This is a genomic window from Ralstonia sp. 25mfcol4.1, from assembly GCF_900104095.1.
In the GTDB taxonomy this organism is placed as follows: Bacteria; Pseudomonadota; Gammaproteobacteria; order Burkholderiales; family Burkholderiaceae; genus Cupriavidus.
The window spans coordinates 508,527-564,152 of the sequence record NZ_FNJO01000002.1 but is presented as its reverse complement, the minus strand read 5'-3'; the positions used below and the strand labels follow the sequence as shown (position 1 = coordinate 564,152).

General features: G+C 66.8%; 55 protein-coding genes and 1 other RNA gene (2 of these 56 running past the window's edge). 20 read left to right on the top strand and 36 right to left on the bottom strand.

What is annotated here, in order from left to right; all coding sequences use genetic code 11:
* Positions 1-10: the 5' portion of a class II glutamine amidotransferase gene (locus BLQ58_RS05655; protein ID WP_029051563.1), read on the bottom strand. It extends 821 nt beyond the left edge of the window; only the first 10 of its 831 coding nucleotides appear in the window; it begins with the start codon at positions 8-10; the stop codon falls past the left edge of the window.
* A gap of 120 nt (positions 11-130) precedes the next feature.
* Between BLQ58_RS05655 and BLQ58_RS05650 the strand changes: the two genes are divergently transcribed.
* The 5 genes from BLQ58_RS05650 (at position 131) to rnpB (ending at position 4,737) form a co-directional block, all read left to right on the top strand.
* Positions 131-1,204: a tartrate dehydrogenase gene (locus BLQ58_RS05650; RefSeq protein ID WP_029051562.1), complete on the top strand. Its 1,074-nt coding sequence runs from the start codon at positions 131-133 to the stop codon at positions 1,202-1,204.
* Positions 1,201-2,499, top strand: coding sequence for a glycerate kinase type-2 family protein (locus BLQ58_RS05645; RefSeq protein ID WP_029051561.1), 1,299 nt, complete (start codon positions 1,201-1,203; stop codon positions 2,497-2,499). Before BLQ58_RS05650 ends, BLQ58_RS05645 begins: the two co-directional genes overlap by 4 nt.
* 15 nt (positions 2,500-2,514) lie before the next feature.
* Positions 2,515-3,549, top strand: coding sequence for a dihydroorotase (pyrC, locus tag BLQ58_RS05640; RefSeq protein ID WP_029051560.1), 1,035 nt, complete (start codon positions 2,515-2,517; stop codon positions 3,547-3,549).
* Between the two features lie 5 nt (positions 3,550-3,554).
* Positions 3,555-4,358, top strand: a complete 804-nt coding sequence (locus BLQ58_RS05635; RefSeq protein ID WP_092595360.1) for a DUF3025 domain-containing protein — start codon at positions 3,555-3,557, stop codon at positions 4,356-4,358.
* A gap of 34 nt (positions 4,359-4,392) precedes the next feature.
* An RNA gene (gene rnpB / locus BLQ58_RS05630) (RNase P RNA component class A) lies at positions 4,393-4,737 on the top strand.
* 97 nt (positions 4,738-4,834) lie between these two features.
* On the opposite strand, the gene BLQ58_RS05625 is transcribed toward rnpB, so the two are convergent.
* On the bottom strand, positions 4,835-5,257 hold the full coding sequence (locus tag BLQ58_RS05625; RefSeq protein ID WP_092595358.1) for an OsmC family protein: 423 nt from the start codon (positions 5,255-5,257) through the stop codon (positions 4,835-4,837).
* A gap of 762 nt (positions 5,258-6,019) precedes the next feature.
* Here BLQ58_RS05625 and rplM point away from each other — a divergent pair.
* From rplM to erpA, 5 genes are all read left to right on the top strand, one after another.
* The gene (gene rplM, locus BLQ58_RS05620; RefSeq protein WP_019447062.1) at positions 6,020-6,448 is read left to right on the top strand and encodes a 50S ribosomal protein L13; all 429 of its coding nucleotides are present in this window, start codon (positions 6,020-6,022) and stop codon (positions 6,446-6,448) included.
* 14 nt (positions 6,449-6,462) lie between these two features.
* Complete coding sequence (gene rpsI, locus BLQ58_RS05615; protein ID WP_066739492.1) at positions 6,463-6,855, top strand: 30S ribosomal protein S9; 393 nt, start codon at positions 6,463-6,465, stop codon at positions 6,853-6,855.
* A 241-nt stretch (positions 6,856-7,096) separates the two neighbouring features.
* Complete coding sequence (locus BLQ58_RS05610) at positions 7,097-7,852, top strand: DUF6776 family protein (protein WP_092595356.1); 756 nt, start codon at positions 7,097-7,099, stop codon at positions 7,850-7,852.
* 23 nt (positions 7,853-7,875) lie between these two features.
* Positions 7,876-8,424, top strand: coding sequence for a bactofilin family protein (locus tag BLQ58_RS05605; RefSeq protein WP_092595354.1), 549 nt, complete (start codon positions 7,876-7,878; stop codon positions 8,422-8,424).
* A 99-nt stretch (positions 8,425-8,523) separates the two neighbouring features.
* Positions 8,524-8,892, top strand: a complete 369-nt coding sequence (erpA, locus tag BLQ58_RS05600) for an iron-sulfur cluster insertion protein ErpA (RefSeq protein ID WP_066739489.1) — start codon at positions 8,524-8,526, stop codon at positions 8,890-8,892.
* A 71-nt stretch (positions 8,893-8,963) separates the two neighbouring features.
* Here erpA and BLQ58_RS05595 read toward each other — a convergent pair whose 3' ends face one another.
* Both BLQ58_RS05595 and BLQ58_RS05590 read right to left on the bottom strand, forming a co-directional pair.
* The gene (locus BLQ58_RS05595) at positions 8,964-10,103 is read right to left on the bottom strand and encodes an anhydro-N-acetylmuramic acid kinase (RefSeq protein ID WP_092595352.1); all 1,140 of its coding nucleotides are present in this window, start codon (positions 10,101-10,103) and stop codon (positions 8,964-8,966) included.
* Between the two features lie 3 nt (positions 10,104-10,106).
* Positions 10,107-11,501 carry a M23 family metallopeptidase gene (locus tag BLQ58_RS05590; RefSeq protein WP_092595350.1) on the bottom strand — a complete coding sequence of 465 codons (1,395 nt, stop codon included), beginning with the start codon at positions 11,499-11,501 and terminating at the stop codon, positions 10,107-10,109.
* A 216-nt stretch (positions 11,502-11,717) separates the two neighbouring features.
* Between BLQ58_RS05590 and tyrS the strand changes: the two genes are divergently transcribed.
* Genes tyrS through BLQ58_RS05570 form a run of 4 tightly spaced genes read left to right on the top strand, consistent with a single transcriptional unit; the run spans position 11,718 to position 14,833 of the window.
* A complete protein-coding gene (gene tyrS / locus BLQ58_RS05585; protein ID WP_092595348.1) occupies positions 11,718-12,959 on the top strand; it encodes a tyrosine--tRNA ligase in 1,242 nt (413 codons plus the stop codon).
* Between the two features lie 7 nt (positions 12,960-12,966).
* A complete protein-coding gene (gene dtd / locus BLQ58_RS05580; protein WP_092595346.1) occupies positions 12,967-13,437 on the top strand; it encodes a D-aminoacyl-tRNA deacylase in 471 nt (156 codons plus the stop codon).
* A 19-nt stretch (positions 13,438-13,456) separates the two neighbouring features.
* Positions 13,457-14,104: a YbhB/YbcL family Raf kinase inhibitor-like protein gene (locus BLQ58_RS05575; RefSeq protein ID WP_092595344.1), complete on the top strand. Its 648-nt coding sequence runs from the start codon at positions 13,457-13,459 to the stop codon at positions 14,102-14,104.
* 54 nt (positions 14,105-14,158) lie between these two features.
* Positions 14,159-14,833: a histidine phosphatase family protein gene (locus BLQ58_RS05570; RefSeq protein ID WP_092595342.1), complete on the top strand. Its 675-nt coding sequence runs from the start codon at positions 14,159-14,161 to the stop codon at positions 14,831-14,833.
* A 30-nt stretch (positions 14,834-14,863) separates the two neighbouring features.
* Here BLQ58_RS05570 and BLQ58_RS05565 read toward each other — a convergent pair whose 3' ends face one another.
* The 17 genes from BLQ58_RS05565 to BLQ58_RS05485 all read right to left on the bottom strand — a co-directional run bounded on the left by BLQ58_RS05565 (position 14,864) and on the right by BLQ58_RS05485 (position 30,132).
* Positions 14,864-15,598: a queuosine precursor transporter gene (locus tag BLQ58_RS05565; RefSeq protein ID WP_092595340.1), complete on the bottom strand. Its 735-nt coding sequence runs from the start codon at positions 15,596-15,598 to the stop codon at positions 14,864-14,866.
* Positions 15,599-15,765: 167 nt separating this feature from the next.
* On the bottom strand, positions 15,766-16,353 hold the full coding sequence (locus BLQ58_RS05560) for a BPSL1445 family SYLF domain-containing lipoprotein (RefSeq protein WP_092595338.1): 588 nt from the start codon (positions 16,351-16,353) through the stop codon (positions 15,766-15,768).
* Positions 16,354-16,417: 64 nt separating this feature from the next.
* Positions 16,418-17,008: a hypothetical protein gene (locus BLQ58_RS05555; RefSeq protein WP_092595336.1), complete on the bottom strand. Its 591-nt coding sequence runs from the start codon at positions 17,006-17,008 to the stop codon at positions 16,418-16,420.
* Positions 17,009-17,248: 240 nt separating this feature from the next.
* Positions 17,249-18,316: a Holliday junction branch migration DNA helicase RuvB gene (ruvB, locus tag BLQ58_RS05550; protein ID WP_092595334.1), complete on the bottom strand. Its 1,068-nt coding sequence runs from the start codon at positions 18,314-18,316 to the stop codon at positions 17,249-17,251.
* 85 nt (positions 18,317-18,401) lie between these two features.
* Positions 18,402-18,983, bottom strand: coding sequence for a Holliday junction branch migration protein RuvA (gene ruvA, locus BLQ58_RS05545; protein WP_092595332.1), 582 nt, complete (start codon positions 18,981-18,983; stop codon positions 18,402-18,404).
* 54 nt (positions 18,984-19,037) lie between these two features.
* Complete coding sequence (locus BLQ58_RS05540; RefSeq protein WP_092595330.1) at positions 19,038-20,210, bottom strand: glycerophosphodiester phosphodiesterase; 1,173 nt, start codon at positions 20,208-20,210, stop codon at positions 19,038-19,040.
* Positions 20,211-20,322: 112 nt separating this feature from the next.
* The gene (gene ruvC / locus BLQ58_RS05535) at positions 20,323-20,868 is read right to left on the bottom strand and encodes a crossover junction endodeoxyribonuclease RuvC (protein WP_092595328.1); all 546 of its coding nucleotides are present in this window, start codon (positions 20,866-20,868) and stop codon (positions 20,323-20,325) included.
* 106 nt (positions 20,869-20,974) lie between these two features.
* Positions 20,975-22,549, bottom strand: a complete 1,575-nt coding sequence (gene purH / locus BLQ58_RS05530) for a bifunctional phosphoribosylaminoimidazolecarboxamide formyltransferase/IMP cyclohydrolase (protein ID WP_092595326.1) — start codon at positions 22,547-22,549, stop codon at positions 20,975-20,977.
* 16 nt (positions 22,550-22,565) lie between these two features.
* Positions 22,566-22,799, bottom strand: a complete 234-nt coding sequence (locus BLQ58_RS05525; protein WP_066739474.1) for a Fis family transcriptional regulator — start codon at positions 22,797-22,799, stop codon at positions 22,566-22,568.
* Entirely contained in the window at positions 22,796-23,860 is a 1,065-nt protein-coding gene (gene dusB, locus BLQ58_RS05520; RefSeq protein ID WP_092595324.1) for a tRNA dihydrouridine synthase DusB, read from the bottom strand. Before dusB ends, BLQ58_RS05525 begins: the two co-directional genes overlap by 4 nt.
* 174 nt (positions 23,861-24,034) lie before the next feature.
* Positions 24,035-25,309 (bottom strand): UbiH/UbiF/VisC/COQ6 family ubiquinone biosynthesis hydroxylase, encoded by a 1,275-nt coding sequence (locus BLQ58_RS05515; protein ID WP_092595322.1) that lies wholly within the window; start codon positions 25,307-25,309, stop codon positions 24,035-24,037.
* Positions 25,287-25,751, bottom strand: a complete 465-nt coding sequence (locus BLQ58_RS05510; protein ID WP_092595320.1) for a hypothetical protein — start codon at positions 25,749-25,751, stop codon at positions 25,287-25,289. Before BLQ58_RS05510 ends, BLQ58_RS05515 begins: the two co-directional genes overlap by 23 nt.
* Positions 25,748-27,145, bottom strand: coding sequence for an aminopeptidase P N-terminal domain-containing protein (locus tag BLQ58_RS05505; protein ID WP_092595318.1), 1,398 nt, complete (start codon positions 27,143-27,145; stop codon positions 25,748-25,750). The genes BLQ58_RS05510 and BLQ58_RS05505 overlap by 4 nt, the downstream gene beginning before the upstream one ends.
* Positions 27,146-27,270: 125 nt before the next feature.
* Positions 27,271-27,981: an N-acetylmuramate alpha-1-phosphate uridylyltransferase MurU gene (gene murU, locus BLQ58_RS05500; protein WP_092595316.1), complete on the bottom strand. Its 711-nt coding sequence runs from the start codon at positions 27,979-27,981 to the stop codon at positions 27,271-27,273.
* A complete protein-coding gene (locus BLQ58_RS05495) occupies positions 27,978-28,301 on the bottom strand; it encodes an AzlD domain-containing protein (RefSeq protein WP_092595314.1) in 324 nt (107 codons plus the stop codon). Before BLQ58_RS05495 ends, murU begins: the two co-directional genes overlap by 4 nt.
* Entirely contained in the window at positions 28,298-28,987 is a 690-nt protein-coding gene (locus tag BLQ58_RS05490; protein WP_092595312.1) for an AzlC family ABC transporter permease, read from the bottom strand. The genes BLQ58_RS05495 and BLQ58_RS05490 overlap by 4 nt, the downstream gene beginning before the upstream one ends.
* A gap of 86 nt (positions 28,988-29,073) precedes the next feature.
* On the bottom strand, positions 29,074-30,132 hold the full coding sequence (locus BLQ58_RS05485; RefSeq protein WP_092595310.1) for an aminoglycoside phosphotransferase family protein: 1,059 nt from the start codon (positions 30,130-30,132) through the stop codon (positions 29,074-29,076).
* A gap of 180 nt (positions 30,133-30,312) precedes the next feature.
* Here BLQ58_RS05485 and lptD point away from each other — a divergent pair, with 180 nt between their 5' ends.
* The 5 genes from lptD to trpS all read left to right on the top strand — a co-directional run bounded on the left by lptD (position 30,313) and on the right by trpS (position 37,303).
* Positions 30,313-32,787: an LPS-assembly protein LptD gene (gene lptD / locus BLQ58_RS05480; protein ID WP_092595308.1), complete on the top strand. Its 2,475-nt coding sequence runs from the start codon at positions 30,313-30,315 to the stop codon at positions 32,785-32,787.
* A 9-nt stretch (positions 32,788-32,796) separates the two neighbouring features.
* Positions 32,797-34,266, top strand: a complete 1,470-nt coding sequence (locus BLQ58_RS05475; RefSeq protein WP_092595306.1) for a peptidylprolyl isomerase — start codon at positions 32,797-32,799, stop codon at positions 34,264-34,266.
* A 17-nt stretch (positions 34,267-34,283) separates the two neighbouring features.
* Positions 34,284-35,348 carry a 4-hydroxythreonine-4-phosphate dehydrogenase PdxA gene (pdxA, locus tag BLQ58_RS05470; RefSeq protein ID WP_092595304.1) on the top strand — a complete coding sequence of 355 codons (1,065 nt, stop codon included), beginning with the start codon at positions 34,284-34,286 and terminating at the stop codon, positions 35,346-35,348.
* A gap of 3 nt (positions 35,349-35,351) precedes the next feature.
* On the top strand, positions 35,352-36,194 hold the full coding sequence (gene rsmA, locus BLQ58_RS05465) for a 16S rRNA (adenine(1518)-N(6)/adenine(1519)-N(6))-dimethyltransferase RsmA (RefSeq protein WP_092595302.1): 843 nt from the start codon (positions 35,352-35,354) through the stop codon (positions 36,192-36,194).
* An 80-nt stretch (positions 36,195-36,274) separates the two neighbouring features.
* Positions 36,275-37,303, top strand: a complete 1,029-nt coding sequence (gene trpS, locus BLQ58_RS05460; protein WP_092595300.1) for a tryptophan--tRNA ligase — start codon at positions 36,275-36,277, stop codon at positions 37,301-37,303.
* Positions 37,304-37,368: 65 nt separating this feature from the next.
* Here the strand turns inward: trpS and BLQ58_RS05455 are convergent, their stop codons facing one another.
* Complete coding sequence (locus tag BLQ58_RS05455) at positions 37,369-38,274, bottom strand: DMT family transporter (RefSeq protein ID WP_092595298.1); 906 nt, start codon at positions 38,272-38,274, stop codon at positions 37,369-37,371.
* A gap of 11 nt (positions 38,275-38,285) precedes the next feature.
* Positions 38,286-38,693: a lactoylglutathione lyase gene (gene gloA / locus BLQ58_RS05450; RefSeq protein WP_092595296.1), complete on the bottom strand. Its 408-nt coding sequence runs from the start codon at positions 38,691-38,693 to the stop codon at positions 38,286-38,288.
* 260 nt (positions 38,694-38,953) lie between these two features.
* Here gloA and BLQ58_RS05445 point away from each other — a divergent pair, with 260 nt between their 5' ends.
* Positions 38,954-41,734 carry an autotransporter family protein gene (locus BLQ58_RS05445; protein WP_092595295.1) on the top strand — a complete coding sequence of 927 codons (2,781 nt, stop codon included), beginning with the start codon at positions 38,954-38,956 and terminating at the stop codon, positions 41,732-41,734.
* Between the two features lie 35 nt (positions 41,735-41,769).
* Here BLQ58_RS05445 and BLQ58_RS05440 read toward each other — a convergent pair whose 3' ends face one another.
* The 13 genes from BLQ58_RS05440 to BLQ58_RS05380 all read right to left on the bottom strand — a co-directional run.
* A complete protein-coding gene (locus BLQ58_RS05440; protein ID WP_092595293.1) occupies positions 41,770-42,690 on the bottom strand; it encodes a M48 family metallopeptidase in 921 nt (306 codons plus the stop codon).
* Positions 42,687-43,448: a lysophospholipid acyltransferase family protein gene (locus BLQ58_RS05435; RefSeq protein ID WP_092595291.1), complete on the bottom strand. Its 762-nt coding sequence runs from the start codon at positions 43,446-43,448 to the stop codon at positions 42,687-42,689. The genes BLQ58_RS05440 and BLQ58_RS05435 overlap by 4 nt, the downstream gene beginning before the upstream one ends.
* A gap of 34 nt (positions 43,449-43,482) precedes the next feature.
* On the bottom strand, positions 43,483-44,085 hold the full coding sequence (gene gmhB / locus BLQ58_RS05430) for a D-glycero-beta-D-manno-heptose 1,7-bisphosphate 7-phosphatase (RefSeq protein ID WP_092595289.1): 603 nt from the start codon (positions 44,083-44,085) through the stop codon (positions 43,483-43,485).
* Positions 44,086-44,113: 28 nt separating this feature from the next.
* Positions 44,114-46,237, bottom strand: coding sequence for a glycine--tRNA ligase subunit beta (gene glyS / locus BLQ58_RS05425; RefSeq protein ID WP_092595287.1), 2,124 nt, complete (start codon positions 46,235-46,237; stop codon positions 44,114-44,116).
* A gap of 30 nt (positions 46,238-46,267) precedes the next feature.
* Positions 46,268-46,888, bottom strand: a complete 621-nt coding sequence (locus tag BLQ58_RS05420) for a hypothetical protein (RefSeq protein ID WP_092595285.1) — start codon at positions 46,886-46,888, stop codon at positions 46,268-46,270.
* Positions 46,885-47,838, bottom strand: coding sequence for a glycine--tRNA ligase subunit alpha (gene glyQ, locus BLQ58_RS05415; RefSeq protein WP_092595284.1), 954 nt, complete (start codon positions 47,836-47,838; stop codon positions 46,885-46,887). Before glyQ ends, BLQ58_RS05420 begins: the two co-directional genes overlap by 4 nt.
* Before the next feature lie 459 nt (positions 47,839-48,297).
* Positions 48,298-49,938, bottom strand: a complete 1,641-nt coding sequence (gene lnt / locus BLQ58_RS05410; RefSeq protein ID WP_092595282.1) for an apolipoprotein N-acyltransferase — start codon at positions 49,936-49,938, stop codon at positions 48,298-48,300.
* Entirely contained in the window at positions 49,935-50,822 is an 888-nt protein-coding gene (locus BLQ58_RS05405) for an HlyC/CorC family transporter (protein ID WP_092595280.1), read from the bottom strand. Before BLQ58_RS05405 ends, lnt begins: the two co-directional genes overlap by 4 nt.
* 111 nt (positions 50,823-50,933) lie before the next feature.
* Complete coding sequence (gene ybeY / locus BLQ58_RS05400) at positions 50,934-51,686, bottom strand: rRNA maturation RNase YbeY (RefSeq protein WP_092595278.1); 753 nt, start codon at positions 51,684-51,686, stop codon at positions 50,934-50,936.
* A 2-nt stretch (positions 51,687-51,688) separates the two neighbouring features.
* Positions 51,689-52,687, bottom strand: a complete 999-nt coding sequence (locus tag BLQ58_RS05395; RefSeq protein WP_092595276.1) for a PhoH family protein — start codon at positions 52,685-52,687, stop codon at positions 51,689-51,691.
* 6 nt (positions 52,688-52,693) lie between these two features.
* Positions 52,694-54,046: a tRNA (N6-isopentenyl adenosine(37)-C2)-methylthiotransferase MiaB gene (gene miaB, locus BLQ58_RS05390; RefSeq protein ID WP_092595274.1), complete on the bottom strand. Its 1,353-nt coding sequence runs from the start codon at positions 54,044-54,046 to the stop codon at positions 52,694-52,696.
* Between the two features lie 61 nt (positions 54,047-54,107).
* The gene (locus BLQ58_RS05385; RefSeq protein WP_092595272.1) at positions 54,108-54,533 is read right to left on the bottom strand and encodes a hypothetical protein; all 426 of its coding nucleotides are present in this window, start codon (positions 54,531-54,533) and stop codon (positions 54,108-54,110) included.
* A 160-nt stretch (positions 54,534-54,693) separates the two neighbouring features.
* Positions 54,694-55,626, bottom strand: partial view of a ClcB-like voltage-gated chloride channel protein gene (locus BLQ58_RS05380; RefSeq protein WP_092595270.1) — the 3' portion only. It continues 756 nt past the right edge of the window; 933 of the gene's 1,689 nt are visible here — the last part of the coding sequence; its start codon lies beyond the right edge, outside the window; its stop codon occupies positions 54,694-54,696.

Here is a 55,626-nt window from a genome sequence, read left to right as displayed (position 1 = left end):
GCTGGCACATGGCAAGGGCACCGTGCGGCAGGGGGCTGCCGCTTTGCAATAGAATGCAGACATTATCATGCGCGTGCCCGATGCTGCCAAGCCGGGCGCCGCGCCCCCCGCCACCTCGCCCTTCCCAGCCATGAGTCAATACAAGATCGCTGTCATTCCCGGAGACGGAATCGGAACGGAAGTGATGCCGGAAGGCATCCGTGTCATGGACGCCGCGGCGCGGCGCTTCGGCATCGACTTCCAGTGGGACCACTTCGACTTTTCCAGCTACGCCTACTACGAGCGCCACGGCAAGATGCTGCCGGACGACTGGTTCGACACGCTGGTCAAGTACGACGCCATCTACTTCGGCGCGGTGGGCTGGCCGCAGAAGATCGCCGACCATGTGTCGCTGTGGGGCTCGCTGCTGCAGTTCCGGCGCTCGTTCGACCAGTACGTGAACTTGCGGCCCGTGCGCCTCATGCCCGGCATCAAGAGCCCGCTGGCCGACCGCAAGCCCGGCGACATCGACTTCTACGTGGTGCGCGAGAACACCGAGGGCGAGTATTCCAGCATCGGCGGGCGCATGTATCCGAACACCGACCGCGAGATCGTGGTGCAGGAAACGGTGATGAGCCGGCACGGCGTGGACCGCATCCTGAAATTCGCGTTCGAACTGGCGCAAAAACGGCCCAAAAAGCATCTGACGTCGGCCACCAAGTCCAATGGCATCTCGATCACGATGCCCTACTGGGACGAGCGCGTGGAGGCCATGGCCGCCAACTACCCGGGCCTGAAGGTCGACAAGTACCACATCGACATCCTGACCGCGCATTTCGTTCAGCACCCGGACTGGTTCGACGTCGTGGTGGCCAGCAACCTGTTCGGCGACATCCTGTCGGACCTGGGCCCGGCCTGCACGGGCACGATCGGCGTGGCGCCGTCGGGCAACATCAATCCGGACAAGATCTATCCGAGCCTGTTCGAGCCGGTGCATGGGTCGGCGCCGGATATCGCCGGCAAGGGCATCGCCAATCCGATCGGCCAGATCTGGTGCGGCGCGATGATGCTGGAACACCTGGGCCATGCCGAGGCCGGCGCCGCCGTGCTGCAAGCCATCGAGAAGGTGCTGGCCGCCGGGCCGGGACACGCGCCGCTGACGCGCGATATTGGCGGAACCGCCTCCACGGCCGATCTCGGCCAGGCCATCGCGGAGGCACTGTGAACTTCCAGGGCTGCCCCCGTACCTTGCTGCTTGAGAGCTTCCGCGCCGCCGTCGCGGCTGCCGATCCGCTGGAAATCGTCGCCAGCCACCTGCCGCCGCCCCATGCCGGCGGCCGCACGCTGGTGGTGGGCGCCGGCAAGGCGGCCGCGTCGATGGCGCTGGCGGTGGAACGGGCCTACGCCGGCCGCGCCACGCTCGAAGGCGTGGTGGTCACGCGCTACGCGCACGGCCTGCCGACCGAACATATCCGCGTGATCGAGGCCGGCCATCCGGTGCCCGATGAGGCCGGCGAGCAGGCCGCCGCCGACATCCTGGCCCGGGTGCAGTCGCTGGGCCCCGACGACCGGCTGATCGTGCTGGTATCGGGCGGCGGATCGAGCCTGCTGTCGCTGCCGGCCGAAGGCATTCCGATGGCTGACCTGAAAGCCACCACCCGCGAATTGCTGCGCTGCGGCGCGCCGATCACCGACATGAATATCGTGCGCAAGCATGTTTCGCGCATTCAGGGCGGACGGCTCGCGCAGGCCAGCCGGGCGCCGGTGACCACCCTGATCGTGTCCGACGTGGCGGGCGACGACCCCAGCGCGATCGCATCGGGACCGACGGTGCCCGACCCCAGCACCTACGCCGATGCGCTGGCGATCCTCAAGCGTTACGGCGCCAAGGTGCCGGATACCGTCCAGGCGCACCTGGATCGCGGCGCACGCGGCGAGATCGCCGAAACGCCAAAGCCGGGCGATGCACTGTTCGCGCGCGTGGACAATCGGATGATCGCCACGGCCCATGGCAGCCTGGAAGCCGCGGCCGCGCAGTTCCGCCGCCAGGGCATCCAGCCCGTACTGCTGGGCGATACCGTGACCGGCGAGGCGCAGGAGGTGGCGCGTGTCTACGCGGCACTGGTGCGCGAGATTCGCAAGTACAATGCGCCGTTCTCCGCGCCGGTGGTGCTGATTTCGGGCGGTGAATGCACGGTCACATTGCCGAGCGGTGCCTCGGAACGGGCGCGCGGCGGCCGCTGTTCGGAATTCCTGCTGTCGCTGGCGATCGAACTGGACGGCGCGCCCAATATCCACGCGATCGCGGCCGATACCGACGGCATCGACGGGTCCGAGGACAATGCCGGGGCGCTGTTGGCGCCCGATTCCCTGGCTCGCGCCGAAGCCGCCGGTGTCTCGGCTCGGCAGAAGCTCGACACGCACGATGCGTGGGGCTTCTTCGACGCCGTGGGCGACCTGGTGGTGACCGGCCCCACGCGCACCAATGTGAACGATTACCGCGCCATCCTGATTCTCTAAGTTTTGCTTGTCCCCATGACCCAGACGCTTACGATTACCCGCCCCGACGACTGGCATCTGCACGTGCGCGACGGCGCCGCGCTGTCGGCGGTGCTGCCCGACACGGCGCGCCAGTTCGCGCGCGCCATCATCATGCCGAACCTGAAGCCGCCCGTGACCACGGTCGAGCTGGCGCGTGCCTACCGCGACCGCATCCTGGCCGCGCTGCCGGCCGGTGTGGCGTTCGAGCCGCTGATGACGCTGTACCTGACCGACAACCTGCCGCCCGAGGAAATCGTCGCGGCCAAGGCCAGCGGCTTCGTGCATGCGCTGAAGCTTTACCCGGCAGGCGCCACCACCAATAGCGACGCCGGCGTGACCGATATCCGCCGCTGCTATCCGACGCTGGAAGCGATGCAGCGCGAAGGCATTCCGCTGCTGGTGCACGGCGAGGTGACCGATGGCGACATCGACATCTTCGACCGCGAAGCCGTGTTCATCGACCGTGTGATGAAACCGCTGCGCCGCGACATGCCCGAGCTGAAGGTGGTCTTCGAGCACATCACCACGCGCGATGCCGCCCAGTACGTGGCCGAGGCCGAAGGCCCCATCGGCGCGACCATCACCGCGCACCATCTGCTCTACAACCGCAATGCCATCTTCACCGGCGGCATCCGTCCGCATTACTACTGCCTGCCGGTGCTCAAGCGCGAAATCCACCGCGACGCGCTGGTGAAGGCGGCCACGTCGGGCAGCGAACGCTTCTTCCTGGGCACCGACAGCGCGCCGCACGCACGGGGCCTGAAGGAACACGCCTGCGGCTGCGCCGGCTGCTACACGGCACTGCACGCGATGGAGCTGTACGCCGAGGCGTTCGACACGGCCGGCGCGCTGGACAAGCTCGAAGCGTTCGCCAGCTTCAACGGTCCGGCGTTCTACGGTCTGCCGCGCAACACCGGCACGCTGACGCTGACGCGCGAAGACTGGGAGTTGCCCGCCGAACTGCCGTACGGCGATACCACGCTGGTGCCGCTGCGCGCCGGCGAAACGCTGCGCTGGAAGGCGAGCTGAGCGGCTTGCTGTCCGCCATCGACTGGACGCGGCCGTGGTTCCGGCCCTTTGCGGGGTTCGCCGCGTCCGCCCCGGCCCGTAGTGGCGGGGATTTGCGCCAGGCGCTGAACGCGTGCGCCGCGCCTCTGCCTCATCTGCGGAACGCCCAAGGGCTGCCGCTGCGGTTCGTGCCCCAGGCCGACCTGCCCGAGGGCGTCGCCTACGAGGCCCATATCCACGCCACCGGCCATGTGCCGACGCGCGATAACCTCCACGACGCGTTCAACGCACTGGTCTGGCTGCAATTTCCCGAAACCAAGCGCCTGCTGAACCGGCTGCAGGCCGAGGCCATCGCGCGCGACGGCGTCGGCCAGGTGCGGGGTGGACTGCGCGATGCAGCCACGCTGTTCGACGAAAACGCGGTCATCTTCGTGAGCCGGGATGCCACGCTGTTCGACGCACTGCGCGGGTTTGCGTGGCACGAGCTGTTTGTCTCGCAGCGCAACGCGTGGCACGCCCGATGTACCGTGGTGCCGTTCGGCCATGCGCTGCTGGAAAAGCTGGTCCAACCGTACAAGTCGGTCACGGCCCATGCCTGGTGGATTCCGGCCGCGCCCGATACCCCGTTAGACCGACTCGACCGGCTGCTGGCAGGCTCGCTCGCCGATGCGGCCAGCGCCAGCCGCCTTGCCGGCGGCCGCAGCTTCGCGCCATTGCCGGTGCTGGGCATTCCGGGCTGGTGCGATGGCAACGCCGATCCGGCGTTCTACGCCGATACCAGCGTGTTCCGGCCGGGCCGCCGCACAGCCGCGCCGGCCACGCAGGGCTGACCGTCGCCCACTTCGGTGTTAGACTGCGGCCCGCAAAGCAGGCCAGACAATCGCTGCTTGCCCTCGCAAGGGGGTGAGGGGAGGAAAGTCCGGACTCCACAGGGCAGGGTGTTGGCTAACAGCCATCCACGGCAACGTGCGGAATAGGGCCACAGAGACGAGTCTTGCCGCCGGCTTCGGCTGGCGGGAAGGGTGAAACGCGGTAACCTCCACCTGGAGCAATCCCAAATAGGCAGACGATGAAGCGGCCCGCCGAGTCTGCGGGTAGGGAGCTGGAGCCGTCCGGTAACGGCCGGCCTAGAGGAATGGTTGTCACATGCCGTGCGCCTGTAAAGGCACGCGGCGTGCACAGAATCCGGCTTATCGGCCTGCTTTGCTCTTTCGGATACAAAAAACGCCCGGCGCAGGGGCTCTGCGCCGGGCGTCTTGCTTTCAGGGCGGCGTTGAAGGCGGGGGCGGTCTGCCGCGCGGGCCGGTCAGCCTTCGATGATCTCGGTGGTGTGGGTAATCTCGGCGGTCTTGGCCAGCATGATCGATGCCGAGCAGTACTTTTCGTGCGACAGCTCGATGGCGCGCTCCACCTTGGCGGGGTCCAGGTTCTTGCCCGTCACCGTGAAGTGGAAGTTGATCTTGGTGAAGACCTTCGGGTCGGCGTCCGCGCGTTCAGCGTCGAGCTTGACCGAGCAGCCGCGCACGTCCTGGCGCCCGCGCTTGAGGATCAGCACCACGTCATAGGCGGTGCAGCCGCCGGTGCCCAGCAGCACCATCTCCATCGGACGCGGTGCCAGGTTGTTGCCACCGCCGTCGGGCGCGCCGTCCATCGCCACAAGGTGTCCGCTGCCGGTCTGGGCGATGAAGCTCATGCCTTCCGGGCCCGACCATGTCACTTTGCATTCCATTTTTTTCGTTCCTCGTTTCCTGATGGTGTTTTTGCGCTCGCACCGGCGCGCGTCGTGCCGCTTGCATTCCGCGAGTATAGGGCAATCGCCACGTGGGCTTTGGGTGCGGGATTACCCCTAATATTCCGAAGGTTTCCTCTAGTGTGGCGTCTATGCGCCACATAAGGAATCATGTCAAGTCATTGAATTATATGAATATTGCCGTGTTGCGAGCGGTGTCTTCTTCATTTCATATTATGATATGCGATTTCGCAGTGCAAATTTTCTTGCATCCCGGAGGCCCGTATGTATAATTCAATCCATCGAACGACGGCGCTGATGAGCGCGCCAGAGTGCGAAAGCGAAAGCCGGTAACGTACCCGAATCGCTCGCCGCACCGCCCGCCCTGACCGGCCCCGTCGATCGCCCGGTGTCTCCTCCACCCTCCTCCTTTGGTGGATTCAAACCCAAGTCCAATACGACTTGGGTTTTTTTTCGTCGATTGCAAGGGCCTATCGCCGGCCCGCAGCCCGTCATTGCGGCGCAAGCGGCGCTTTGGCCTGGTGTTCGGCGCTGCCTGCTTGACGAAAAGCCACAACTTTGCTTGTGCGATCGAGAGAACGCCCAGTATAATCGTCGGCTTTCCGGTCATTGCCCCCGGAAAAAGATTCAGGGAGAGCCTGCAGATACAAGCAGGAAGGCCAGGTCCAAAGGGCCGGCCGCTGACAGGACGCTAAAACGGCGACCGTCATCTCGGGCAGTTTTCAAAATCAGGAAAAAATCATGAAGACCTTTTCCGCCAAGCCTGCAGAGGTAAAGCGCGACTGGTACGTGATTGACGCGACGGACAAGGTCCTCGGCCGTGTTGCCAGCGAAGTGGCACGCCGACTGCGCGGCAAGCACAAGCCGGAATTCACTCCTCACGTCGACACCGGTGATTTCATCATCATCGTCAATGCAGCCAAGCTGCGCGTGACGGGTACCAAGGAACAGGACAAGAAGTACTACCGTCACTCGGGTTACCCGGGCGGTATCTACGAAACCACGTTCGGCAAGATGCAGCAACGTTTCCCGGGCCGCGCCCTGGAAAAGGCTGTCAAGGGCATGCTGCCGAAGGGTCCGCTGGGCTACGCGATGATCAAGAAGCTGAAGGTTTATGCCGAAGGCGAGCATCCGCATAGCGCACAGCAGCCCAAGGTGCTGGAAATCTAAAGGGGCCAATATCCATGATCGGTAACTGGAATTACGGTACTGGCCGCCGCAAGAGCGCTGTGGCTCGTGTCTTCATCAAGTCGGGCAAGGGCGACATCATCGTCAACGGCAAGCCCATCAAAGAGTATTTCGCTCGCGAAACCTCGCTGATGATCGTGCGCCAGCCGCTGGAACTGACCGCTCACGCCGAAACGTTCGACATCAAGGTCAACGTGACCGGCGGTGGCGAAACCGGCCAGGCCGGTGCTGTTCGCCACGGCATCACCCGCGCCCTGATCGACTACGATGCAACGCTGAAGTCGGCCCTGTCGAAGGCTGGCTACGTGACGCGTGACGCTCGTGAAGTCGAACGTAAGAAGGTCGGTCTGCACAAGGCACGTCGCCGGAAGCAGTTCTCGAAGCGTTAATTCGCTGTTGTCCCGATCTGGCATCGCCGGATCTGGCAGCCCAAAAAACCGCACGATTCATCGTGCGGTTTTTTTTCGTCTGTCGCGCGCGCAGTCCGCCCGCGATATCGTCTCAACCCTGATGCAGACTTGCCATTTCTTACACTTTTCATTCGCGCAATGATCGCCCGGCGATACAATCACGGGCCTGCAGATCGGGGGAATAGACGATGGGTCACAGGATTACCTGGCGGATATCGCGATGGGGGTGAAGTACCGGCCGCTGCGTGCACGCGGCAAGCTGCGGGCAGGGCGAGCCATTGTCCGGACCCACCGGCCATGGCGAAACTGGCTATTGGTTGCAGTGCTGCTGTGCGTGGTTGGAGTGCTCACGGGCGTGTCAGCGTATGAAGCAGGGCGCCGTTCGGCGCCGCCGCGCGCAACGGACGCCGGTCTGGAGGCGGCCCATCAACTGTTGCGCCAGCAACTGGCAGAGGTGTCCGCCGAGCGCGACAGCCTGCGGCAGAGCGCCAACACGGCCGAGGCCCGACTGCAGATCGCGCGTGCCGCGCAGGAACGCATGGCTGAACAGGTCAAGTCGGCCGAGGCCGAGGTGGCACAGCTGAAAGAGGATCTTGGATTCTTTGAATCCCTGCTGCCGGCTTCCGGGGACACGTCCGGTATCCACGTGCGGAGCTTCCGGGTGGCCATGGATGAAACGCAGCCCCGGGCCCTGCATTACCGGCTGCTGGTCATGCAGGGCGGGTCAAAGGCCTTTGTCGAGCAGCCCGAGTTCCGGGGTGAAGTGCAATTCACAATTTCGGGTAATCGTCACGGCAAGCCGTTAACCTTGATGTTGCCGCAACCGGGCGATGCTCCGCTGCCGGCAATCCGGCTGACGCATTACCAACGCATCGAAGGCGACCTGGCGATTCCGCAGGATGCCGAAGTCCGTGCCGTATCGGTCCGCATCGTCCAGAACGGCCAGGTTCGGACGACGCAGACTGCCACGCCGTAGTACGCGCAAAGAGGGAGTACAACATGCTGTTTTCGAAGAAGAAGGCGCTGTCCATCGACACGCTGGTGGGCCAGGACGCCGCCATCGAAGGCGATGTGACCTTTTCCGGGGGATTGCGTCTGGACGGTCGCGTGCGCGGCAATGTCGTGGCCGCCGAGGGCAAGTCGAGCATGCTGGTGATCAGCGAGAAGGGCGTGGTGGAGGGCGAGGTGCGCGTGGATCATCTGATCCTGAACGGCACCGTAACCGGCCCTGTTCATGCCGCCGAACTGCTCGAACTGCAGCCTCATGCGCGGGTGTATGGTGAAGTGCGTTATGCGGCGCTTGAAATGCACCAGGGCGCCATTGTCGAAGGCCGGCTGGTGCCGTTGGTGCAAAGTGAAATTCGGGCCTTGCCGAACCATGTGCCGCCCGCCGCGGTCAAGGAAGCGCAGGCCGATACAGCGGAAGTGACGCAGGAAGCGGAAACGGTGAAAGACAAGGTGGCTGAGGACAGGACGGCTGAAGACAAGGCGAGCGAAGCCAAGCCAAGCGAAGACAAGGCGACCCAAAGCGCCAGCGTGCCCGCCTGAGGTGACGCACCCGCCCAGAGACCCTTGAAAACACAGGGCTTCGGCACGATTTGTGAGTAGCCCGTAGAATACGGGCGTATCTAACCAGGAGAATTCCCCATGAACGCAGTCGCAGAGGCACCTGTTACCGAGGAAATGCCGGCACCGTTCGTCTTTACCGACAGCGCCGCCGACAAGGTCAAGCAGCTGATCGAGGAAGAGGGCAATGCCGAGCTGAAGCTGCGCGTGTTCGTGCAGGGCGGCGGTTGCTCCGGCTTCCAGTACGGCTTCACGTTCGATGAAGACGTCAATGAAGACGACACGACGCTGGTGAAGAATGGCGTCACCCTGTTGATCGACTCGATGAGCTACCAGTACCTGGTGGGCGCCGAGATCGACTACAAGGAAGACATCAATGGCGCACAGTTCGTGATCAAGAACCCGAACGCCTCGACCACCTGCGGTTGCGGCTCGTCGTTCTCGGTCTGAGCGATCTCGCCAAAGAAAAAGCGCACTCCGGTGCGCTTTTTTTATGCCCGAAAGAGCGGCCAGGCCGCAGGTCAGCGCGGATAGATGGCGCCCAGCACGCGCGGCCCCGCCGCGCCCGTGACCGTCGGGACGTTCCCCGGCGCCCTGCGCACGCACTGCCGCGCCAGCCACGCAAAGGCGATGGCTTCCACCTGCGATACCGGCACCCCGAAATCCTCGGTGGTCTGGACCGTGATCCCCGGCAGCAACCGGCCCAGCGTCGCCATCAGGTAGTCATTGCGCGCGCCACCGCCGCAAACGATCAGGCGCCGCGCGTTGCCGGCATGCGTCCGCACGTCGTGGGCGATGGCCGTGGCCGTCAGCGTGGCCAGGGTCGCCTGCACATCGGCGGGGGCGATCTGGCGGGCCAGGCCGTTCAGCACCGCTTGCAGCCATTCCGGATGGAACAGGTCACGCCCCGTGCTCTTGGGCGGCGGCGCGCCGAAGTAAGGCTCCGCCAGCAGGCGTGACAGCAGGTCGGAATCGACGCTGCCGCTGGCGCCCCACGCACCGCGATCGTCGAACGGCTGGCCGCGATGCTGCTGCACCCAGTGGTCGAGCAGCGCATTGCCGGGACCACAGTCGAAGCCCGTCACCGGGCGGCCGGAATGGGCGGCCGGCAGGATGCTGATATTGGAGATGCCGCCGATATTGCAGACCACGCGCGTTTCATCGCGGGCGCCGAACAGCGCCGCGTGGACGGCCGGCACCAGCGGCGCACCCTGGCCGCCGGCTGCGATGTCACGGCTGCGGAAGTCGGCCACCACATCGATATCGGTCAGCTCGGCCAGCAGGGCCGGATGCTGGGTCTGTCGCGTGTAGCCCGTCCCGTCATACAGGCCGGGACGATGGCGGATCGTCTGGCCGTGCGCGCCGATGGCGGTCACGTGCTCGGGCGCGACATCGGCCACGCGCAACAGCTCCGCCACGCATTCGGCATACACGCGCGCCAGCCCGTTGGCAGCCAGGGCCTCGCGATGGATCTCGTCGTCGCCGGGCTGCTGCAGCGCGCCGAACGCTTCGCGCAACGCCGGGGGAAACGGCGCGTGCGCGGCAGCCAGCACGACGGGATGGGCGCCGGAGAAATCCACCAGCACACCATCCGCGCCGTCCATGCTGGTGCCCGACATCAGGCCGATATAGCAGTCGCTGGGCACCGAAGGCAGGGACATGGATCAGTTGCTGGCGGTCAGGACGTTATAGGTGCGCAGCATGTTGATGCGGCTCAGCATGGCGCTTGAATAGTTCAGGAATTCGGCGCGCGACTTGCCGGTGAGCGTCGGCGCTTCCATCAGCGTCGTCGTCAGCGGGTTCTGGGGCACGTCGTTATAGCGGAACTCGTAATGCAGGTGCGGCCCGGTGGCCCAGCCTGTGGAGCCCACGTAGCCGATCACCTGGCCCTGGCTCACATGCTGGCCCTCGCGGATGCCCGCGAAGCCGGACAGGTGGGCGTAATAGGTCGAATAGCCGCCGGCGTGCTGCAGCACGATGATGTTGCCGTAGCCGTTCTGCTGCCCGACGAAGTCCACCGTACCTTCGCCCGACGCCAGCACCTTGGTGCCCTGCGGCGCGGCGAAATCCACGCCCTTGTGCTGCGCCCATTTGTGGTGGAGCGGATGGTCGCGGCCGCCGAAACCCGACGACACGCGCGAGAACTCCACCGGCGAACGCAGGAACGGGCGCTTCATGCTGCGGCCGTCGAACGTGTAGTAGGCACCCGGCTCGCCGTCCTGCGGCGCGTACCAGAGCGCCTGGTACAGCGTGTTGCGATTGATCAGCTCGATCGCCACCACGCGGCCGTTGCGCACGAACGCGCCGTCGCGGAAGCCGGCTTCGTAGACGATGCGGAAACGATCGCCGCGCGCAATGTCGTGGTGGAAGTCGATCACGCCCGAGAAGATCGAGATCATCTGGCTGACCACTTCGTCAGGCACGTTGGCGGCGTCCATCGACTTGAAAAAGCCGTTGGTATCGATGGCGCCCGACGCCATTTCGTAGTGCAGGTCGTTCTCGACCGTGGCGATGCGGGCCTTGTACGTGTAGTCGCCGCCTTCCTTGGCCGGCGCCACGCGCTCGATCACCAGTTCGCGCGATGCCGCGGCGTCGCCGCCCAGGTTGGCCTGCAGCGACACCAGCAGGTTGCTGTCGTCGATCTCGGCCTGCACGGTCTGGCCGGGGTTCAGGTTGAACAGGCCCCGGGCGGTGGAATTCTTCAGGATGAAGGACTGCGCGTCGGGATCTTCCACGCCAAGGCGGCGCAGCAGCGTGGCGATGGTGTCGCCGCGCTGCATGCGTTCCTGGCGCACGTAGACGCTGTTGCCGTCGACTTCCGTCAACTGTTCAAGTTGCTCGCGCACGTCGGGCATGCGCAGCGGCTGCAGCACGCGCGGGGCGAGCGGATCATCGTAGGCGTTGCGGGGGGCAACGCCCATCGCAGCCGCCATGCCAAGCGTGAAGACCGTGCCGACGGCAACGGTCAACTGCTTGCGGCGGCGCGTATGCTGGGGATTCGTAGGGTCAACAAGGACCACCAGCTCACGCGCGAAAACTTCGCGGAGACTAGACCACATCACGTAGAATTCAAGCTTTCGGTATTGCCAAGGCCGCTGCCGCGACGATATCTCTCGTCTGCCTTCCTCCCCCGAGGTGCGGTGCGGGCGTTGTCTGATTGCCGCCTGGAGTGGCGGTTGGCCGACGGATGACCCGTCTGGCACGAAGCGCGGATTATACCAGAACCGCTCCGGCCGTCCGTCGCAATTTCCTTATAGATTTCAAAGACTTACGTCATGAGTGAAGTGTCCTCGGCCGCCGCGCCCAATTATCCACTTACGCCGTCGGTGATGCGCGCCCTGGAGATCACCAAGCGCGGCTGCGACGAGCTGCTGGTTGAAACCGAGTGGCTCCAGAAGCTCGCCCGCAGCGAAGCCACCGGCGTGCCGCTGCGCATCAAGCTGGGCCTGGACCCCACGGCACCCGATATCCACCTCGGGCACACCGTGGTGCTGAACAAGCTGCGCCAGCTCCAGGACCTGGGCCACCAGGTGATCTTCCTCATCGGCGACTTCACGTCGACGATCGGTGATCCGTCCGGCCGCAATTCGACCCGCCCGCCGCTTACCCGCGAGCAGATCGAGGCCAACGCCCAGACCTACTACAAGCAGGCGAGCCTGGTGCTCGATCCGGCGAAAACCGAAATCCGCTACAACAGCGAGTGGTGCGACCCGCTCGGCGCGCGCGGCATGATCCAGCTGGCAGCCAAATACACGGTGGCCCGGATGATGGAGCGTGACGACTTCACCAAACGGTTCCGGTCTGGGATTCCGATTTCGGTCCATGAGTTCCTTTATCCGCTCATGCAGGGCTACGATTCGGTGGCGCTGAAGTCCGATCTCGAACTTGGCGGCACGGACCAGAAGTTCAACCTGCTGGTGGGGCGCGAGCTGCAGAAGGAGTATGGCCAGGAGTCGCAGTGCATCCTGACCATGCCGCTGCTGGTGGGTCTGGACGGCGTCGAGAAGATGTCGAAGTCCAAGAACAACTACATCGGCGTGACCGAGGCCCCGAACGACATGTTCGGCAAGCTGATGAGCATCTCGGACGACCTGATGTGGCAGTACTTCACGCTGCTGTCGTTCCGCCCGATGAGCGAGATCGACCTGATGAAGGAAGAAATCGCCGCGGGCCGGAACCCGCGTGACTGCAAGGTGTTGCTGGCGCAGGAAATCGTCGCGCGCTTTCACAGCCAGGCCGCTGCCGAAGCCGCGCTCGAGGCCTTCAACCACCGCGCCCGCGGCGGCATTCCCGAAGACATCCCCGCCGTGACGCTGGAAGGCGCCCCGCTGGGCATCGGCCAGCTGCTCAAGCTGGCCAACCTGGTGCCCTCGACGTCGGAGGCAAACCGCAATATCGAGCAGGGCGGCGTGAAGATCGATGGTGAGACCGTCAGCGACAAGGCGGTCAAGGTCGCTGCCGGCACATACGTCGTGCAGGTGGGCAAGCGCCGCTTTGCGCGCGTGACGCTGGCCTGACGCGGCCATGATTGCCCTGATCCAGCGCGTATCCCAGGCGCGCGTGACCGTGGACGGCCGCACCACCGGCGAAATCGGCGCCGGCCTGCTGGCGCTGGTCTGCGCCGAGCGCGGCGACACCGAGGCGCAGGCCGAACGGTTGCTGGCCAAGCTGCTGTCGTACCGGGTGTTTTCCGATGCCGAGGGCAGGATGAACCTGCCCGTGCAGAACATCGACGGCCAGGGCACGGCGGGTGGCTTGCTGGTGGTGTCCCAGTTCACGCTGGCCGCCGATACCAACAGCGGCACGCGCCCCAGCTTCACCCCGGCGGCGGCACCGGAAGACGGCCGCCGCCTCTATGATCATTTCGTGACCCGCGCACGCGCCGCGCATCCGTCGGTCCAGACCGGCGAATTCGGCGCCATGATGCAGGTCAGCCTGACCAACGATGGTCCCGTGACGTTCTGGCTGCGCGTGCCGCCGGCCGGAACTGCCTGACATATCGAAGGAGATCTTCATGAAACTCTGGAGCAAGGCTTTTGCCGACAACGCGCCGATTCCCGGCGAGTTTGCCTTCTGCGTACCCGATGCCGCCAGCCATGTGGCGTTGTCGTCGAACCGCAACCCGGACCTGCACTGGGAAGACTTCCCGGCCGGCACCCGGTCGTTCGCGCTGATCGTCCACGACCCCGATGTGCCCAGCAAGGGCGATGACGTGAACCAGGAAGGCCGCGAAGTGCCGGCGTCGCTGCCGCGCGTGGACTTTTTCCACTGGGTGCTGGTCGATATTCCGCCCGGCCTGAGCACGATCTCGGCCGGCACGCATAGCGACGGCGTGATCGCGCGTGGCAAGCCAGGCCCCGAGGCGCTGGTGGGCACCGCCACGGCCGGCGGCCTGCGCCACGGCCTGAACGACTACACGGGCTGGTTCGCCAACGACCCCGACATGAAGGGCGACTACTTCGGCTACGACGGCCCCTGCCCGCCGTGGAACGATGCCATCGCGCACCGCTACGTGTTCACCGTGTATGCGCTCGACATCGATCGTGTGCCGGTGGAGGGCAAGTTCACCGGCGCCGACGTGCGCCGCGCGATCGACGGCCATGTGCTGGCGCAGGCCAGCTACACCGGCACCTACACGCTGAACCCGAAGCTGGTGAAGTAAGCCGGCAGTCGCCGCGCCACACTCCGCCAAATCCGTCGCCCCCAAGGAACCGGCATGTTGCAAAGTAACGGCCCGCAGTCGCTGGCCTACACCCACCTGATCGTGATCCGCCATGGCGAGACGGCCTGGAACCGCGAACGGCGGCTGCAGGGCCAGATCGACATTCCGCTGAACGACACGGGCCGCGCCCAGGCCCGCGCGCTGGCCGAAGCCCTGACCGGCGAGCCGATCGATGCGGTGTACACCAGCGATCTGGGACGTGCATTCGAAACGGCCACGCCGCTGGCGCAGGCGCTGGGTTTGTCCGTGCGCGCCGAGCCGCGCCTGCGCGAACGCTGCTACGGCGAGCTCGAAGGCATGACGTATGCGGAAGTGGCGGAAAAGCGGCCCGACGACTTTGCGCGCTGGCAGGCGCGCGTGCCCGACTACGCGCCGCCGGCCGGTGAATCGCTGCGCGAATTCCACGAGCGGGCGGTGGAGGTGGCGCTGTCGCTGTCGCGCCGCCATCCGGGCGAACGGATCGCGCTGGTGGCCCACGGCGGTGTGCTCGATTGCCTCTATCGCGAGGCTACCGGCATGACGCTGGAGGCGCCGCGCTCGCACGAGCTGCTGAACGCCAGCGTCAACCGGCTGCGATGCGACAGTGCCAACCTGACGCTGCTGCAATGGGCCGATGTCAGCCACCTCGAGGCGCTGACGCTGGACGAGGTCGATCGCCGCGTACCGTGATACGCGGTGCGCGCTATCAAGGCCGAACGCCTACACGCGCAGCCGGAACGGCGTGAAATCGGTGTTCCGGTCGTACCAGTCCTCGTTCTCCGCCCTCTTCAGGAATCCCACCACCTTGTAGGTCACGGGGGTCATCACGACCTCCCAGCCGGTCTTCAGGATGTACTGGGCGATGGCCACCTGGATGACCTTTTCCAGCGGCCAGATGCCGTAGAACGCAATCACGTAGAACAGCGATGAATCGACGAGCTCGCCCGCCAGGGTCGAGCCGATCGTCCGTGTCCAGAGCCAGCGGCCGCCGGTCCAGAGCTTCATCTTTGCCAGGGTGTAGCTATTGGCGAAACTGCCACAGCAGAACGCGATCAGGGATCCCAACGCAATGCGCCAGGTGTTGCCGAACACGTCTTCCAGGCTTTTCTGGTAGTCGATCATGAATGGCGCCACGGGCATGCGCAGCACGACGAAGGCCATGAACGTGGCAAACGCCAGTGCGGCAAAGCCGGCCCAGACCACGCGCCGGTCGCGGCCGTAGCCGTAGACCTCGGTGAGCACGTCGCCAAAAATGTACGAGACCGGGAAGAACAGCACGCCCGCGCCGAACGTGACCGGCCCGATCACCGGCAGCGTGACCTGCGCCGCCTTGGCCGCACCGATCAGGTTCGAGCACAGCAGCACCGTGACAAAGGCCACCATCACGAGGTCGTAGTAGCGATAGACGCGTCCGGAATGGCCGGAGGCGGCGGTGGCGGCAAGCGGTTCTTGCATGGGTGGCATCCGGAGGCGGGCAGCGCGGGGGCGTCGCAATTCGCGCGATTATGCCAGTGGCGACGCGTGCGCGTGGCGCGCCCATGAAAAAGCCCGGCCGAAGCCGGGCGTTTCCCATCTGCCGCGTGCCTGGCCGCCCCGGCAAGGCGGGGCGGGAGCCAGGCCGGTCAGATGTCGAGCTTGCTGATCTTCGCGCCGTTCAGCGACACGTCGACCATCGCCCCCGCGTTGGTCTGGACGAAGGCAATGACAGGCTGCTGCGCCGTCACGGTGTCGATCGTGCCATTGGCGCCCACCTTGGCCAGCGCCACGCTGGCATCGGCCCCGACGGTCCAGCCCTTCGACTGCACGAACTTGTCGTACGCCTCGGGCGTCATGAACATGATGATGACCGAGCGGGACTGGCCGCCGGCGGTCAGGCCGATGGAACCCGCAATCGTCCGGTAGTAGCCGTGCGTGGCGCCCTTGCTGCGCAGCGCGCCATCGCCATACTCGCCACCGATCACGAGTCCGCCGGACAGCACGCGCGGGAACACCAGGATGCCTTGCGCACGGTTGCCCAGCTCCTGGGCGCTCTTCACCGAAGAATAGAGCCGGTTCAGCGCCCCATCGACGCCAGCGTCGATTTCTCTGCGCTGGGCAGCCGCATCGGTACCCGCTTTGGTGCCCGTCGTCGTGCAACCGGCAGCAAAGGCGGCCGTGGCGACCAGCAGGCCCGACCCGGCAACCCGGGTGACAAACTGACGTCGATCCATTTGTTGTTCTCCTGGAGGGGAAAGGTACTGCGTCAGAGGCGATGCGGCAGGGTTGCCGGACCGGTCAGCCAGCGGTTGGTGCCTTGACCGTGATCGCCACGACTTCCTTGATCACGAACTTGGCCATCTGGCCCTTCTTGATACTGGCGAGATCGATGCCCGGGTCCTGGACCTTTACGGTGCGCAGAGTCTCACGCGGGCCGCGGAACGTGACTGTGCGCTTGGCAACATCCACATTGGTGACTTGTGCGGTAATGGTGGTCGTGATTTCGCGCATGACGCCGGGCTTGCCGCCCTCGGGCGCGTGAGAGATGCGCTCGACCTGTTCCATCAGCGCGGTGTCCTTGCTGCCGATCGGCTCCAGCCCGGCCACCACGGCCGCGCCACGTGTCAGTGTGACGATGTCGCCCTTTTTGACGTTGCCGATGTTCTTGGCTTCGTCTCCCGCGATGATTTCGACGAGGTTGCCGCCCGGGCCCTTGACCAGCACGGCCTTCGAGTCGGGATCGACATTGACGACCCGGCCGCTGACCACCGCTTCCTCGGCCACGCCGATGGGCGCGGGGGTCGATGGTTTCTGGGCCTGGGCGGCGCCGCCCCAGGCGAACATCATGCAGGCGGCAATGGAAAGGGCGTGCTGGGCTCTGATTTTCATGGCTGTCCTTGTTGGCGCGGGCGCGCATTTTGTAAAAAGGATGGAGCCATTGTGGACAACTGGCCATAAGCCATCAATCCACTTCGAAAAAACTTGCAGGGGTTTCCGAAAACGTTTAATTGGCGCACGGCCGCACGCGCGGAGGCTTCGGGGCCTGGGTCAGACGGCCGCGCGAACGGGCTGCGAGGGCGGCTGTTGCACCGCCGGGTGCCACCGGGGCCACCGGGGCCGTGGTGCCTGTCAGAGTAGGGTGCCGTCGCCGTCGCCGCGGTCGCTCTGCGGCGACGCCAGTCCGAAATGGCGATAGGCGGCGGCGGTGGCTACCCGGCCGCGCGGGGTCCGCTGCAGGTAGCCCTGCTGGATCATGTAGGGCTCCAGCACGTCCTCGATCGTGTCGCGGGCTTCGCCGATGGCGGCTGCCAGGTTGTCCACGCCCACCGGGCCGCCATCGAATTTGTGCAGCACGGCCTCCAGCAGCTTGCGGTCCATCAGGTCGAAGCCGACGCTGTCCACGTCGAGCATCGCCAGCGCCGCGTCGGCCAGTTCGCGCGTGATCGTGCCGTCGCTCTTGACCTCGGCGAAGTCGCGCACGCGGCGCAGCAGCCGGTTGGCGATACGCGGGGTGCCACGCGCGCGACGTGCGATTTCGAGCGCGCCGCCAGCATCGATGGTGGCGTTGAGCAGTTGCGCCGACCGCGTGACGATGCGCGCCAGTTCGTCGGCCGTATAGAACTCCAGCCGTGCCACGATGCCGAAGCGGTCGCGCAGCGGGTTGGTCAGCATGCCGGCGCGCGTGGTGGCGCCCACCAGCGTGAACGGCTGCAGGTCGAGCTTGACCGAACGCGCGGCCGGGCCCTCGCCGATCATGATGTCGATCTGGTAGTCCTCCAGCGCCGGGTACAGGATTTCTTCCACCACGGGCGACAGGCGGTGGATTTCGTCGATGAACAGGACGTCGTGGGCTTCGAGGTTGGTCAGCAGCGCGGCCAGGTCGCCGGGCCGCTCCAGTACGGGGCCCGACGTCTGACGCAGGTTCACGCCCATTTCGCGCGCGATGATGTGGGCGAGCGTGGTCTTGCCCAGGCCCGGCGGGCCGAACAGCAGCACGTGGTCCAGCGCCTCGCGACGCTTGCGGGCCGCATGCATGAAGATGTCGAGCTGGCCACGCACCTTTTCCTGCCCGACGTATTCGTCGAGCAGCTTCGGGCGCAGCGCGCGCTCGAAGGCTTCTTCCTGGGTGGAGGCGGGGGTGGCGGAGATTACGCGCTCCGGCGGGCGCTCGCCGGTCAGCTTGTCGGTTTCGATCATGGCAGTGGAAGGCTATATGACGCCATTCTACGCTGCCGGTGCTTGCGGCCCGGCGGCAACGCAGCGTCATCCCGTGCGGGCAGCGTCATCCCTTTGACAGTGCCTTGAGCGCGAGCTTGATGCCCTCGGACACGCCTGTGCCGGCCGGCACCTGCTTGATTGCCTGCGCGGCTTCCTTCTCCGAATACCCGAGCGCCAGCAAGGCGTTGAGCACGTCGACGGCGCTGTCGGGCACGGGCGCGGCACCGGGCACGTGGCCCTGGTCGGCGCCCAGCTTGCCCTTCAGCTCCAGCAGCAGGCGCTCGGCGGTCTTCTTGCCGATGCCGGGAATCTTCGTCAGACGTCCGGCTTCCTGCATCGTCACGGCCTGTGCCAGTTCGGGCACGGACAGGCCGGACAGCACGGCCAGCGCCATGCGCGCGCCGATGCCGGTGATCTTGATCAGTTCCCGGAAGGTGTTGCGCTCGGTGGCGCTGCCGAAGCCGAACAGCAGGTGGGCGTCCTCGCGGATGATCTGCTGCGTCAGCAGCACCACGGGCTGGCCCGTGGCGGGCAGGTTGTAGAAGGTGCTCATCGGCACATCGATCTCGTAGCCGACGCCGTGGCAGTCGACCAGCAGATGCGGGGGATTCTTTTCAAGCAGGGTGCCGGCGATGCGTCCGATCATGATGGATGTGTTCAGGTGCGAATTTTGGCCGCCAGTGTAGCGCGGCCCGTGGGGTTACTGGCCGGCCGGCGTGGCCACGGCGCGACGCCCCAGCGCGGGGTCGTCCGTGAAGAAACCGTCGATGCCGGCGGCCAGGAAGGCCTGTACCTCGCGCACCATGCCGTCCGGGTTGCGGGTGGCATCGTCGCCGGGGGCGCGCAGCGTCTTCGGCAGGAAGCTGTTCTCGGGACGGAACGTGTACGGGTGCACCACCAGCCCGGCGGCATGCGCGTTGGCTACCAGCGGTGTGGGCGCCGCCAGGCCGCCCCGGGCGTCGCGCGGAATCACAAGGTTCTTCTCGGGGCCGATGCCGTTGGCGTAGGTGGCCACCTCGCGCAGCCCCAGCGGCGTCAGCATCGACGCATAGGTGCGGCTGTCGCCGGCCAGCCGCCAGTCGGCGGGGCGCTGCCTGGCGTTGCCGATCAGCTGCACGATCTTCACGTTCGGCATGGCGCTGCCCAGCAACCGCTTCATGGTACGCAGCGGGCCCACTTCGAACGACTGCACGTACACCGGCGCGGTTTTCGCGTAGGCATTGCCCTGCAGCGTGGCGGCGAGCTTTTCTTCGAGCGGCAGGCCGATGCCGCGGAAGTAGCTCGGATGCTTCAGTTCGGGATAGATGCCCACCGGGCTGCCGCGGCGGCCGGACGCCTGCGCCGCCAGCTTCAGGATTTCGTCGAAGGTGGGGATTTCGAACTGGTCGTCGAGCTTGGCGTTGTAGGGCCGCAGCTTGGGGATGCGCTCGCGGGCGCGCAGCGTCTTGAGTTCGGCCAGCGTGAAATCCTCGGTGAACCAGCCGTCGATGCGTTCGCCGTCGATGACCTTGATGCGGCGGCGGCCGGCAAACTCGGGCACCTCGGCCACGTTGGTGGTGCCGGTGATGTCGTTCTCGTGGCGGGCCACCAGCACGCCGTCTTTCGTGGCGACGAGATCCGGCTCGATGATGTCGGCGCCGTCGTCGATGGCCTTCTGGTACGACGCCAGCGTGTGCTCTGGCCGCACGGCGCTGGCGCCGCGATGACCGATGACCAGCGCCGGAGCGGGTGCGGGGGCCGGGGCGGCCGGTGCGGGCGCCGCGGCGGGCGGTGTCGCGGTGGAAACCGGCGCGCGCGGCGCGGTGACACAGCCGGCGACCAGCGTGGCCGTGGCGGCAGCCAGTGAAAATCGGAAAACGAGGGATTGCGGCATCTGGGGCGTTCCTGAGCGGGCTCTCGAACGCCGATTCTAAGCGACGCAGGCTTCAGGCCCGTCGCATCCGAAGGTCAGTCGGCCTGGCAGGTGTGTCAGCCGGATCAGCCGATCAGCCGATCAGCCGGCCGCGCCGCACGCGCAGCCCCTTGCGCGCCAGTTCCGGTGCCATCGTGGCCAGCGTGCCGAGGGTGTCGCCGCCGTTGGCATGGCAGATCGCCACGCCCAGCGCGTCGGCGGCATCGCTGCTGGGGCGGCCGGACAGCGCCAGCAGGCGCATCACCATCTCCTGCACCTGTTCCTTGTTGGCGCGCCCGTAACCGACCACGGCCACCTTGAGCTGCAGTGCCGTGTACTCGAACACGGGCAGGCCCTGGCCCACCAGGCCGCAGATAGCCGCGCCGCGCGCCTGGCCCAGCAGCAGTGTCGATTGCGGATTGACGTTGACGAAGACCTTCTCGATGGCCGCGCAATCGGGCGCATAGGTGCGCGCGATCTCGGCAATCCCGTCATAAAGCGTCTTCAGGCGCTGAGGCAGGCTTTCGTCGCCATTGCTGCGGATCGTGCCGGAGGCCACATAGGCAAGCTTGTTGCCGTGCTTTTCGAGCACGCCAAAGCCGGTGGTCCGCAGACCGGGATCGATGCCGAGAATGCGCATGAAGCGGGGGAGGGAAGACAGATGGCGTAGTGTACGCTGCCCGCGCCTGCAATGCTGCAGGTTTGCGCCCCCCTCCGCGCGAAGCGGGAGAGGGGGCCGTCCAAGCTTAGTGGCGGAAGTGGCGCGTGCCGGTCAGCACCATGGCGATACCGCGCTCGTCGGCGGCGGCGATCACTTCGTCATCGCGCATCGAACCGCCCGGCTGGATCACCACGGTGGCGCCAGCGTCGACCACCACGTCCAGGCCGTCGCGGAACGGGAAGAACGCGTCCGATGCAACGGCCGAACCGGCCAGTGTCAGGCCGGCGTTCTGGGCCTTGATGCTGGCGATGCGGGCCGAATCCACGCGGCTCATCTGGCCGGCGCCGACGCCCAGCGTCATGCCGTTGCCGCAGAACACGATGGCGTTCGACTTCACGAACTTGGCCACGCGCCAGGCGAACATCAGGTCGTCCATTTCCTTCGGGGTCGGATGACGGCGCGTCACCACGCGCAGTTCGCCCGGCTGCACGTTGCGGGCGTCCGGGCCCTGCACCAGCAGGCCGCCGCCCACGCGCTTCAGGTCATACTGGTTTACACCCTTGCCCAGCGGGATTTCCAGCAGGCGCACGTTCTGCTTGGCGGCAAACACGTTGCGCGCGGCGGTGCTGAACGACGGGGCGATCAGCACTTCCACGAACTGCTTGGCCACGGCCTGGGCAGCGGCCTCGTCCAGCTCGACGTTGAAGGCGATGATGCCGCCGAAGGCCGAGGTCGAATCGGTCTTGAAGGCCTTGTCGTAGGCTTCCAGCGCGTTGGCGCCGATGGCCACGCCGCACGGGTTGGCGTGCTTGATGATCACGCAGGCGGCGCCGTTGGCGGCGTCGAACGACTTCACGCATTCCCAGGCGGCGTCGGCATCGGCAATGTTGTTGTACGACAGTTCCTTGCCCTGCAGCTGCACGTAGTTGGCCAGCGCGCCGTCCACGGTCTTCAGGTCGCGGTAGAACGCGGCCGACTGGTGCGGGTTCTCGCCATAGCGCATTTCCTGCACCTTCTCGAAGGCCAGGTTCAGCGTCTGCGGATAGCTGCTGCGGCCCTGGTGCGACTTGTCGGCGCCAAGGCTGGTCAGATAGTTCGTGATCGCGCCGTCGTACTGGGCGGTGTGGGCGAATACCTTGGTGGCCAGGCGGAAGTTGGTATCGTAGCCCACGCTGTTGGCGTTGGCGCGCATTTCGTCGAGCACCACGGCGTAGTCGGCCGGATCCACGATCACGGTCACGTCGCGGTGGTTCTTGGCCGCCGAGCGCAGCATGGTCGGGCCGCCGATGTCGATGTTCTCGATGGCGTCCGGCAGCGTGCAGTCATCCTTGGCCACGGTCTGCTGGAACGGGTACAGGTTCACCACCAGCAGGTCGATCGTCGGGATGTCGTGCTCGGCCAGGGCGGCCATGTGCTCGGGCAGGTCGCGGCGCGCCAGGATGCCGCCGTGCACCTTCGGATGCAGCGTCTTGACGCGGCCGTCGAGCATTTCGGGGAAGCCGGTGTAGTCGGCAACTTCCGTGACGGGCAGGCCGGCGTCGGCCAGCAGTTTGGCGGTGCCGCCTGTGGACAGCAGCGTGACGCCGAGCGCGTTCAGGTCGCGGGCGAAATCGACGATGCCGGTCTTGTCGGAAACAGAGAGAAGGGCTTGCTTGATCATGGCTTGGGGGAACGCTTCAAAGTAATCCGTGTTGCTGCAGCTTCTTGCGAAGGGTATTGCGGTTGATGCCGAGATACGCGGCCGCCAGCGACTGGTTGCGCTCCGCGCGCAACATCACGGCTTCCAGCAGCGGCCGTTCCACGGCCTCCAGCACCATGTTGTACATGTTCGACGGCTCTTCGCCGTCCAGGTCACGAAAGTAGGTATCCAGGCTGTCCCGGATACATTGGTCGATAGCGTTGCGGCTCATGCGGCAAGCAGTTCCCGTTTCTTTTTGTTGTGGATGTGTTCTTCTTCGTCCGTGGCGGCGTCATCGACATAGACCAGGCGATCCGAGATGGCCGCCTGCTCGTCGAAGAACGCATTGACCGCTTCCAGCTGCGCGCCGGTGGTTTCCAGCGTGTTCATGCGATGGCGGAACAGGTTCGCGCCCTTCAGCCCGCGCGTGTACCAGGCAATATGCTTGCGTGCGGTGCGCACGCCGGTGAATTCGCCGTAGAACGCGTAGTGATCCGCCAGGTGATGGTTCATGATCGCGCGGATCTCGGCCACTTCGGGCGCCGGCAGCAGTTCGCCGGTCTTCAGGAAGTGCTCGATCTCGCGGAACAGCCACGGACGCCCCTGCGCGGCGCGACCGATCATGATGGCGTCGGCGCCGGTTGCTTCCAGCACCAGCTTCGCCTTGTGCGGCGACGTGATGTCGCCGTTGGCCACCACCGGAATGCGCAGCGCCGCCTTGACCGCGGCGATGGTCTCGTACTCGGCGTCGCCGTGGTACAGGTCGGCGCGGGTGCGGCCATGGATCGTCAGCATGCTGATGCCGGCGTCTTCGGCCATGCGCGCCACGCGCAGCGCATTCTTGTGCTCGCGGTCCCAGCCGGTGCGGATCTTCAGCGTGACCGGCACGCGGTCGCCCACGGCGCCCACCACGGCCTCGACGATGCGTACCACGAGCGGTTCGTTCTGCAGCAGCGCCGAGCCGGCGGCCACATTGCAGACCTTCTTGGCCGGGCAGCCCATGTTGATATCGATGATCTGCGCGCCACGGTCGACGTTGTAGCGCGCCGCCTCGGCCATCATCGACGGCTCTGCGCCGGCAATCTGCACCGAGATCGGCTCGACCTCGCCCGCGTGATTGGCGCGGCGCATGGTCTTTTCGCTCTTCCAGAGCTGCGCGTTGGACGCCACCATCTCGGACACCGCGTAACCCGCGCCCAGCTGCTTGCACAGCTGCCGGAACGGCCGGTCCGTCACCCCGGCCATGGGGGCGACAAAGAGGTTGTTGCGGAGCTGGTGGGGACCGATCTGCACGGTGACGACGCTGGAATCTGGCTGGGGACTGGCAAAAACATGCCCCTGCCGGAACAGCTGTCGGCGTGGTCGGGGTCATGGGCGAGGCCGGGATTTTACCGCCAAACTGGTACGGTTGCCCAATAAATGAGCAAATATCGTGGAATGGGAGGGCGTCGCCCCCCACCAGTGGCGCTACCGGCGTGCCCCGAACATCATTTGCCGGGCCAGCGCATGCTTGAGCGGGGCCACGCAGGCCAGGGCGGCCAGCGACGCGCCGCGCGCATGAGCCGCCAGCGGGCCGCCGATACCGAACACGCGAGGCAGCAGATCGGTAATACCGATCGTCATGGCGCGGTCCAGCCGGTGGCGACTGGCAAATGTCTGCAAGGCCTGCGGCGTGCAGCCGGCCCGTAGTGAGTCGGCCAGCGCAAAGGCATCGCGCAGCCCAAGGTTCAGGCCCTGGCCGGCTACCGGATGTAATGTTTGCGCCGCATTGCCAACGGCCACCATCCGGCCGCTGACGGTCACAGGCGCGGCATTGAGTCCCAGCGGGAAGGCGTGCCGCTTGCCCACCAGCGCGAAGCGGCCAAGGCGCGTGCCGAAGGCCCGCCCCAGTTCCTCGGCGAACTCGGCGTCGGACAGCGCCAGGCGTCGCTGCGCCTGTTCCGGCGCGCAGCACCAGACCAGCGCGTAACCTGGCACGCCATGATCCTCGTGCGGCAGCAGCGCCAGCGGCCCTTCGTCGGTAAAGCGTTCCCAGGCCCAACCCGGCTGCGCCTGCGAACAGGTGACATGGCCAATGATGGCCGTCTGGCCATAGTCGCGCCGCCGTGGGGCATGGGTAGTGCGCGACTGGCGCTGCACCTGCTGGTGGAACAGTCCCCCTTCGGCCTGGATGGCGATACGTGCCGCATAAGTCACCGGCAGCCCATCGTGGTCGACATGGGTGGTGCCGCGCAGCCGCACGAGGTCGGAGCCACTGCGGTCGCCCCGGTCGCCGTCCTGGTCGATATGCTCGATGCGGGTCTCGAAAACGCGTTCGAGGCGGCCCGGCGCGGCGTCGGCGGCACGGGCAAGCGCGCGTTCCAGCGTCAGGCACAGGTCGCCGTACTTGACCACGTGGCCCAGTGCCGGCACGCCATAGTCGTCGTGATGCAGCTTCACATGGCCGAAACGGCCGCGCTGCGACACGTGAATGTGCTCGATCGGTTGCGCGGGCACTGGCCAGGCGCCAATCTGCTCCAGCAACTGGCGGCTGCCGTGCGACAGCGCGATGGCGCGTGGATCGCGCGCCGCGCGGGCCGGCGTGGCCGCGTCGATCAGCGTCATCCGCCAGGGCGTCGTACGCAGCAGCTGGCAGGCCAGCGCCAGGCCCACCGGCCCGCCGCCGACGATGGCAATATCGCGCGGCTCGGGGTCCGTCACCGGTGCCGCACCGGCAGTGTCAGGGCTGGCCGCTTGTGTCATGGCGGGCTTCCTCCTGCACGGGCGCCACCTCGGCCGCGCCGCGCTTCCACAGGTTCGCGTCGGTGCGCGACTTGCCGGCAGCGGCGTCGCGCATCGCGTTGTCGAGCTTCTGCTGGCTGAAGCCCGGCAGTTGCTGCAGCCGTTCGATCAGCGCGTCGTGGTTGGCCGCGGTCATCGGCACCACACAGCCCTGCTGGCTGTCGGCGTCCCCGGCCAGGATCAGCCAGGGCGTGCCTGCCCAGGGCGCGCGGTCGGACACGCGCACTACCACGCGTTCCAGCCCGTCCCACGCCAGCTCTTCGCGCTGGCCATCCGGGCGGTGCACGACCAGTCGGTCGTCATACAGGTTCACCACGAATGGCTGGTTTGGGTCCACGGGGTGGACGGTGCTCCGGTGCTTCGGTACGCCCACGCCAAACAGCTTGCTCAACAACGCCTTCATCGCGACGATTCTCCATTGCCGCGCATCAGTGCCTCGATGTCGTCGGCCTTTACCGGCACGCCGCGCGTAATCAGTTCACATTCACCCGAGGTCACCACGGCGTCATCCTCGATGCGGATGCCGATATGCCAGTAGCGTTCGGGCACGTCTTCGGCCGGGCGCACGTAGATGCCCGGCTCGATGGTCAGCACCATGCCCGGTTCCAGCGGACGCCACGGGCGTTCGCCCTCCTGGCCGGCCGGCAGCGGGCCGGGCACGCGATACTCGCCCACGTCGTGCACGTCCATGCCGAGCCAGTGGCCCGTGCGGTGCATGTAGAAGCGGCGATAGCTGCCGCTGGCCAGCACGTCATCGAGCGTGCCTTCCTTGTTGCGGTCGAGCAGGCCCGTGTCGAGCATGCCCTGCGCGAGCACCTTCACCGCCGCGTCGTGCGGCACGTTGTAGGGCACGCCGGCGCGTGTCTCGGCGATGGCGGCATCCTGCGCGGCCAGCACCAGGTCATACAGTTCGCGCTGGGCGGGCGTAAAGCGGCCTGACACCGGAAAGGTGCGCGTGATGTCGGACGCGTAGCCGTCCAGTTCGCAGCCGGCGTCGATCAGGCACAGGTCGCCATCGCGCAGTTCGGCCGGACCGGCGCGATAGTGCAGCACGCAGGCATTGGGACCGGCCGCCACGATAGAGTTGTAGGCCACGCTCTGCGCGCCATGCCGGCGGAATTCGTAGAGTAGTTCGGCTTCCAGGTGGAATTCGCGCAGCCCGGCACGCGACGTGCGCATGGCCCGCACATGCGCCTGGGCCGAAATCTCGGCGGCGCGGCGCATCGTGGCGATTTCTCCGGCATCCTTGAACAGACGCATTTCGTCGAGCAGCGTGCGCACATCCACGGCCACCGATGGCGACGACACGCCGGCGCGGCCTTGCATGCGCACGGCGTCGAGCCAGCGGCGCACGTTCGCGTCGATGTCGGCGGTGGCGCCCAGCGGATAGGCCAGTTGCGCGCGGTTGGCCAGCAGCGGCGGCAGCAGCTTGTCGATCTCTTCGACCGAATGGGCCTCGTCGAAGCCGAAGGTCGCGCGGGCACTTTCCGGGCCAAAGCGGAAGCCGTCCCAGATCTCGCGCTCTTCATGCTTCGGACGGCAGAACAGGATGCTCCGGTCGCCGCCTTCGCCCGTTGCGCCGGCCACGAGCACGAGCACGGCCTCGGGCTCGGTGAAGCCGGTCAGGTAATAGAAATAGCTGTCGTGCCGGTATGGATAGTCGCTGTCGCGGTTGCGCATGGCTTCCGGCGCGGTCGGCACGATGGCCACGCCGCCGCCATGGGCGCGCAGGTGTTGCAGCACACGGGCACGGCGGTCGCGGCACGCGCCAAGGAGAGCGGAATCGGGTGCGGACATGGAAGGAAGCCGGTGAGGGGAATGTGCCGATTCTAAACCCGACGGCGCGCGATACGGGCGCGACATGCGATCTGAAAGGCGCTTGAAAGGCTGCAACACGGTGCGCGCCGTGCGAATCCGGACGTTCAGGCGCGCAGCGCGCGGTCCAGGGCAGCCAGCTGCTCGGGGGTGCCGACGTTTTCCCAGCGGCCATCGAAGCGTTCGCCGGTTGCCGTACCCTGGCGGATCGCGTCGCGGTAATACGGCGACATGGCCACCTTCTGGCCCGGCGCGACATCGCGGAAAAGGCGCGTGTCGTAGAGCCCGATATTGCCGAAGGTCAGCGCCTGTCCGGCCACGCCGTCGGCAGGCATGCGCAGGTGGCCGTCATCGCCCAGCACGAAGTCGCCGTGCGGATGGAAGGGCGGGTTGGGCACCATCACCAGATGCATCTGGGGGCGCGCGGCGGCCGCCATGGCACGGGTGCGCGGCAGCAGCCGCCGGTAGTCGAAATCGCAGAAGATGTCGCCCGACACGGCCAGGAAGACCCCGTCGCCGCCATTGGCGGTCAGCAGCGGCAGCGCGTGGGCGATACCGCCCGCGGTTTCCAGCGCGGTGCCTTCCGCAGACCAGTGGATACGCACGCCGAACTGCCGCCCATCGCCAAGCGCCGCTTCGAGCCTGTCGCCCAGCCAGGCATGGTTGATGACGATGTCGCGGAACCCGGCGCGGGCCAGCGCCTCGATCTGCCAGACGATCAGCGGCTTGCCGCCCACGGCCAGCAGCGGCTTGGGCGTGGTATCGGTCAGCGGGCGCATGCGGTCGCCGCGCCCGGCGGCAAAAATCATCGCTTTCAAAACAGGGTCTCCAGGCCGATCAGCGTGGCCATGCCGCTGGCAATCGTCCAGCCCACGCTGCGGGTGCGGGCCGCCACGACGATGGCCACCAGGCCAGCCATCAGGCGGGTGTTGTAGGGACTCAGGTACACCGCGCCGTCGTGCATCAGCAGGTCGGGCGCGATCAGCGCGGACAGCATGGCGGCCGGCACGAACTGCAGCGCGGTGCGGAACCACGGCGGCAGGCGCACGCGGCCTTCCACGGCGATGAACGACAGCCGGATCAGGTAAGTGGCAAGGCCCGCGCCCAGGAACACCCACAGCAGGGTCAGCGAACTCATGCCACGTGCTCCTTGCTGTCGGGCGCTGCGGCGGCATGCTGCCCGCCGCGACGGTTGCGTTCGAGCAGCAGCATACCCGCGGCAATGCCGCCCAGCGCCGCCACCATGATGCCGAGCTTGTGCGGCATCGTGTAGCAGGCCACGGCCAGCGCGGTTGCCACGAGCGCCGCCGCCACCTGTGCGCGGTGCTTGAGGTTCGGCACGATGATCGCGATGAAGGTCAGCGGCAGGAAGAAATCGAGCGGCCAGTCGCGCGGCACCTGGGCGCCCACCAGCACGCCGGCCAGTGTCGACAACTGCCAGCTCGACCACAGCGCGATGCCGGCGCCAAAGTAGAACCAGTGGCGGTAGCGGGCACGCGGGCCGGTATCGCCGAGGCGCCGCGTCATCGCGGCAAATGCCTCGTCGGTCAGCAGGTAGGCCACCAGGGCTTTCCAGCGGCGGGGCAGCGGCGCCAGCGACGGCGCGATGGTGGCCGAATACAGCGCATGACGCAGGTTGACCATGGCCACCGTGAACGCGATGATCAGGGCCGGGGTGCCGGCGGACCACAGCTGGGTCAGGATCATCTGCGACGCGCCGCCGAAGACAATGGCACTCATCGCGCAGGCCAGCCCGGCCGGCATGCCGGCGTTGACGGCCAGCACGCCGTAGATCAACCCGAACGGCACCACGCCCAGCAGCATCGGCGCCAGCGCGCAGACACCGGCCCACCACTCGCCGCGGCGCGTGATGGAGGAGTCCGGGGGCGTTTCAACAGGCGCGGCCACGTTCAGAACGTCAGGCCGGTGGGCCGCTCGGTGCCTTCCAGGGCGTCAAGCAGACGCACGAGCTTGCGCATTTCCGAATAGCGGCCCGCCACGCTGCGCGTGTACTTGAGCACCAGCGGCATGTCGGCCAGGTAGCCGTCCTTGCCGTCGCGGTGGTACAGGCGCGCGAAAATGCCCAGCACCTTCAGGTGGCGCTGCAGGCCCATCCATTCGAAATCGCGGTAGAAATCGCCAAAATCGGCAGCCACCGGCAGGCCCGCCCTGCGTGCCTGTTCCCAGTAGCGGATCAGCCAGTCGAGCTGCTGCTCTTCTTCCCATTCGATATAGGCGTCGCGCCAGAGCGATACCGCGTCGTAGGTGATCGGGCCGATCACGGCGTCCTGGAAGTCCAGGATGCCCGGATTGGCGCCCGCCGTGGCGCCTTCGGGCAGCACCATCAGGTTGCGCGAGTGGTAGTCGCGGTGGACGTAGACCTGCGGCTGGGCCAGGTTGTTGGCCAGGATTGTGTCGAAGACCTCGCGCAGGTCGGCCTGCTGGCGGTCGTCGAGCGTGGCTCCGAGGTGTTTGGCCACATACCACTGCGGGAACAGGTCCAGTTCGCGCTGCAGCAGCGGGCGATCGTACGCCGGCAGTTCGCCGGGGCGCGTGGCCAGCTGGATACGCACCAGTGCGGCGGCGGCGTCACCATACAGCGGACGGGCCGAAGCGGCGTCCAGGCGCGACAGGTAGGTCTGGCTTCCCAGGTCGGCCAGCAGCAGGAAACCCTGCGCCAGATCCTGTTCCAGTACGGTGGGCACCGTCACGCCGGCATCGCCGAACAGCCTCGCCACGTGGATGAAGGGCCGGCAGTCCTCATGGGTCGGGGGTGCGTCCATCACGATGGCGGTCGGATGCCCGGGATGGCCGGTCCGCACGCGGAAGTAGCGGCGGAAGCTCGCGTCGGCCGATGCCGGCGCGCACGAGGCGGGGTCGATCGACCAGGTTGTGCCGAGTCCGGCAACCCACGATTTCAGTTGTTCGATACGCGGGTCGTGACCCGGGTCGTCAATAAGTGCAGCCATGCCGGAAAGGGAGAATACGATGCCCCGTATAATACCCGACCAGACCCGGGCGCCGGGTGGCCCTCGGGAGGGGCCTTTGTCGCCCCGCAGCCCGCTCCGGCATTGGGCTGGGGGGCGCGGGAGCCGCATTGCGACGCCCCCGCGCAGCGCCCGCCGCCGAGCCGACCGATAACCGTTTGCATGACCGAACAACGACAACCGCATCATCCGGCCACCCGACCGCCTGCGCTCCAGGGCATGCCCCGCCGCGCCCGCGTGCCCGCCAGCGCCCTGCGACCGCTCGTGCTGGCCATGGCCGGCCTTTCGGTCAACGCGCATGCGCAATACGGCGCTGCGTCCACCATTCCCAATATCGAGATGATCGAGCCGGTGGTCACCCAGGCTGCCGAGCCCGAGCCGCCGCCGCCCGAGGCAGGCGAGCTGGTGCCGCGGCTGACCGAACCCCCGCCCCAGCCCGCCAATGCGGGCAGCAGCACGCTGGGGGTGACGCCCTCGGCGACGCCCTCGAATCCGAATGCGCCGGCTTATGTCTCGGGCGACCGGATGACCGGGTACAACGAGAAGGGCGTCGAGCTCGAAGGCAACGCCGAACTGCGCCGCGACGGCGGCGTGGTCAAGGGCGACAAGCTGACCTACGACCAGGACACCGACGAGGCCCACGCGACGGGCAACGTGCGCTTGTCCAAGAGCGGCACGCTGGCCGTCGGGCCGGAGGCGAAGCTGCGCGTGCAGGCCAATGAAGGCTACATGCTGTCGCCGGACTACTATTTCAACCAGACCGGGGGATCGGGCAGCGCCGAGCGGATCGACTTCATCGATCCGGACCGCAGCACGCTCAAGAAGGCGACTTATACGACCTGTTCGCCCGACAATGCCGACTGGTATTTCAGCGCGCGCAAGCTCGACCTCGATAGCGATCGCGAGGTGGGGGTGGCGTACGGCGGGGTGCTGAACTTCTTCGGCGTACCCGTGGCAGCCGCACCGGCGTTCTCGTTTCCGCTGAACAACGATCGCCGCAGCGGGGTGCTGCCGCCGCTGTTCGGCTACAGCTCGAAGTCGGGCGCGGACATCACCGTCCCGTACTATTTCAACCTGGCGCCTAACCGCGACCTGACCGTGTATCCGCGTATCCTGTCGTCGCGCGGGGTGCAGCTGGGCGGTGATTTCCGCTACCTTGGCGATGGCTACAGCGGCCGCATCCGCGCGGAATTCCTGCCAGACGACAAGAAGGCCGGACGCGACCGCTGGGCATACTCGATCCAGCACAGCCAGCGAATCATCCCGGGCATGACGGCGTACGCCAACGTCAGCAAGGTCTCGGATGACCAGTACCCGGATGACCTCACACGTACCGTATCGCAGTCCACGCTGCGCCAGTACACGCAGGAAGGCGGTGTGGTCTACGGCTGGCAGAACTGGACGTTCCTGGCCCGTGTGCAAAAATTCCAGACACTCCGTCCAAGCGAGCCTTCGTACGAGCGCGAGCCGCAGATCAATGCGAAATACACGCGCTATGACCTGGGCGGATTCGATATTGCGCTGGACACCGACTACACGCGGTTCAAAATCCCGCTGACGTCGACGGGATTCCAGCAACCGGAAGGCAGCCGCGCCTACTTCAACCCTTCGATCAGCTATCCGATCATCCGGCCGGGCTGGTATGTGACACCGAAGGTCATCTTCAACGCGGCGCAGTACAACATGGACGCGGGCACGAACACGACCGGGGCGTCCAACACGCTGAGCCGTGCGATTCCGACCGTTAGCGTCGATTCGGGCATGACGTTCGAGCGCGATGCGCCAGGCCTGAGCCGGCTGTTCGGCGTGAACTACACACAGACGCTGGAACCGCGCCTGTTCTACGTCTACACGCCGTTCCGCGACCAAAGCCAGTTTCCGCTGTTCGACACCGTACAGTCGGACTTCAGCTATGGCCAGATCTTTACCGAGAACCCGTTCAGCGGTAATGACCGGATTGCCGACAACAACAAGCTGACCGCGGGCCTGACCACCCGCCTGATCGAATCCGAGACCGGCGTCGAGCGGTTCCGCGGCACGATTGCGCAACGGATCGACTTCACCGGCCAGCGCGTGCAGATTGGCGGCACGCTGAACGATACCAAACCGACGTACTCGGACCTGCTGGCCGCGACGACCATCCAGCTGTTCCGCGGCTACTACCTTGACGCGGGCATCCAGTGGAATCCGGACCAGAACCGTGTCAACTACTCGAACGTGGCGTTCCAGTGGCGTCCGGAGTCGCGCAAGCTGCTTAATGTGGGCTATCGCTACCGCCGGCCCACCTCGGTCACGGACAATACCGCGATCGACCAGTTCGAGGTTTCGGGCCAGTGGCCGATCACCCAGCGCGTCTACGGCATTGGCCGCGTGGCGTACGACCAGTCGGCCAACCAGCTGGTGGATGCGCTGGCCGGCTTTGAATACACGGCCGACTGCTGGGTCGGCCGCTTCGTGTACCAGCGTTTCCGCAACACCACGAACGGATACACCGGCCGGGTCTTCCTGCAGGTGGAATTCCGCGGATTGTCGAAAGTCGGCTCCAATCCGCTGGACATGCTGCGCCTGAACGTGCCGGGCTACGAGCCCGTGACCGCGCGACCGGTGCCCACGTCCCCGTACGATCACTATGAATGACGGACCAAGATGAAACGTCAAGCCTTTTCGGTTATGTCCCGCCTGAAACCCTGGCAGCAGGTGCTGCTCTCCGCGGTGCTCGTCACGCTGGCCGCGCCGGCCGCCGCGCAACTGCGCGCCCCGGGCGCGCGCACCCAGGGCATCTTCGTGCCGCAGCAGAGTGGCCAGACGAGCACGGTGGCGCCCAGCCAGCCGCAGATGGGCATTCCGCAGCCGGCGCAGAAGCGATCGCAACTGGTGGACGAGGTGGTTGCCATCGTCAACAACAGCGTGATCACGCGTCGCGAGCTGCTTGACCGGGCCGACGAGATCGAGAACCAGCTCCGGGCCGCGAATCGCCCGATTCCGGAGCGCCCCGACCTGCTCGGCGAAGTGCTGGAGCGGCTGGTGATGGAGCGCGTGCAGACGCAGGCCGCGCAGGACGCCGGGATCAAGGTCACCGACCAGGAAGTGGACCGGGCGATCGAATCGGTCGCGCAGCAGAACAAGATGTCGGCGACCGATCTGCGCAGCCGCGTGGAAGCCAGCGGCATGAGCTGGACCAAGTACCGCGACGAACTGCGCAAGCAGGTGCAGGTGATCCGCCTGCGCGAACGCGAAGTGGACTCGAAGGTGCAGGTCTACGACGGCGAGATCGACAACTTCCTGGCGGCGCGTAGCGGTCAGCCCGCCGCCGTGGGCCCGGCCGAATACAACGTGCAGCAGATCCTGGTGCGCGTGCCCGATGACGCATCCGAGGCCCAGAAGGCACAGCTCAAGGCCAAGGCCGAAGGCCTGCTCAAGCAGGCGCAGGGCGGCGCGGACTTTGCCGAACTGGCCAAGGCCAATTCGGATGCGCCGGAAGCGTCGCAGGGCGGCTCGCTCGGCTTCCGCGAGATCGGTCGCCTCCCCGCGCTGTTCGCCAATGCCGTGGTCGATCTGCAGCCGGGCAAGGTGGTGCCGGACGTGGTGGAATCGGCCAACGGCTTCCATGTGCTCAAGCTGGCGGCCAAGCGCACGGCGGCTCCGGCGCAGCAGGCCACTGCCGATCACATCACGCAGACGCAGGTGCGCCACATCCTCATCCGTACCGGCCCGAACATGCCGGAGGCGGAAGCGAAGCGCCAGATGACGACGCTGCGCGACCGTCTCACGCATGGCGCCGATTTTGCCGATGCGGCGCGCCGCTATTCGCAGGACGGTTCCGCCCAGCAGGGCGGCGAACTGGGCTGGGTGTCGCCGGGCGAACTGGTGCCGGCGTTCGAGCAGGCCATGAACCGCCTGCGTCCGGGTGAAATCTCCGAGCCCGTGGTCACGCAGTTCGGTGTGCACCTGATCCAGGTGGAAAACCGTCGCGAGACCGAGGTTTCCGCCGAGAAGCAGCGCGACTTCGCCCGTCAGGAAGTGCGGGAACAGAAGCTGCGCGCCGCCTATGATGACTGGGTGCGTCAGCTGCGCAGCGCGGCGTACGTGGAATACCGGATCAACCGACAACGCTGACGCGCGTCGCTCCTGCCATGCCTGACCCTGCACCCGCACCACTGGCGCTTGCCATCACCACCGGAGAACCCGCCGGCATCGGCCCCGACATCACGATCGGGGCCCTGCTGCAGCTTGGCGGCGCGGCCAATGGCATGGGCCATGGCGCGTACCGCTTCCATGTGATCGGCGACGCGCGCCTGCTGGCGCAGCGGGCCGAGGCACTGGGCGTGGCGCATGCGTGGCAGCGCCGGCTCGCCGATGGCGACGTGGTGGTCGAGGATGTGGCACTTGGCGTGGCCTGCGAGGCCGGCCAGCTCGATGCCCGCAATGGCCGCTACGTGCTGGCGCTGCTCGATACCGCCATCGACGGGCTGCAGGCCGGTCGCTTTGCGGCCATGATCACCGCGCCGGTGCAGAAGAGCACGATCAACGACGCCGGCGTGCCATTCACCGGCCATACCGAATACCTGGCCGCGCGCGCCGCCGTGCCGCGTGTGGTGATGATGCTGGCCGGGCCGCAGCCCGCGCATGACAACGCCATGCTGCGCGTGGCGCTGGCCACCACCCATCTGCCGCTGCGCGCCGTGCCCGACGCGCTGACCATTCCGATGCTGCAGCAGACGCTGAAGATCGTCGACCACGATCTGCGGCGCCACTTCGGCATTGCCCGCCCCCGTATCCTGGTGACGGGTCTCAACCCGCATGCCGGCGAATCGGGGCATATGGGCCGCGAGGAGATCGACGTCATCGGCCCGGCGCTGGCGCTGGCCTGCGACGCCGACATCGATGCACGCGGGCCTTATCCCGCCGACACGCTGTTCCAGCCGCGCCACCTGCGCGATGCCGATTGCGTGCTGGCGATGTACCATGACCAGGGTCTGGCGCCGCTCAAGTACGGCACCTTCGGCCACGGCGTCAATATCACGCTGGGCCTGCCCTTTATCCGCACATCGGTGGATCATGGCACCGCGCTCGACCTGGCCGGCACCGGCCGGGCCGAGCACGGCAGCATGATCGAGGCCATCCGGTGTGCCATTACCATGGCCGGCCATGCCAGCGGACGCCACGGCAACGGCGCGTCCGCCAACGGCCGGCACTGACTTATGCGTCCAAACGTGCATCAGGGCCATGTGGCCCGCAAACGATTCGGCCAGAACTTCCTGGTCGATGACGGCATCATCTACGGCATCGTCAACGCGATCGATCCGCAGCCGGACGACGTCGTCGTCGAAATCGGGCCCGGTCTGGGCGCGCTGACGAACCCGCTGCTCGAGCGCCTGCCCAGCATGCAGGTGGTGGAGCTTGACCGCGATCTCGTGGAGCGCCTGCGCAACCGCTACAACGACCGCCTGACCGTGCACGCCGGCGACGCGCTGGCGTTCGACTTCGGCAAGCTCAAGGAGCCGGCCCGCGCGCTGCGCATCGTGGGCAACCTGCCGTACAACATCTCGAGCCCGCTGCTGTTCCATCTGATGGATTTCGCCGATCACGTGCGCGACCAGCATTTCATGCTGCAGAAGGAAGTGGTCGAGCGCATGGTGGCCGAACCGGGCAGCAAGGCGTTTGGCCGGCTGTCGATCATGCTGCAGGTGCGCTACCACATGGAACACGTGCTCGACGTGCCGCCTGCGTCGTTCAACCCGCCGCCCAAGGTCGATTCGGCCGTGGTACGCATGATTCCCTGGCCGCGCGCCGAAGACGGTACGCTGCGTTCGCCCTATCCGGCGTGCAACCCCGGTGTGCTTGGCGACGTGGTGACCGCCGCGTTTTCGCAGCGCCGCAAGGTGCTGCGCAATACGCTGTCGTTCCTGCGCGACCAGGTGGACTTCGACGCGCTTGGCTTCGACCTGGGCCGCCGCGCCGAGGAAGTGCCGGTGGCCGAGTATGTCGAACTGGCGCGCATCGTCGGCAACAGTGCCGTGCCGCCTGCGCGCGGCGCGGCCTGACTCCACGGCGCCACCGCAGCCGATACCGATTTCGAATTTCCCGCTGAATCTCCGAACATCCTGAAGCAATCGCGACGCTCATGACCGAACAGACCAAGACCGATCCGCGTCCCGTCATCCTGACTGGCGATCGTCCCACCGGCCCGCTGCACCTGGGCCACTACGTTGGCTCGCTCAAGAGCCGCGTGGCCCTGCAGGAAACGCACAAGCAGTACGTGCTGCTGGCCGACACGCAGGCGATGACCGACAACGCGCATGACCCGGACAAGGTGCGCCGCAACGTGCTGGAAGTGGCGCTGGACTACCTGGCCGTCGGCATCGACCCCGCCAAGACCACGATCACGGTGCAATCGCACCTGCCCGCGCTGGCCGAGCTGACGCTGATGTATCTGAACTTCGTCACGGTGTCGCGCCTGGAGCGCAACCCGACGATCAAGGAAGAGATCCAGGCGCGTGGCTTTGGCCGCGACATCCCGGCCGGCTTCCTGTGCTATCCGGCCTCGCAGGCCGCCGACATTACCGGCTTCAAGGCCGTGCTGGTGCCGGTGGGCGAGGATCAGGCGCCGCTGATCGAGCAGACCAACGAAATCGTGCGCCGCATCAACCATCAGGTGGGCCGCGACATCCTGCCCGAGGCCGCCGCGCTGATTCCGAAGCATGGACGCCTGCCGGGCGTCGATGGCAAGGCCAAGATGAGCAAGTCGCAGGGCAACGCGATTCCGCTGGGCGCATCGCCGGACCAGATCCGCGAGGCCGTGCACAAGATGTACACCGATCCGAACCACCTCAAGGTGTCGGACCCGGGCCAGGTCGAAGGCAACATCGTCTTCACGTACCTGGACGCGTTCGATCCGAACGTGGAGGAAGTGCAGGCGCTCAAGGAACACTACCAGCGCGGCGGCCTGGGCGACATGGTGCTCAAGCGCCGCGTGGAAGGCATCCTGCAGGAAATGCTGCGCCCGATCCGCGAGCGCCGCGAGCAACTGGCACAGGACCCGGGCTACGTGTTCGATATCCTGAAGAAGGGCACGGAAGCCGGCCGCGAACTGACCCAGCAGACGCTGGACGAAGTGCGCGGCGCGGTGGGCATGTTCTCGTTCCCGAAGTAATCCGGCCCGTTTCACGCGCCATGCGTCCCTCCCGCCAGCCGGGAGGGACGAACACCGAAGGCCGCTCAGGCCTTCCGGTTCACCAGCACGATCCCTCCCAGCACCATCACCGCCGCCATGGCGAATCGCATGCCGACGTGATCGTGCATCAGCAGTACGCCGAAGGCGACCCCGAACAGCGGGGTCAGGAACGAGAATACCGATAGCCGCGATGCGAGATACTGGCGCAGCAGCCAGAACCAGATCAGGTAGCTGGCAAAGGCGATCAGCACCGACTGGTAGAACAGGCTGGCAACCACGAAACCCGTGACTTCCACGCGATGGACCTGGCCCGCCGCCACCGCCATCGCCAGCAGCAGCGCCGCCGACACGGCCAGCTGATAGAGCAGCGTCTTGCTGGCCGGCGCGTGAGACAGCCTGCTGCCCCGTACCACGATCGTCGTGGCGGCCCACAGGGCGCCGGCCACTACGCCCAGCGCGTCGCCCAGCAGGGTGCTCGACTGCGTGGATGCGGCGGCGATGCCATCCGCGAAGGCCAGCACCATGCCCAGGAACGCCAGCGCCACGCCGGCCCACTGGCCGCGCTGCAGGTGTTCGCCCGGCACGAACAGGTGCAGGCCCAGCGCGGTGAAGATCGGCGCCGTGTAGAGAAACACGGCCATGCGCGATGCCGTGGTGTGGCCCAGCCCGACGAAGATGCAGAAGAACTCGGCGCCGAACAGCAGGCCGGCAACCAGCCCGGCGCGCAGCGTCCCGTCGCGTTCCCAGAGCGGGGTGCCACGCCACGCGGCAAACGCGAACACCAGCAGCGCGGCGATCGCGGAGCGGACGCCGGCTTGCAGCACGGCGCCCATCAACGGAGCGGTGACCTTGATGACCACCTGCTGGAGTCCCCATGCGGCGCACAGCAATACCATCAGTCCGATGGCCATGCTGTCCAGCGGGCGCCTTGTTATAAGTTGTGTGGACATCGCCGCGTCGCTTACGGACGGGCGGCGTCGCGGGTCGAATTGCGCTCGATCAGTTCGATCTTGTAGCCATCCGGGTCTTCCACGAAGGCGATTACCGTGGTGCCGCCCTTGACCGGACCGGCCTCGCGCGTGACCTTGCCGCCGGCTGCGCGGATGCGGTCGCAGGCTTCCGCGGCGTTGGGAGTCTCCAGCGCGATATGGCCGTAGCCGGTGCCCAGGTCGTACTGGTCGACGCCGTAGTTGTAGGTCAGTTCCAGTACGGCCGTTTCGCTTTCCGGGCCGTAGCCGACGAAGGCCAGGCGGTACTTGTACTCGGGGTTGTCGCTCTCGCGCAGCAGTTGCATGCCGAGCACGCGCGTGTAGAAGTCGATCGAGCGTTGGTAGTCGCCAACGCGCAGCATGGTGTGGAGGAGTCGCATAGGGGGACCTTCTGTGGGTTGTTGAGACAACAGAGTCCGTCATTTTAGTCCTGCGCGCGCCATCGTGCCGGATTGCCCGCCGTGGCGCCGCTAAACTCGCGGCAAAGAAAATTTCACATCGACGGCGCCGGCGCGGAGGCCCGGCGGTTGCTACATTGCCGATTGCTTTCGACAGCTGCACGAATGCCTACGCCGGTCCATCACGGCGCGGCAGCGCCGAAGGTCGCGCGACAGGCTTTCTCTGACAGAGGGGAAACTGTATGACGCGATGCTTCCCGGGCAGTACCTGCGGCACACTGGCGTGCGTGCTGGCCATGGCGCTGGCGGCGCCGCCGGGCCACGCCGCGGACTGCGCGCCACCCTCGCCGACCGCGAGGTCCTACGCCGCGAACAACTGCGACGGGACGGTCGCCGGCGGCACGTTCGACACCGGCGCCAGCGGCTACGCTTCGGTCCTTCATGCATCCAACAACGGATCGATCACCGTCACGGGGCCGGTGACCCTGCACTCGGGCGGCAACGAATCCACGGGCGCCTACGCCGAATCGGGCGGCGCCATCCACTTCAACGCGCCCGGCAGCACCCTGACGATGCTGGGTTCGCATTCGAACGGGGTTCATGCCTTCGGCAGCGCGACCGTCACCGGGCAGGTCAATATCTCCACGTCGGGCGAGCGCGCACACGCCCTGTTTGCCGATTACGGCGGCGTCGTGCAGATGCATGATTCGACGATTCTGACCCAGGGCGCGGAGGCGTCCGGCATTACCGTGGCCACGGGCTCCATTTCACTGCTCGGCGCCAGTTCGATCACCACGACCGGCGATATCGCGCCCGGCGTGGCCCTGACTTCGTCGAATTCGAATGTCACCGTCGACGGGCAGGGCGCGCGCATTCCCATCCAGACCCGCGGCAAGGAATCGCCGGGCGCCGGATCGGCGAACGGATCGGGCACGATCGTGCTGCGCGGCGTGGATATCGCGACCAGTGGGCTCGTTGCCTTCGGCGCGCTGGCGCAGGGCGCCACGTCCGTGCGGGCCGAAGACACGACGATCGTCACGACCGGGCTGGGGTCTGTCGGTGTCGAGGCCATCAACGGCGGCACCGTGACGATGACCGGCGGCAGCGTCACCACGCTGATGCGCGGCGCGCACGGACTGTCTGCGCGCGGCACGGGTAGCCATATCGCGGCCGATGGCACGGCCGTGACGGTGTCGGGCGTGTCCACGTCGGCGATGCAGGTCATCGACCAGGCCCATATTGCGTTGCGCAACGGCAGCGCCCTGAGCACCGGCACCGGTGGCAGTGCGCTGTCGATGTACAGCACCGACGATTCGATGCTGCAGACCGCCGAGATCACGCGCAGCACGCTTTTGGCAAGCCGGGGCAGCGCGCTGTCGTTCCTGGGGGGGCCCGCAGCGGTGGCGATCACTGGCAGCAGCGTGGCCGGCGGCTACATTCTGATCGTCGATTCCCGGACTGCCCCGATCGTCGTCGATGTCACGGCCAGCGCCTCGGCGTTGCGGGGCGCCTCGCTGGTGCTGCCCGCCGACGGGGGCGGGCAGCACGCGGTACGGCTGGCCCTGCGCGACAACTCGGCCTGGCTGGTGACAGGCGACTCCAACCTGACGCGACTGGAGAACATCGGCAGCACGGTGGCCTTCGTGCCCCCCGCGGACGGCGTGTTTCATTCGCTCACGGTCAGCCAGTACCACAGCCAGGGCGGCACTCTGGGGCTGACGGCGGCGCTGGCGGGCGACGGATCGCCGGCGGACAAGCTCGTGATCGACGCCGGCTCGGTAACCGGCGCGACGGCCTTGCGCATCGTCAATGCCGGCGGCAAGGGGGCGCTGACGAGCGAGGGGATCCGGGTGATCGAGGCCATCAACGGCGGCAGCGCCCCGGCCGGCACGTTCGCGCTGGCGGGCCGTGCCGTGGCCGGGCCCTACGAATACCGGCTGTATCGCGGCAGCCCGCAGGCCCCCGCTGACGGCAACTGGTATCTGAGGTCGCAGCAACTGCCGACACCGCCCGACCCGCCCACGCCGCCCGATCCGCCGCCCACGCCGCCCATTCCTCCCGATCCGCCGGCGCCCCCGGGCCCGCCCCGGCCGATGTACCGGCCCGAAGTGCCCGCCTACATCGCCAACGAGCACGCGGCGGCCAGCCTGTTCCTGCACAGCCTGCATGACCGGATGGGCGAGCTGCCGTTCTCTGATGCACCGGCCGGCTGGCTGCGGGTGGTGGGCAAGACCGCCCAAAGCGGCAGCCGTGGCAACGACTACAGCGCCCGGGCCAATACGGTGATCCTGCAAGGGGGCGGCGACTTTGCGCGCGGCTCGCTGTTCGGCGCGGCCGACCGGCTGCACGTGGGCGCGATGTTCGGCTACGGCAACGTGCGGACCGACGGCCTGGCTGCGGGCAACACCGCCCGGGCGCAGGGCGACGTGAACGGCTATGGCGCGGGCGTGTACGCCACGTGGTTCGGCCAGGCCGCCTCGGACCTGGGGCCCTATGTCGACACCTGGTTCCAGTACGCCTGGTTCGACAGCAACGTGCGCGGCGACCAGTTGCCCAAGGTCGGCTATCACAGCCAGGCGTGGAACGTGTCGCTCGAAGGGGGATGGGCGCTGCCGCTGGCGGCGTCGTCATGGCGCGTCGAGCCGCAGGCGCAGGTGGCATGGCTGCGGCATCGTGGCGTCAGCGTGACCGAGCCCGGCGGCACCGAAGTCAGCGGTGGCGATACCAATGGCGTGGTGACACGGCTCGGCGTGCGGTTCTTTCGCACGCTGGACCGGAACGATGGCGGGCGGCTGCAGCCCTATGCCACGCTGAACTGGTGGCACGACCAAACCAGTACATCGGTCGGATTCAGCGAGACGGTGCTGGGGCAGTTGTTCCCGCGCGACCGCTACGAACTCAAGCTCGGCATCGACGCCAGGCTGTCACGCGGCTGGAGCAGTTGGGGGAATATCGGCGGGCAGTGGGGCAGCCAGGGCTACCGGCAGTACGCGCTGCGGCTGGGCGCGCGCTATGCCTGGTGAGCCTGGCAGGGCCAGTCAGCCAGCCCCCCGGGCGGTCAGAACGTCGGCAGCAGTTCGGGCGGATGCGCGCGCAAGCGGGCGCGTACGTCGCGGAACTCGGGAAAGATCGATTCGACGGTTTCCCAGAAGCGCGGGCTGTGGTTCAGTTCCTTCAGGTGCGCCAGTTCGTGCGCGGCCACGTAGTCGATCATCGACAGCGGGAAATGCATCAGGCGCCAGTTGAGCCGGATCTTGCCGTCGGCGGTGCAGCTGCCCCAGCGCGTGGCCGCCGACGTCAGCGCAAAGCCGGTATGGCGCACGCCGAGCTTGGCGGCGTAGATGTCGAGGCGTTCAGCCAGCAGGCGGCGGGCCTGGTTCTGCAGCCAGCCCTGCACGCGGTCCTTGATCTGCTGCTCTTCGGCGTGTGCTGGCAGCGCCAGATGCAGCACGCGCGTATCGGCATCGAAACACAGCACGCCAGCCGGCGATTCGAGCCGCAGCGTGACCGGCTGGCCCAGGAACGGCAGTTCGGCGCCGTCGCGCCACTGCACCGTGGGCAGCACGCGGCGCGACTCGCGATGGCGCCATTCGCCAAGCTTGGCAAAGATCCAGCGTTGTTTCTCAAGGATGGCCGACTCGATGTCGACCAGCGTCACCCAGCGCGGCGCGGTGATCGACAGCCCGCGGTCATCCACGGTGAACCCGATGGTACGGCGCGACGATCGCTTGAGCGAATAGTGCAGCGTTCGCTCGCCGACCTGCAGCGTGCGGCCATTGGGCAGTATCGGCGGCCACATATCGCCACCCCGGTCGCCACCCCGGTCGCCGGTCCGCTCGCCCGCCCGGTCGGCACCCGGCTGCGCGTCGGGCGCCGGCGCAAGCAGGTTCTGCTGCACCGGCGGAACGGGCGGCGTGGCGTCGGCCAGCGGCAGTTCCAGCTGCGCGTTGGGGTCGGCGGTCGGGCGCAACAGCTTCATGCGGTGGCCTGGCTCCCTGCGCGGCGGTAGCTTTCGGGATCGATGCGGCGCATCTCGGCCTCGATCCAGGCTTCCACTTCCTGGTTCAGCACGTCGGCGGTCTTGTTGGCCGACGGAATCGCGTCGCCAATCGAGATCGTGATCATGCCCGGGTACTTCAGGAACGAATTGCGCGGCCAGACGCGGCCCGAGTTGACCGCCATCGGGAAGACCCAGGCGCCCGTTTCCACGGCCAGGCGGGCGCCGCCGCTCTTGTAGCGCGGGTTTTCCTTGCCGGCAGGGGTGCGCGTGCCCTCGGGGAACATGATGATCCAGGCGCCCTCGTTGAGCCGCTCGCGGCCTTGCCGGGCGGCCGAGGCAAACGCCCGGGTGCCGTCCTTGCGGTTGATGTGGACCATCTTGAGCATGCCCAGCGCCCAGCCGAAGAACGGCACGAACAGCAGTTCACGCTTGAACACGAAGCACAGCGGCTTGGGCATCAGCGCCACATAGGCCACGGTTTCCCAGGCCGACTGGTGCTTGGACAGCAGCACCACGGGCTTGTCCAGCATCGCGAGCATCTTCTCCATGCCTTCGATGCGGTACTGGATGCCGCAGATCAGGCGCGCAGCCCAGATCACCAGGCGCGGCCAGCCGCGCACGAAGCGGAAGCGGTTTTCCGCGTTCATGAACGGGAAGACGATGAAACACATGCACGCGTAGGGCGGGGTCAGCACCACCAGGTACAGCGCGAACAGCAGGGAGCGGATAAATGTCATCGATGGGGGCGAAAAATCATGAGGCGGGCGGGCCTCAGGGAGCGGGCTGCGCCGCGTGGGCGCTCGGGGCCGGGGTCTTGTGCGTCCCTTCGGCGATCAGCCAGCGCGCGAACGCCGCCAGGTCGTCATGCACGCGCGTGCCGGCCGGCAGGCCGCCCTTTTCCAGCGTGCGCAGGCCCTTGCCGGTGCGCACCAGGTGCGGCACGCAGCCCACGGCCACGCCGGCTTCAAGGTCGCGCAGCGAATCGCCCACCGTGGGCACGTTGCGCAGTTCGATGCCGAACCGCTCGCCGATCTGCTCGTACAGGCCCGACTTCGGCTTGCGGCAGTCGCAGTTGTCGGCGGCCGTATGCGGGCAGAAGAACACCGCTTCCACGCGGCCGCCCAGCGCGGCCAGCGCCTTGTACATCTTTTCGTGCATCGCGTTGAGCGCGCTCATCTCGAACAGTCCCCGGCCAATGCCCGACTGGTTGCTGGCAATGACGATGCGGTAGCCGGCCTGGTTCAGCATGGCGATGGCCTCGAGGCTGCCGGCAATCGGCACCCACTCGTCGGGGGTCTTGATGAAGTGGTCGCTGTCCAGGTTGACCACGCCATCGCGGTCGAGGATCACGAACTTGGGCTGGGACTGTGGCATGGCGGCTCCGGGGCGGCTTGAAAACAGCTTAGGCGGCAAGCTTCGAAATGTCTGCCACGCGGTTGGCCAGGCCGTGCATCGTGGCCAGCAGCGCCAGGCGGTTGGCGCGCAGCTTCGCGTCCTCGGCCATCACCATCACGTCGTTGAAGAAGCGGTCCACGGCATCGCGCAGCTGGGCCAGGTCGCGCAGCGCGGCGGTGAAATCGCCACCCGCGAAGGCGGCTTCCACGCCTGGACGCACCCGTTCGATGGCGTCGAACAGCGCGCTTTCGGCGGCCTCCTGGAACAGGGCGCGGTCGACCGTGTCGATGGCCTCGTCGGTCTTCTTCAGGATGTTCGTGATGCGCTTGTTGGCGGCGGCCAGCGCCTCGGCCTCGGGCAGCGCGGCAAATGTGCGCACGGCTTCCATGCGGGCCAGGATATCGTGCAGGCTCTGCGGACGCAGGCTCACCACGGCTTCCACCTCGTTCGTGGTGTAGCCCTTGTCCTTCAGGTACCCGCGCACGCGGTCGTACAGGAAGTCGGAGATCGCGTCGCGCGCCGGCTTCACGGTGGCGATGCCCGCGAACGCCTGTTCGGTCAGGCCCAGCAGCGTGTCGATCGACACCGCCAGCGGCTTTTCGATCAGCATGCGCAGGATGCCCAGCGCGTGGCGGCGCAGCGCGAACGGATCCTTCTCGCCCGTGGGCTGCAGGCCGATGCCCCAGATGCCCACCAGCGTTTCGAGCTTGTCGGCCAGCGCCACGGCGGTGCTGACGTTGCCTTCGGGCAGCGCGTCGCCGGCAAAGCGCGGGCGGTAGTGCTCGGAGCAGGCCAGCGCCACGTCCGCGGCTTCGTCGTCATGGCGCGCGTAGTACGTGCCCATGGTGCCCTGCAGCTCGGGGAATTCGCCCACCATGTCGGTCAGCAGGTCGGCCTTGGCCAGTTCGGCGCCGCGCATCGCGGCGGCCTTGTCCACCTGGGCGCCGGTGGCGTTCATCGCGTCGGCGATATGGCCGGCAATCTGCTGCAGGCGTTGCACGCGGTCCAGCTGGCTGCCGATCTTGTTGTGGTAGACCACGTTGCCCAGCTGCGGCACGCGCGACGCCAGCGTCTTCTTGCGGTCCTGGTCGAAGAAGAACTTGGCATCGGCCAGGCGCGGGCGCACCACGCGCTCGTTGCCCGAGATGATCGACTGCGGCGTGTCGGTGGCCAGGTTCGACACGATCAGGAAGCGGTTGCGCAGGTGGCCGGCGGCGTCGGTCAGCGCAAAGTACTTCTGGTTGGTCTGCATCGTCAGGATCAGGCACTCCTGCGGCACGGCCAGGAAGGCTTCCTCGAAGTGGCACGGGTAGACCACCGGCCATTCGACCAGAGAATTCACTTCGTCCAGCAGCGACTCGGGCATGATCACCCGGTCGGCGCCTGCTTCCTTGAGCAGGGCGGTGCGGATGCGTTCGCGGCGGTCGGCATAGCCGGCGATCACGCGGCCGCGCGATTCCAGCAGGCCCGCGTATTCGGCGGCGTGCGGAATCTCGATGGCGCCCTGCGACAGGAACCGGTGACCCTGCGTGACGTTGCTGGCCGGCAGGCCGAGCGCCGACACCGGCACGATTTCGGCACCGTACAGCGCGATCAGGCTGTGCGCGGGGCGCACGAAATGCACCGTGCTGCCGTCCGGGCGCTGGTAGCTCATCAGCTTCGGAATCGGCAGCTTGCCGAGGGTGTCGTCCAGCGCGGCCTGCAGGCCGTCGGCCAGCGCGGCACCCCTGGCGGTGTAGCGGTAGAAGAACGCATCGGCCTTGCCGTCGGAGGCACGCTCCAGCGTCTGCCAGTCGATCTCGGCCACGCCCACCGACTTGGCCAGGGCGGCCAGCTTCTTGGCCAGCGGGGCGGTCGGGGCGCCGTTGGCGTCCAGCGCCACGGTCAGCGGCAGCACCTTTTCGCGCTGTTCGCGGTCCGGCGCGGTGCGGCGCACGCCGGTCACCAGGGCGGCCAGGCGGCGCGGCGTGGCAAACGGCGTCACGGCGGCGCCGGCTTCGAGCAGATCGCGCGCGCCGAGGCCATCGAACAGCCCTTGTGCGAAGGCGTCGCCCAGGCGGGCCAGCGCCTTCGGCGGCAGTTCTTCGGTGAACAGTTCGATCAGCAGCGAATCGGTCATGGGTTGCGACATGAATCTATCCAACAGGTATGGGCGCGCGCGTCAGCAGCGCGGCGCGAGATTGGGTTCCACGCCAGACAGCAGCCACAGGCCGTTCTGCTGGCGGAATTGCAGCGTGGTGTAGGCGCATTGCACGGCCACGCCGGAAGCGCCGCGGGTGCCCGCGGCCGGGAAGCGTGCGTCGATGCGATGGGACCGGCGGTCGTAGCGGATCTCGTCGATGCGGCCGCCCACCCAGAAATCGATCTTCGCGGGCAGCTGCGCGGCGGAATAGTAGGTCCGCACCGTGCGGCGCGAGCGCCCGCCGTTGTCTTCCCATTCGACCCACTGCAGCGGGTAGCGGATGGCGCTCTCGTAGGCGCGCAGCGGCACGCGGTGCCAGCCGAGGTCGCGCGACCCGGACAGGTCGCACGAGAACGAGCGCACCAGCTGCGTCCACTGGTCGATCGACGACAGCGACGGCCGCCAGTGCCGCGTGATGGCCTGCTGCAGCGCCTGGCTATCCGCCTCGCAGATATTGGCCAGGTCGGCCGGCAGGTACAGGGCCTGCGGCGACGGCGGGGGCGACGTCCGCGCGGCGGCAAGCGCGCTGCCGGCGGGCGACAGCGCAACCGGCACGGCAAAAGCCAGCAATGCCAGCGTGCCGCGCACGCGGGCCGTCATGCGCGGGCCCCGTTGTTGCACATCGGGAAGCCCAGCGCCTCGCGCGAATCGTAATAGGCCTGCGCGACCATGCGCGACAGGTTGCGGATGCGGCCAATATAGGCGGCGCGCTCGGTCACCGAGATGGCGCCCCGAGCATCGAGCAGGTTGAACGTGTGGGCGGCCTTCAGCACCTGTTCGTACGCCGGCAGCGCCAGGCGGGTGTCGGTCAGCTTCGGCGTGCCGTCTTCGTTCTTTTCGCCGGCGTCGCCCATCAGGCGGCGCGCTTCGCCCTCGTGCTCGGAAAAGTGACGGAAAAGTATCTCGGTGTTGCTGTGTTCGAAGTTGTAGGTGGACTGCTCCACCTCGTTCTGATGGTAGACGTCGCCATAGGTCAGGCGGCGCGTCACGCCGTTCTCTTCCCACTCGGTCCACACCAGGTCGTAGACGTTTTCCACCTTCTGCAGGTACATCGCCAGGCGTTCGATGCCGTAGGTGATCTCGCCGGTAATCGGCTTGCAGTCGATGCCGCCCACCTGCTGGAAGTACGTGAACTGGGTCACTTCCATGCCATTGAGCCAGACTTCCCAGCCCAGGCCCCAGGCGCCCAGGGTCGGATTTTCCCAGTCGTCCTCGACGAAGCGGATGTCGTTCTGCTTCAGGTCCAGGCCCAGCGCCTCCAGCGAGCCCAGGTAGAGCTCCAGGATGTTCTCGGGCGCCGGCTTCAGCACGACCTGGTACTGGTAGTAATGCTGCAGGCGGTTCGGATTTTCACCGTAGCGGCCGTCCTTGGGCCGGCGCGACGGCTGCACGTACGCGGCGCGCCACGGCTCGGGGCCGATCGCGCGCAGGAACGTATGCACGTGCGATGTACCGGCGCCGACCTCCAGATCGATCGGTTGCAGCAATGCGCAACCCTGCCGGTCCCAGTAGGCCTGCAGGGTCAGAATCATTTGTTGGAAGGTCAGCATAGGAAGACGAAATGAAAGCTGGCGGCAAGTGCGCGAAGCGTCTCGCGCCGGGTTTGCCAAACCTTGGATTCTATCGGGTTTTTGGCCTGTCTCAGCCGGGTTACCGCATGAAAACGGTGTCGCAGGGCACGAATCGTGCATGCGGCGGGTGTCGGCTTGGCGCAACGGGTCGGGTAAATCCTGACATGAGTTTCAGAACTGTCCGATACGTGCCGATACCGTTTTTGTATACAGTTAAAGCACGCGGTCACCGAATCAAAAACCAGATGGCCGCCAGGCCGGATTGCAGGGCCCGGGCAAAGCATCAGCTTTCGTCCCGGGCAGCCGATAACGCGATGCGGGCTCGAAACAACAACTTAGGGGATTGGTCATGTCGCTGCTGTCTCGCAAACCTTATATCGTCGCCATCGCCGTGATGGTGGCCGCGGCCGCCGTGTCGATGGCGAGCGCGCTGGTCGGTTAGTCCGGCAACCGGCGCCGCACCCGCAGCGCCAGCAACAACACGAGCACGCTGCCGGCCAGTGCCGGCACGTTGCCCACGCGGATGTACGGCGTCAGGCCCTGCATGCCCTGCACATCCGCCGTCAGCGTACCCACTTCGAACGTCGGCAGCTTTGCCTGCACCGTACCGTCCGGCCGGACCACGGCCGTCATGCCGGTGTTGGTGGCGCGCAGCATCGGCCGGCGCATTTCCAGCGCCCGCATGCGCGAGATCTGCAGATGCTGGTCCAGCGCGATGGTGTCGCCGAACCAGGCCAGGTTGGTCACGTTGGCCAGCAGGTTGGCAGGCGTGGCCTGCTGTCGCAGCGTGGCGGCGATTTCCTCACCGAACAGATCCTCGTAGCAGATATTGGGTGCCACATGGATGCCGCGCACCGGTACGGCCGGCTGGTCCAGCGTGCCACGCCGGAAGTCGCCCAGCGGCATCTTCATCATGTTGACGAACCAGTGGAAGCCGAACGGGATGAATTCGCCGAACGGCACCAGGTGATGCTTGTTGTACCGGTAAAGCGCCTCCAGCTCCGGGCCGATGGCAAACACGCTGTTGGTGAAGTCCACCGGCGAATCGGCGCCCGCCGCACCAAAGACGACCGTGGTGCCGGTCTTCTCCATATAGGTGCGCACATCCCTGGCGATATCCACCGGCAGGTCCTGCAGGATCACCGGGAACGCGGTTTCTGGCGTAACGACGAGGTCCGCCGGCGCCGCCGTAATCATGTCGCGGTACAGTTCCAGCGACCGCTGGATGCCCACCGGCTCGAACTTGATGTCCTGCGCCACGTTGCCCTGTAACAGCCGCACGCTGACCGGCTTGCCGATCGGGGCGGTGTACGCCACGGGTATCAGCGCCAGGCCGCCGACCAGCGTGGCGGCCACCAGCCCGGCCGACCAGCCGGCGATGCGCGTGGCGCCCGGCTCGGTACGGTGCAGCGCGGCGCGTACGGCGGCGACCAGCAACGCCGATGTCGCCGCCGCCAGGAATGTGATGCCGTAGACGCCCAGCAGCGGCGCAAAGCCCGACAGCGGGCCGTCGGTATGGGGATAACCGCTACCGAGCCACGGGAAGCCCGTGAACACCACGCCACGCAGCCATTCCGACAGCGTCCAGGCCGCGCCGAATGCCAGCGCGGTCAGGACGCCGCCATGGCCGCGGCCAGTCAGCCAGTGCCAAACGCCGGCGGCCAGCGCCGGCCATAGCGACAGGTATGCGCCGAACAGCACCACGGCCAGCGCGGCCATCCACGCCGGCATCTCGCCGTAGACGTGCATGCTGATGTAGAGCCACCAGATCCCGGACAGGAACCAGCCCATGCCGAATGCGTACGCCGTGGCGGCCGCCGCACGCGGGCGGCCCGCATCGGCAACCAGTGCCACGAGCCCGGCCAGCGACAGGATCTGCAGCCACCACCAGTCATGGGGCGCGAAAGCCTGCGTATGAGCCACGCCCAGCGCGGCGGCGATCAGCAGCCGGAACAGCATGCCCTGGCGCGATGCGCTGCGGGCGCCAGCCGGCGCGGAGGAAGGGGAGGATGGACCGGCGCCGATCAGCGGATCGGCGCGGCGGGTACCCACGGCGTCGGGCGCGCCGGCGCGCTTCATGCGTCGGCCACGCCGTTGGTGTCTGCCGGAGCCTCGCGGTGTACCTGCAGCAGATGCACCTGGCGCGCGTCGGCGCGCAGCACTTCGAAGCGGATCGGCGGCAACGTGATGACCTCGCCGCGATGCGGGACGTGGCCCACGTGGTTGGTCAGCAGGCCGCCCACCGTATCGACGTCATCGTTCGGGAAGGCCGTGCCGAATGCCTCGTTGAACTGTTCGATCTCGGTCAGGCCACGTACGCGCCAGGCGCCGTCCGTGGTCGGCAGGATCATGTCCTGGTCTTCGTCCAGATCGAATTCGTCCTCGATGTCGCCCACGATCTGTTCCAGCACGTCCTCGATCGTGACCAGCCCGGCCACGCCGCCATACTCGTCGACAACGATCGCAATATGGTTGCGATTGATCCGGAACTCGCGCAGCAGGATGTTCAGGCGCTTCGACTCCGGAATGAACACGGCCGGGCGCAGCGTTTCGCGCAGGTCGAAATTCTCGTCGGTGTAGTAGCGCAGCAGATCCTTGGCCAGCAGGATGCCGATGATGTTGTCACGATTGCCCTCGTACACCGGAAAGCGCGAGTGCGCAGTCTGCTGCATGTAGGGAATGAACGCTTCTGGCGTATCCGCGATGTTGACCGCATCCATCTGGGCACGGGGCACCATGATGTCGCGCGCCGTCAGCTCCGACACCTGGAACACGCCCTCGATCATCGAGAGGGAGTCGGCGTCGATCAGGTTGCGCTCATGCGCGTCCTGCAGCACTTCCAGCAGTTCGGCGCGGGTGTCCGGCTCGGGGGAGATGAAATCCGAAAGGCGTTCGAGGAGGGATCGGGGCCGATCCGGCTGCCTGTAGCTGGCAGGCTTCGAACTGGGATAGGGGTCGTTCATGTCGCGGCTAGCGCGTGGTGGAGATCGTCTGAAGCATACACTAAAAGGCTTGCAGCCCCGTGACGCCAGGATTGCAATGGCGCCGGCATCACGGGGAACAGCCCTTTGTGCTTATTCGCGCACGGGCTGGTACGGGTCGCTGAAGCCCAGCGCCTGCAGCGTTTCGGTCTCGATGGCCTCCATTTCCTCGGCCTCGGCGTCGTCCTCGTGTTCGTAGCCCTGCGCGTGCAGCACGCCGTGGACGATCAGGTGGGCGTAGTGCGCCTCCAGCGGCTTCTTCTGCTGCCTGGCCTCGGCCTCCACCACCGGGCAGCACAGTACGATGTCGCCGGTCACGGGGTCGTCGGCGCCCTCGGCATAGGCAAATGTCAGGACATTGGTCGCGTAGTCCTTGCCCCGGTACGTGCGGTTCAGCGCCCGGCCTTCTTCCTCGTCCACGAAACGGATGGTCAGCGCGGCATCGTCATACAGGGCCGACTTCACGCATTTTTCGATCTGCTTGCGCGTCGGTACGCCGGGGCGCTTGCGCGTGCCGTCGCCGAACTGGATGTCAAGCTCCACCTCGGCCGGCGTGGCCGGCGTGCCCGTGGTCGTCACGATCGGCGTGGCCGTCACGGCTACCGACAGCGCGTCGCCGTTGTCGGGGCGCACCAGCAGGCCGGCCTGCTGGCGGGTGTCGGTGTGCTCGGCCAGCAGCGCTACCACGCCGTCATTGGCCTGCGACAGGTCGAGCGTCAGGCTGCGGCCGTCGGCCAGCTGGATGCGCAGCGCGTGCGCCGCCGCCTTGCGGGCGCGGCCGTCGGCATCGAACAGGACAACGCGGGTGGCGTCGGGCGTCTTGGTGGCGGGAGACTTCTTGGTCAAGTTCAGGCGTCCTTGTGCTGGGCGTGATATTCGTCGTAGGCATCCACAATGCGCGCCACCAACGGATGGCGCACCACGTCGATGCTGGAAAAGCGGGTAAAAGCGACGCCGCGCACTTCGCGCAGCACGTGCTGCGCCTCCACCAGGCCGCTCTTCTGGCCGCGCGGCAGGTCGATCTGCGTGGTGTCGCCGGTGATCACGGCCTTGGAGCCGAAACCGATCCGCGTCAGGAACATCTTCATCTGCTCCGGCGTGGTGTTCTGGGCTTCGTCCAGGATGATGAAGGCGTGGTTCAGCGTGCGGCCACGCATGTAGGCCAGCGGCGCGATCTCGATCATCTGGCGCTCGAACATCTTCTGCGTGCGATCGAAGCCCAGCAGGTCGTACAGCGCGTCGTACAGCGGGCGCAGGTACGGATCGACCTTCTGGGCCAGGTCGCCGGGCAGGAAGCCGAGTCGTTCGCCGGCCTCCACGGCCGGACGCGTCAGCACGATGCGCTTGACCGCGTCGCGTTCCAGCGCATCGACGGCGCAGGCCACGGCGAGGTAGGTCTTGCCGGTACCGGCCGGCCCGATGCCGAGCGTCAGGTCGTGCGACAGGACGTTGCGCAGGTATTCGCGCTGCATGGCCGTGCGGCCCTGCAGCCCGGAACGGCGCGTGTGCAGCACCGGCGAATCGTCTTCAAGATCCGACGATGCCTCGTCGTTTTCGTTGCCGGGCAGGTAGGCGCCGTGTGCGGCGATCTGGCGCGATTCCACCAGGCCAAGCTGCACGTCGTCGATCGACAGCGTGACCTTGGCGTCGTTGTAGAAACGCTCCAGCGCCAGCGCCGCGTCCTGCGCGCGCTCGCCACGCACGGTCATGCGGTGGCCGCGACGCTGGATCGTCACGTCCAGCGCCTGTTCGATCTGGCGCAGGTTTTCATCCAGCGGCCCGCACAGGTTCTGCAGGCGGGTGTTGTCGTCCTTGGGGGCGACGAATTCTGCTGTCGGAATCTTCATAAAGGCTTATTGGCGCACAACGATTTCGCCGCGCAGCGAGTGCGGGAACGCCTGCGTGATGCTGACGTCCACCATCTGGCCGACCATGCGGTCGCGCTGGGCCTGGGGGACGCCCGGCAGCGCGAAGTTGACCACCCGGTTGTTCTCGGTGCGGCCGTGCAGTTCGGTCGGGTCCTTGCGGGCCGGACCCTCCACCAGGATGCGCTGCACCGTGCCGACCATGCCCTGGCTGATCCGCACCACATTTTCTTCAATTGCGGCTTGCAGGATCTGCAGGCGGCGCAGCTTCACGTCATGCGGCGTGTCGTCGTGCAGGTTCGCGGCCGGCGTGCCGGGGCGTGGACTGAAAATGAACGAGAACGACGTGTCGTAGCCGATTTCGTGCACCATGGCCATCAGCTTGTCGAAATCGGCATCGGTTTCGCCGGGGAAGCCGATGATGAAGTCGGAAGACATCGACATGTCCGGGCGGATCGTGCGCAGGCGGCGGATGATGCTCTTGTACTCCAGGACGCTGTAGCCGCGCTTCATCGCCATCAGCACGCGGTCCGATGCATGCTGCACGGGCAGGTGCAGATGGTTCACAAGCTTGTCACAGCGTTCGTACAGTTCCACCAGCCGCGAGGTGAATTCCTTCGGATGGCTGGTGGTGTAGCGGATACGTTCGATGCCGGGAATCTCGGCCACGTATTCGATCAGCAGCGCGAAGTCGGCGATCTCGCTGGTGCCGCCCATCGTGCCGCGGTAGGCGTTCACGTTCTGGCCCAGCAGCGTGACCTCGTGCACGCCCTGGTCGGCCAGGCCGGCCACTTCGGCCAGCACGTCCTCGAACGGACGCGACACTTCCTCGCCGCGCGTGTACGGCACCACGCAGTAGCTGCAGTACTTCGAGCAGCCCTCCATGATCGATACGAAGGCGCTCGGGCCGTCCACGCGCGCCGGGGGCAGGTGGTCGAACTTCTCGATCTCCGGGAACGAGATATCGACCTGCGACAGGCCGGTGGACTGGCGGCGGTTGATCAGGTCGGGCAGGCGGTGCAGCGTCTGCGGTCCGAACACGACGTCCACGTACGGGGCGCGCGACACGATCGCCGCGCCTTCCTGGCTGGCCACGCAGCCGCCCACGCCGATCACCAGACCGGGCTTGGCGGCCTTCAGCGCCTTCATGCGGCCCAGTTCGGAGAACACCTTCTCCTGGGCCTTTTCGCGGATCGAGCAGGTGTTGAACAGGATCACGTCGGCGTCTTCGACGTTGTCCGTGGGCTCCATGCCCTGCGTGGCGTTCAGCACGTCCACCATCTTGTCCGAGTCGTACTCGTTCATCTGGCAGCCGTACGTTTTGACAAATACCTTCTTCATGGTGCCGGTCTCAGTGGTTTACCTGGGGGCATCAGGGCACAACAGGCTGATTCTTAAAGGGTCAGTGCGCGGCCTTCCAGGCCTTCACTTCCGCGTCGGTCAGTACCCATGCGGTCAGCAGCTGGCCATAGAGGTCGAGCTTGTATCGCACGTCGAGCTTCTTGCCGGCCACCGTGTTGGGATTCATCAGCAGGGTGTCGGTGCTGAAGATCCGCAATCCGGGGGCCACGCCATGGGCCTTGCCATCGAGCCTTGCCTGCAGCGGGTCGGTGGCCGTCGGTCGCGCTAGCTCCAGGCGGGCCATCGGGGCGTCGGCCGGTATCACGCGCACGGGGGCGCCGGCCACCGCGAGGTTCGTCACCTGGGTCGTGACCGGGCCAGTGGTCTGGCTCATGGTCTGGGCGGTCTGCGCCATGGCAGGGACGGCGGACAACAGCAGCACTGCGGCGCACGCGACGTGCGACGAACGCGACAACGGCTTCAGCATGAAGGCTCCCGACAAGAAATACGCCGATCGTTCTTGGAATACCGCCGGCGCCGGACGCCATCACGCTTGCAACCATCGCGCAGGCAGGGTAACCCGCGATTTTACCCGTTTGCGCCGTGGCCGGGGGAACCGCGCGCCCGGCATATGTGGCGTAGCCGCCTCAGAACAGGCAGGCTGCCTCCTGCAGCACACGCTGCTTGGACACGGTGCCCATCAGTTCCCGGCTGGCGGCATCGCGCACCAGTGGAATGCGGTTGATGCCGTGCTCGGAGAAGATGGCCAGCGCGTCGCGCAGACGGGAGTCGGGCGTCAGGGACGGGAACGCCAGATCGCCCAGGGAAATCAGCGTGGCGTCGGGGGCCTCGCGCTGCGCGCGCTGGATGGCGTGGATCGAGATGGCGCCCAGCAGCGTGCCGGCTCCGTCCACCAGATACAGGTAGCGCGTGCCGGTCTCGGCGAACTTGTCGGCCGCCTGGGCCACCGTGGCGGTGGGATCGATGACCGTGCTGGTCGGATCGCACAGGCCGGCCAGGCGCAGGCCCCGCGCGCGTTCCGCGGCCGCAGAGGCCTGCGCGCGCTCCACCACCACGCTGTAGAGCGACAGCGTCTGGCAGCGCGACGCCGTGTAGTACGCCGCCACCGCGCCGATCATCAGCGGCAGCAGCAGCGTGGGTGCCAGCGTCATCTCGAAGACCATCAGGATCGACATCAGCGGTGCCTGGCTGGTGGCCGACAGGAAGGCCGTCATGCCGACCAGCGGCAGCACCGGCGTGGACGTGCCGCCCGGAATGCCCAGCGCCACGAGCTGGCCCAGCGCCGCGCCCACGAACATCGATGGCGTGAACACGCCGCCCACGGCGCCCGAGCCCATGCTGACCACGGTGGCCAGCAGCTTGGCCAGCAGCACGCCCCAGACCGCCACCGAAAGCGGTTCGTTGCGCAGGATGGTCTGGATCGTGTAGTAGCCGTTGCCCACCACTTCGGGCACCACGATGGCCAGCAGCCCGACCAGCAGGCCGCCCAGCGCCAGGCGCGCCACCGGGCCGCCGGGCACGTGCCGGAAGCCGTTGCGGGCCAGCGTGTTGGCGCGCAT

Bases quoted from the DNA above. Each gene is read 5' to 3' on its own strand.
- BLQ58_RS05575 (WP_092595344.1), top strand. From the start codon at position 13,457: ATGAAACTCTGGAGCAAGGCTTTTGCCGACAACGCGCCGATTCCCGGC.
- BLQ58_RS05395 (WP_092595276.1), bottom strand. From the start codon at position 52,687: ATGAAGATTCCGACAGCAGAATTCGTCGCCCCCAAGGACGACAACACC.
- BLQ58_RS05555 (WP_092595336.1), bottom strand. From the start codon at position 17,008: ATGAAAATCAGAGCCCAGCACGCCCTTTCCATTGCCGCCTGCATGATG.
- BLQ58_RS05510 (WP_092595320.1), bottom strand. From the start codon at position 25,751: ATGAAGGCGTTGTTGAGCAAGCTGTTTGGCGTGGGCGTACCGAAGCAC.
- BLQ58_RS05590 (WP_092595350.1), bottom strand. From the start codon at position 11,501: ATGTGGTCTAGTCTCCGCGAAGTTTTCGCGCGTGAGCTGGTGGTCCTT.
- BLQ58_RS05420 (WP_092595285.1), bottom strand. From the start codon at position 46,888: ATGACGGCCCGCGTGCGCGGCACGCTGGCATTGCTGGCTTTTGCCGTG.
- BLQ58_RS05405 (WP_092595280.1), bottom strand. From the start codon at position 50,822: ATGAACGACCCCTATCCCAGTTCGAAGCCTGCCAGCTACAGGCAGCCG.
- BLQ58_RS05525 (WP_066739474.1), bottom strand. From the start codon at position 22,799: ATGAGCCGCAACGCTATCGACCAATGTATCCGGGACAGCCTGGATACC.
- BLQ58_RS05515 (WP_092595322.1), bottom strand. From the start codon at position 25,309: ATGACACAAGCGGCCAGCCCTGACACTGCCGGTGCGGCACCGGTGACG.
- BLQ58_RS05475 (WP_092595306.1), top strand. From the start codon at position 32,797: ATGAAACGTCAAGCCTTTTCGGTTATGTCCCGCCTGAAACCCTGGCAG.
- BLQ58_RS05440 (WP_092595293.1), bottom strand. From the start codon at position 42,690: ATGAAGCTGTTGCGCCCGACCGCCGACCCCAACGCGCAGCTGGAACTG.
- BLQ58_RS05560 (WP_092595338.1), bottom strand. From the start codon at position 16,353: ATGGATCGACGTCAGTTTGTCACCCGGGTTGCCGGGTCGGGCCTGCTG.
- BLQ58_RS05435 (WP_092595291.1), bottom strand. From the start codon at position 43,448: ATGACATTTATCCGCTCCCTGCTGTTCGCGCTGTACCTGGTGGTGCTG.
- rplM (WP_019447062.1), top strand. From the start codon at position 6,020: ATGAAGACCTTTTCCGCCAAGCCTGCAGAGGTAAAGCGCGACTGGTAC.
- ruvC (WP_092595328.1), bottom strand. From the start codon at position 20,868: ATGCGCATTCTCGGCATCGATCCCGGTCTGCGGACCACCGGCTTTGGC.
- rpsI (WP_066739492.1), top strand. From the start codon at position 6,463: ATGATCGGTAACTGGAATTACGGTACTGGCCGCCGCAAGAGCGCTGTG.
- rsmA (WP_092595302.1), top strand. From the start codon at position 35,352: ATGCGTCCAAACGTGCATCAGGGCCATGTGGCCCGCAAACGATTCGGC.
- dtd (WP_092595346.1), top strand. From the start codon at position 12,967: ATGATTGCCCTGATCCAGCGCGTATCCCAGGCGCGCGTGACCGTGGAC.
- BLQ58_RS05565 (WP_092595340.1), bottom strand. From the start codon at position 15,598: ATGCAAGAACCGCTTGCCGCCACCGCCGCCTCCGGCCATTCCGGACGC.
- BLQ58_RS05610 (WP_092595356.1), top strand. From the start codon at position 7,097: ATGGGGGTGAAGTACCGGCCGCTGCGTGCACGCGGCAAGCTGCGGGCA.
- trpS (WP_092595300.1), top strand. From the start codon at position 36,275: ATGACCGAACAGACCAAGACCGATCCGCGTCCCGTCATCCTGACTGGC.
- BLQ58_RS05505 (WP_092595318.1), bottom strand. From the start codon at position 27,145: ATGTCCGCACCCGATTCCGCTCTCCTTGGCGCGTGCCGCGACCGCCGT.
- gmhB (WP_092595289.1), bottom strand. From the start codon at position 44,085: ATGCCACAGTCCCAGCCCAAGTTCGTGATCCTCGACCGCGATGGCGTG.
- BLQ58_RS05495 (WP_092595314.1), bottom strand. From the start codon at position 28,301: ATGAGTTCGCTGACCCTGCTGTGGGTGTTCCTGGGCGCGGGCCTTGCC.
- BLQ58_RS05485 (WP_092595310.1), bottom strand. From the start codon at position 30,132: ATGGCTGCACTTATTGACGACCCGGGTCACGACCCGCGTATCGAACAA.
- ruvA (WP_092595332.1), bottom strand. From the start codon at position 18,983: ATGATCGGACGCATCGCCGGCACCCTGCTTGAAAAGAATCCCCCGCAT.
- BLQ58_RS05650 (WP_029051562.1), top strand. From the start codon at position 131: ATGAGTCAATACAAGATCGCTGTCATTCCCGGAGACGGAATCGGAACG.
- BLQ58_RS05625 (WP_092595358.1), bottom strand. From the start codon at position 5,257: ATGGAATGCAAAGTGACATGGTCGGGCCCGGAAGGCATGAGCTTCATC.
- BLQ58_RS05490 (WP_092595312.1), bottom strand. From the start codon at position 28,987: ATGCTGCTGGGCGTGGTGCCGTTCGGGTTGATCTACGGCGTGCTGGCC.
- gloA (WP_092595296.1), bottom strand. From the start codon at position 38,693: ATGCGACTCCTCCACACCATGCTGCGCGTTGGCGACTACCAACGCTCG.
- BLQ58_RS05570 (WP_092595342.1), top strand. From the start codon at position 14,159: ATGTTGCAAAGTAACGGCCCGCAGTCGCTGGCCTACACCCACCTGATC.
- lptD (WP_092595308.1), top strand. From the start codon at position 30,313: ATGACCGAACAACGACAACCGCATCATCCGGCCACCCGACCGCCTGCG.
- miaB (WP_092595274.1), bottom strand. From the start codon at position 54,046: ATGAAGAAGGTATTTGTCAAAACGTACGGCTGCCAGATGAACGAGTAC.
- ruvB (WP_092595334.1), bottom strand. From the start codon at position 18,316: ATGATCGAAACCGACAAGCTGACCGGCGAGCGCCCGCCGGAGCGCGTA.
- pyrC (WP_029051560.1), top strand. From the start codon at position 2,515: ATGACCCAGACGCTTACGATTACCCGCCCCGACGACTGGCATCTGCAC.
- pdxA (WP_092595304.1), top strand. From the start codon at position 34,284: ATGCCTGACCCTGCACCCGCACCACTGGCGCTTGCCATCACCACCGGA.
- BLQ58_RS05540 (WP_092595330.1), bottom strand. From the start codon at position 20,210: ATGCCGCAATCCCTCGTTTTCCGATTTTCACTGGCTGCCGCCACGGCC.
- BLQ58_RS05385 (WP_092595272.1), bottom strand. From the start codon at position 54,533: ATGCTGAAGCCGTTGTCGCGTTCGTCGCACGTCGCGTGCGCCGCAGTG.
- purH (WP_092595326.1), bottom strand. From the start codon at position 22,549: ATGATCAAGCAAGCCCTTCTCTCTGTTTCCGACAAGACCGGCATCGTC.
- lnt (WP_092595282.1), bottom strand. From the start codon at position 49,938: ATGAAGCGCGCCGGCGCGCCCGACGCCGTGGGTACCCGCCGCGCCGAT.
- glyQ (WP_092595284.1), bottom strand. From the start codon at position 47,838: ATGCTGACCTTCCAACAAATGATTCTGACCCTGCAGGCCTACTGGGAC.
- BLQ58_RS05455 (WP_092595298.1), bottom strand. From the start codon at position 38,274: ATGTCCACACAACTTATAACAAGGCGCCCGCTGGACAGCATGGCCATC.
- BLQ58_RS05605 (WP_092595354.1), top strand. From the start codon at position 7,876: ATGCTGTTTTCGAAGAAGAAGGCGCTGTCCATCGACACGCTGGTGGGC.
- tyrS (WP_092595348.1), top strand. From the start codon at position 11,718: ATGAGTGAAGTGTCCTCGGCCGCCGCGCCCAATTATCCACTTACGCCG.
- erpA (WP_066739489.1), top strand. From the start codon at position 8,524: ATGAACGCAGTCGCAGAGGCACCTGTTACCGAGGAAATGCCGGCACCG.
- BLQ58_RS05445 (WP_092595295.1), top strand. From the start codon at position 38,954: ATGACGCGATGCTTCCCGGGCAGTACCTGCGGCACACTGGCGTGCGTG.
- glyS (WP_092595287.1), bottom strand. From the start codon at position 46,237: ATGTCGCAACCCATGACCGATTCGCTGCTGATCGAACTGTTCACCGAA.
- BLQ58_RS05595 (WP_092595352.1), bottom strand. From the start codon at position 10,103: ATGTCCCTGCCTTCGGTGCCCAGCGACTGCTATATCGGCCTGATGTCG.